The organism is Roseovarius sp. B-10 (assembly GCF_056859295.1).
In genome coordinates, this window is sequence record NZ_JBSXOE010000044.1 from 1 (window position 1) to 55,354 (window position 55,354).

Below are 55,354 nucleotides of genomic sequence, written 5' to 3' on the forward strand. Positions count from 1 at the left end.
CACGGAAATGGTGATGCCCGGTGACAACCTGAAATTCGCTGTCGAGCTGATCGCCCCCATCGCCATGGAAGACGGCCTGCGCTTCGCCATCCGCGAAGGCGGCCGCACCGTCGGCGCCGGCGTCGTCAGCAAGATCATCGAGTAATTCGCCAAGCCTGGCGAAAGGATTGAAAAGGGCGCCCCCGGGGCGCCCTTTTTGCGTGGCTGGGGCAACATGCCGCGCCCGCTGGCACGCGGGCATGCGCGGGACGCCCGCCGCTATTGGGGCTGCTCTGGCCCGCGTCGGGCCGGGATTGGCCAATGATTTCAACGCCTGTGTGGGCTTTCTGCGCGTGCGAAGCCGCTGTTGCATACAGCGGTATCCAGTTAACTACTTGAAATATTGACTTTTTTCCGGGATCGGGCAGGCTTTGCCCCCGGGAGGATCGTCACAGATGAGCGCAGGTGAACATGCCGTCTTTCAAGGGCGCACCGAGAAGAAGTCGGGCAGCATCACGCCGGTGCAGGCCGCGCAGTTGCACGCGACGCTGGGTGATGCCGACCGCCCCGCGCCGGGGCCGGGAGAGGACATGCCGCCGCTGTGGCACTGGTGCGCGTTCAACCCCACCACGCCGCTGGCCGGTCTCGCGCGCGATGGCCACCCGGTGCCCGGCGGGTTCCTGCCGCCGGTGCGGCTGGCGCGACGGATGTGGGCGAGTGGCTCTCTGAGGTTCCTCGCCCCGCTCAGGGTGGGCGAGGCGCTGCGGCAGCAGTCGCGGCTCGCGCGGGTCGAGGAGAAGGAGGGCCGCACCGGCCCGATGGTGCTGATCACGGTGGAGCACGAGGTGTCGGGTGCGCGGGGGGTGGCGATCAAGGAGGTGCAGAACATCGTCTATCTCGACATCCCCGAGAGCTTTGCGCCGCCACCCAAGAAGCCGATGCCCGGCAGCCCGTCGCTGAGCGAGACGCGCATGTTGAGCGAGGCGCTGCTGTTTCGCTACTCGGCGCTCACGTTCAATGCACATCGCATCCATTACGACCTGCCCTATGCAAGGGAGGTGGAGCATTATCCCGGCCTCGTCGTGCACGGGCCGTTGCAGGCCACATGGCTGATGGAAATGGCCTGCCGGGCGCGGGGGCGGTGCCCGTCGGCGTTCGAGTTCCGGGCGGTGCATCCGATGCTGCTCGCCGGTGGGCGAGCGGCGCAGGTCATGGCCGAGGAGGCGGAGGCCGGTGCGCTGCGGCTGATCACGGGGCAGGACAATCATCAATGCACGCAGGCCACGGCGCGCTGGGAGGAGACGGCATGAGCGGGGTACTGAACGGTATGCGCGTGGTCGAGGGATCGGCCTTTGTCGCGGTGCCGCTGGCGGGCATGACGCTGGCGCAGATGGGGGCCGAGGTGATCCGCTTCGACCGGATCGGCGGCGGTCTCGATGCCGGGCGGTGGCCGCTGGCGCCAAGCGGGCAGAGCCTGTTCTGGGCCGGGCTCAACAAGGGCAAGAAGTCCATCGCCGTGGACATGCAGCGGCCCGAGGGGCGCGAGCTTGTGACAAGGATCATCACGGCGCCGGGCGGGGATGCGGGGATGTTCCTGACCAACCTGCGGGTGCGCGGATGGATGGATTACGAGACGCTGTCGCAGTACCGTGCCGACCTGGTCATGGTGACGCTGATGGGCGACCGGCGCGGGCGGCCGCAGGTGGATTACACGGTCAATCCGTCGCTCGGCGTGCCGGACATGACCGGCCCGGTCGGCTGGACCGACCCGGTGGCCCACGCGATGCCCGCCTGGGATGTGGCGGCGGGGCATCTGGTGGTGTCGTCGCTTCTGGCGGCAGAGCGTGAGCGGCTGCGGCGCGGGCGCGGGCAAGAGGTGGAACTGTCGCTCAAGGACGTGGCGGCGGCCACCATCGGGCATCTCGGGCTGATCGGCGACGCGGCGGTGAACGGGTGTGACCGACCCAAGGCGGGTAACGCGCTCTACGGGGCCTACGGGCAGGATTTTGTCTGCGGCTGCGGGCGGCGGGTGATGGTGATCGGGCTGACGTCGCGGCAGTGGCGCGGGCTGGTCAAGGCCACCGGCAGCGAGGCCGCGATGGCGGCACTGGCCGAGCGGACGGGGCGCGACCTGTCTGACGAGGGCGCACGGTGGCAATTGCGCGCCGAGATCACTGCGATCCTTCGCCCGTGGTTCGCCGCGCGAAGGGTGAGCGATTTTGCCGCCGATTTCGATGCGGCGGGGCTGACATGGTCGGTGTTTCGCACGGTGCGCGAGGCGCTCGACGAGGATGCGGACCTCGGGCCGGAGAACCCGATGTTCTCGGTGCTCGATCAGCCGGGTTTGGGGCGGTTCCCGGTGCCGGGGCACCCGGCGGCGTTTTCCGCGCACGCGCGCGCCGCGCCCGCCCCTGCGCCCGCGCTCGGGGCCGATACCGAGGCGGTGCTGGGCGACGTGGTGGGGATGTGCGAGACCGAGATCGCGCAACTCTTCGACAATGGCGTGGTGCAGAGCCCGCGTTACTCGGCGGCGGCGGCGGGGTGAGGGCAGGGGTTGGCCTGGAACTGCCATACGCATCGTGCACCCGCGCGGGACAAGGCGCGTTTACGCGCCGCCGCGCAGCGCCCGACCGCCCCGTCGCACCGGAGGTGCGCCGATATCGGCGGCACGCCTCTGGCGTGACGGGCGGGCGCTTCTGCAACGATACAAATAGCGGTGATTTCTGAAGTATCTTGCACCATAAATCGCACAGCACGAGCCAAACTGCGCCCACCCGGCGGTCGGGCGCAGCGCAGCTCATCGTGAAATGCCCAACGACGGTTCCAGGCTATTCTCGCCCGTCGCCCGTGCACCCCCCGTCACACCGCGCGGGCGCGCATGCCGTCATCGGCGGCGCTGGTGGGGACAAGCGCGCGCACGAGGTCCTGCATGTCGAGGACGCCGACCTGCCGACCCTCGCGCATGACCCGGTAGCTGAGCGCGGTATCCCCGCCCGAGACCGCGATCACCGATTCCAGGGTGTCGTCGGGGTCCACCTCTCCGGCGAACGGCCCCTCGTCCGTCGCGTCCTTGGTCATGACCGAGCGCACGCGCAGCACGCGCGCGCGGTTGATGTCGCTGATGAAGTCGACGATGTAGGGGTCGTTGGGGTGTAGCAGTATCTCCTGCGGTTCGCCCTGCTGGACCACGCGGCCATCCTTGAGGATGACGAGGTGATCGGCGAGTTTCAGCGCCTCGTCGAGATCGTGGCTGATGAATACCACGGTTTTGTGCAACTCTGCCTGCAACTCGAGCAGGAGATCCTGCATGTCGGTGCGGATGAGCGGGTCGAGCGCCGAGAACGCCTCGTCCATCAGCATGATGGGCGAGTCGGAGGCCAGCGCACGGGCGATACCCACGCGCTGTTGCATCCCCCCCGAAAGCTGGTGCGGATACTGCCCGCCCTGGCCGCCAAGGCCCACGCGATCGAGCCACTTGAGCGCGTCGTCCTGGTAGTCGGCCCGGCTCTCGCCGCGCACGGCGCGGGCCATGCCGGTATTTTCCAGCACGGTGCGGTGCGGCAGGAGTGCGAAATGCTGGAACACCATCGACATCTGCTGACGCCGCAGCCGCCGCATGTTGCGCTCGTCATAGGCGAGCACGTCCTCGCCATCCAGGAGAATCTGGCCCGCGGTCGGCTCGATCAGCCTGTTGAGGTGGCGGATGAGCGTCGATTTTCCCGAGCCCGACAGCCCCATGATGACGGTGATCTCGCCGTCCTGCATGTCGACATTGATGTCCTGAAGGCCCAGAACGTGGCCGTGCTTTTCCCATAGCTCCGGCTTGCCCACGCCCGCGTGGACATGCTCGAGCGCGCGCGCCGGATCGGGGCCGAAGATCTTGTAGAGATTGCGGATCGAGAGCTTGACGTGTTTTTCCATCGGTGCGGCCCCGTTCATGAGTTTCTCTGCACGGCACTTGCGGCATTGACGCGGGCCAGCGCCGCCTTGGTCACCCGGTCGAGGATCACTGCCAGAAGCACGATGCCCAGACCGGCAATCAGGCCCACCCCCAGCTCAAGGTTGCGGATGCCGCGCAGGACCAGCACGCCGAGCCCCGGGGCCGAGACCAGAGAGGCGATGACCACCATGGCAAGGCTCATCATGATGGTCTGGTTTACCCCCGCCATGATGTTGGGCAGCGCGAGCGGGATCTGCACCCCGTAAAGCTTTTGCCGCTTGGTCATGCCAAAGGCGTCGGCGGCCTCGATCACCTCCTTGTCCACAAGCCGGATGCCGAGATCGGTCAGGCGGATGACCGGCACGATGGCGTAGAGGATGATCGCGATGCCGTAGAGCTTGGGTTCGGTCACCGAGAAGAGGAAGATCAGGGGAATGAGATAGACGAAGGGCGGCAGCGTCTGGAGCATGTCCAGAACCGGGATCGTCAGGCGCTGCATCGTGTCGCTGCGCGACATGGCGATGCCTATGGGCACGCCGAATAGCACGCAAAGGAAGGCGCAGACGAAGATGATCGCCAGCGTCTGCATGGCGAAATTGTAGTGGTCGATGAACGCGAGGAAGAGGATCGAGAAGGCCACGAAACCGACGAGTTTCAGCGATTTCGAGGCGAAATAGACGACCGCGAGCAAGAGCGGGATCATGATGAACCACGGCGTGTTCTGGAACGTGTAGAGTGCGCCCTCCAGGAACCAGCTCAGCGGTTGGGTGATCGGGTCGAGCACGACCTTGAGCGAATCCTTGATGTCGAGAAAGCCGGTCTCGACGCCCTTGGTCACGTCGCGGGTGCGGGCGATGGCCGGGCAGGCCTTGTTGAGCGCGTCGAGGGAGGGGAAGGGTAGTTTCCAGATGGAGGTACCCGCGCCCCCGCCCCCCTGCGCCAGCAGTTCGGCCATGCTCATCGGGGCGTCGGAGGCGTCCTTGTCGCACCATTCCCGCAGGCCAAGCCCGTCGAAGATGAAATCATATGTCGCCATTGTCCGGCTCTCCCTGCGCAGGCCCTTGGCGGGCCTTGTCCTGTTTGTTGGGCGGGCGGGGCCGCGCGCGTGGCACGGCCCCGCCCGAGGGTATCGATCACTTGATGATGCCGCTCAGCTTCTCGCCGGCCTCGTCGTTCACCCAGCCCATCCAGGTGTCCTTGTTCTGGGTCAGGTAGTAGACGGCGGCCTCTTCGGCGGAGGCGCTGTTATCCGCCTGCCATGCCAGCAGGTTGCTCAGCTCCTGGGTGCCGAAGGAGATGTTGCTGACCAGGTCGAAAATCTCGGGGTTGCGCTCGGCGAAATCCGAGGTGACGACGGTCAGAACCGGTGCCGCCGGGTAGGCCGACTTGCCCGGATTGTCGCAATCCTGCGTCTGGTTGCAGGCGTGCACCTCGGGGATATGCGGCCCCATGTCCACGGCCACCATGTTGTAGCGGCCCAGCACGGCGGTCGGCCCCCAGTAATAGCCGAACCACGGTTCCTTGTTCTCGTAGGCCGAGGCCATCGCGGCGGGCAGCGTGTCGCCAGAGCCGTGGTTGAACACCTCGATGCCGTGGCCCTCGAAGTCGAACGCCTTGACGAGGTTGTCATTGGCGATCCGGCAGCCCCAGCCGTCGGGGCAGTTGTGGAAACGCCCGCCGACCAGTTCGGGGTTGGCCAGAATGCCTTCGATGGTGGCGAGTTCCGGGTGCTCCTCCACGAGGTAGTCGGGCACCCACCAGTTCTCGCTGCCGCCTTCGGAGAAGACATCGGCGGCCTTGAGTACCTTGCCTTCTTCGTTGAGCTTGAAGTAGGCAGGGGCCGAGTTGACCCACAGTTCGGGCACCACGTCGGGCTCGTTGTTCTCGGCCAGCGAGGTGATGGCGGTGGTGGTAGCCGAGGGCACGAGCGTCACGTCGCAGCCATAGCCCTGGACCATCAGGAACTCGGTGATCTTGGTGATGATCGAGCCGGAGGCCCAGTTCATTTCCGCCACGGAGACCTCGCCGCATTCGGCATGGGCCGCGACCGGCGCGGTCAGCGCGCCAAAGGCCAGTGCAAGTGTCAGTTTTCTCATGGTCTTACTCCCTGTTGAGTGGGTTGGTTGATGGTCGATCGTCGGAATGCGGGTCAATCATTGTCGTCTCCCGCGGCACCGGCCCCTGCACGCGATTGCGGCGAGGGCGGAACGGTGATGCGCAGCGCCAGGGCGTCGAGCGCCTGCCAGTCCCCGAGGGCGACGGCCGTGACGGTCGCGGCCTCGTGGCGCGTGGCGCCCGGCGGGGCCGGATCATGTTTGGGCGCGATGGTGATGACTGTCGCCTCGCGATGGTCTCGCTCGGGCATGGCGAAAGCCGACATGCGGCCCGCTGCGTCGAACAGCACCTCGAAATCAGCCCAACCGATCGAGAGCCCGAGGTCAAGCCGCCCGGTCGCCCGCGCCACGAAGGGCAGGGTGACGAGCGGGTGCGCCACACGCTCCACGATCAGGGCCCCGTCCCCCGGTCCCTCGGGCAACCCGGCGAAATCGGCGAGGGCTGCGCCGGTGCGCAGGGGGCAGTGGGCGTGCGCCCGCGCCGCCCAGCGACCGGGGGACGGGGCCGGGCGGGCCAGCGTGGCCGCGTCTGCGAGCCATTCAAGGATGATCTTCGGCCCGGAAAGCCCTGCGCGCGACAGCCACGCGGCGGCCCATCCGGCCTCCTCTGCCTCGCCCCAGCCGAGCCCCGCGCCGCGTGCCGCCTTGAAGCACAGCGCGTTGATTTCCGACAGCGACAGGCGCACCGTCGCGGCCTGATGCCCGTCCGGGGCGGAGGCGCTGCGCGTGGGATCGTTGGGCGGCAGCATCACGGTGCGTCCTCCCGGTGCAGATCGTCGGGGTAGGGCGCGTCCTGGAACAGGCTGATGCGCACCCAGCGGTCCGAGCGCGGATCGAACCGCGTCGCGCCGAAGAACGCCAGCTTGCAGCGCAGAAGGTCGATGGGCAGCATGTCCGCGGCGATCAGGTTGTCGCGGATCTCGGCGAAGGGGTGGCGCGCGGTGATTTGCGCGCGGCGCGTCATCAGGCGGTGTTCGGGGTGGGCGAGAAGGAACCGCGCCAGCGGGGCGTCAGCGGTCTCATCTTGCAATGCCTGCCAGAGTGCTGCGGCCTGCCGCCCGGTATCGAGCGGCAACTCGCGGTCTGCGCCATCCTCGTTGCGCCGTTCGCCAAGGCGCGGCTCCAGCTTTTCCTCGGAGATGTACCAGAAGCGGGCGCAGTGCGCGGGATCGCTGTAATCGGTGTGGATGGCCCAGTCGTAATGCTCTTGCAGGATGGCGCGCAGATCGGAGACGGGCATGGTGCCGTCGATGCCGAAATGCGCCTCCTCATCGGCCTGCATACACGCGCCCAGCCCGTCGATCAGGTTGCCATGCGGCTCCAGCATCGCCGCGAGCAGGGCCTCCTGTGCCTCCATCGGCAGGTGCGCTTGCGCCCAGCGCCAGAGCGTGTCCCAGGGGTGGGCGGCGGCAGTGTCCCATTCGGTTGCGACGAATTTCTCCAGCCGCGCCAAGCCGCCCTGCAGATCGCCGAGCTTGGTTTGCTGAACGGGGTGCGCGCTTTGCCAGTCGGTGGCGTTTTGCACCGCCGCCGCGAGCGCCGTGTGAAAGCCGGCAAGTGTCGCCGCGTCCGCAGTCTCTTGCGCGCGCACGCGGGCCAGCGCCTCCTCGCGGGCCATCATCCAGTTGTTGAGCAGCACCGGGTGCCGCACGAGGAAGGGGGCCATGCCGAGGCCGGTGGAATTGCCCACCCCCAGCCTCCGGCGCAGGTCGGGGCGCAGGCGCACCGCGCGGTCGCCGCCGCGGGCGCGGGCCAGGTGCTCGACCAGGTCGGTGGTAAAGGCGCGGGTCAGCCAGACGGACAGCATCTCGGCCTGGAACGGGGCCGAGAGCGCGGGGCGCCCGGCGATCATCGCGCGGTCAGCAGCGCCGAACTTGCCCGAGCCGTAGACGGCGGTGGTGCGCATGAGATAGCCGGTCTCGCGCAGCATCGTCTCGTCCGGCTGCCGCCCCGTCGCCAGCCGCTCGACCACATGGTTGAAGAGCCGAACCGACCGGTTCGCGCGGCTGAGCGACAGCTCTCGGGGCGTGACGCGCCCGGCCTCCTGCAGCGGCACGTTGGCCGCGAGCCGGTCGAGATCATCGGCGTCCGGTGTGCCGTCGAACAGCGCGAAGGTCGCGTCCCAAGCGGTGGCGATCACACGGTCGGAGCGTTGGTCGGCGGGCAGGTCGTGGCCAAAGGCCACGAGGCTGAGATCGCCGCCCGGAGTGCGCATCAGGTAGACGGCGCGACCCACGCCGCGCGCGTCCATGTCCCATACGGGGCGGTCGAACGCCCAGCCCTCGGCCTCGACCCGGCGCAGCAATTGGCGCAGGAACGAAAGCCGCGTCGGGTGGCTGCATCCCATCCGGTCGAGGCGCATGACCTGCGCGGGGGAGCGCCGGAACGCCGCCGCCTGCGGCATGGGGTTGCGGCGCTCGCAACTCACTGCGCGGCCTCCCTGTGGCGGGGGGCAAGGCTGCCGAAGCTCTCGGCGAAGAAGCGTGCCCAGTTGCCGCCCATGATGCCCGTCACCTCCGTCTCGCTCATGCCGGTGGCGCGCAGCCCTTGGGCGATTTGCCCGAAATCGCGATTGTCGCGGAACCAGTCGGGCATGGGCGGAAAGCCGGGATTGTCGGCGCTGCCCTCGCCGAAGTCGCGGCGTTTCGTCCAGCGGCCCGCGCGCATCCAGTCCACCACGCTGTCGGGTTGATCCTGGCACAGGTCCGACCCGATGCCGACGCGGTCGGTGCCCATCCGCTCGGCGGTGCGTGCGACCATCTCGCAAAACTCCGTGAGCGTGCAATCGCCGCCGCCCTTGAGGTGATGGGGGTAGAGCGAAAAGCCTAGCATCCCGCCGCTTTGCGCCAGCGCGTCGAGCACGCGGTCGGACTTGTTGCGCAGGGCGGGATGCCAGCTTGCGGGGTTGGCGTGGGTGATGGCGATGGGGCGGGTGGAGTGCTCGATGGCCTCAATCGTGGAGCGCTCGCCGGAATGGCTCATGTCCACGACAAGCCCGACGCGGTTCATCTCTGTCACCACCTCGCGGCCCATGCGGGTGAGGCCGGTATCCTCGGCCTCGTAGCATCCCGTCGCCAGAAGCGACTGGTTGTTATAGGTCAGTTGCATGAAGCGCAGGCCCAGCCGGTGCAGCACCTCGACAAGGCCGATATCGTCCTCCATGCAGGAGGGATTCTGCGAGCCGAAGAAAATCGCGGTGCGATTGGTCGCTTGGGCCAGCGCGATGTCATCGGCGGTGAAGCCCTGGAAGATCAGGTCGGGGTAGCGCTCGAACCAGCGGTTCCACGCCTCGATGTTGAGCACCGTTTCGCGGAAATTCTCGTGGTACGTGATGGTGACATGCACCGCATCGACATTGCCCGCGCGCATCTGGCGAAAGATTGTCTCTGACCAGTTGGCATATTGCAGGGCGTCGATGCGGGGCGGTGTCATGCGGGCACCCCCGAATGGATGTAGGACGTCTTGACCGTGGTGTAGAATTCCTGCGCCAAGCGGCCCTGTTCGCGGGGGCCATAGCTCGACGCGCCACGCCCGCCGAAGGGGACGTGGTAATCGGTGCCGGCGGTCGGCAGGTTGACCATCACGCAGCCCGCGCGCGCGTTGCGGCGGAAATGCGTGGCGCGGGCGAGCGAGCGGGTCATGATCCCCGCGGTCAGGCCGAATTCGGTGTCGTTGGCCATGTGCAACGCCTCGTCATAGCTGCCCGCCTTGAGGATGCAGGTGACGGGCGCGAACATTTCCTCGCGGTTGATGCGCATGGCGTTGTCGGTGCCCGCGAACACGGCGGGGGCCATGTAATAGCCGTCGGTCGGGCGCTCCAGCCGCGTGCCGCCGCAGAGAAGCTCTGCGTCCTCGGACTGGCCCAGCCTGATGTAATCGAGATTGCCGCTGAGTTGCCCCTCGCTGACGACCGGGCCGATCTGCGTGCCCTCCTCGAGCGCGTGACCGACCTTGAGCGCCTGCGTGGCGGCCACCAGCTTCTCGACGAAGGCGTCGTGGATGCCGTCCTGCACGATCAGCCGCGAGGCGGCGGTGCATTTCTGCCCGGTGCCGCCAAAGGCCGCGTTCGCGGCATGGGCCACCGCCAGATCGAGATCGCAATCGTCGCAGATCACCATCGGGTTCTTGGAGCCCATTTCCATCTGGATTTTCGTCATGTTGACCATCGCCGCCGCGGCGATGCCCCGGCCCACGGGGACCGAGCCGGTAAAGCTGATGGCGTCCACGCCTCGGCTCTCGACGAGGCGTTGCCCCATCTCGCGGCCCGGTCCCATGACGAGGTTGAAGAGGCCCTCGGGCAGGTCCTGCCGCGCGATGATCTCTGTCAGTGCCACGGCGCTGGCGGGTGTCTGGTTGGCTGGTTTCCAGATCACGGCGTTGCCGAAGGCCAGCGCGGGCGCGATTTTCCATGCGGGGGTGGCGATGGGGAAATTCCACGGGCTGATGATCGCCACCACGCCCACCGGTTCGCGGCGCACGTCGATCTCGATGTCGGGGCGCACGCTGTCGGCGGTCTCGCCCAGTTGGCGGAGCGCCTCGGCGGCGAAATAGGTGAAGAACTGCCCGGCGCGATAGGTCTCGCCCTTGCCCTCGGCCAGCGGTTTGCCCTCTTCGCGGCCGATCATGGCCCCGATTTCCCCGGCGCGGGCCATCAGCTCGGTGCCGATGGCCATCAGCACGTCGTGGCGTTTCTGCGGGCCGGTGGCGCCCCATTGGGCCTGCGCCTTGCGGGCCGCAGAGAGGGCGGCGTCGAGCTGCGCCGCGTCGGCCTGCGCGTAGTGGCCGATCATATCCGAAAGGTCGGACGGGTTGCGATTCTCGACGGTGCCTGCGCCGTCCTGCCAGTCGCCTGCGATGAAATTGCGGGTCTCGTTGGTCATGCTCGTCCTTTTGGTTGTCGCGGGGCCTCAGGCCGCCGCGATCCGGTCCAGTAGCTCTTGTGGTACGGCGACGCCCTCGGTCTCGATGCGGGCGCGGTTGGCGGCGCGGCGGGCGCCGGGTAGTCGGGCGCCATCCTGTTCGGCGATGCTTTGGGCCAGCCGGGTCATGGCGGGTCCGAAGGCGTCGCCGGAGAAGGGCGCCGGGTCCACCGCGATGAAAAATTGCCCGGTGCCGGGCGGCCCGCCCTTGGGGCCGGAGAAGGGGCTGGCGTCGAGGCCGAGATTGCCCCCGGAGAGGGCGGCGGCGAATATCTCGACCATCAGCCCCGCGCCGAAGCCTTTTTGCCCGCCCGCGGGGCGCATCGAGCCCGCGAGCGCGGCCTCGGCGTCCTCGGTCGGGTTGCCGCTCGAGTCGAGCGCCCAGCCTGGCTCGATCTTCTCGCCCCGGCGCGCGCGCAGCACGATCTCGGATTTCGCGATGGCGCTGGCGGATTGGTCGATGACCAGGCGTGCGCCGCCCGCATCGTCGGGCACGGCGAGGGCGAAGGGGTTGGTGCCTATCACCGGGCGGTGGCCGCCGGTGGGGGCCATCGAGGCGGGGGCGTTGGTGAAACAGAGGCCCACCAGCCCGTCCCCGGCCAGCCGCTCGGCATGGTGGCCCAGCACGCCGCAATTGTAGGAGCGGTGCACGGACATCGCCGCGATGCCCTGATCGCGGGCGGCAGCGGTGAAGGCGGGCCAGCCCGCGTCGATGGCGGCATGGGCAAAGCCGTGCGCGGCATCGACCCGCACCGCGCCGGGGCGGGGCTGTGTGAGCTGTGGCTCGGCGTCGCCCAGAACCTTGCCGCAGCGCAGATGCTCGGCATAGACCGGCACGTACATGAGACCGTGACTGCGGATGCCGTCGCGTTCGGCGAGCCGGGTGGAGCGCGCGACCGGGGCCGCCTGCGCGGGTGAGGCGCCCGCGCGCAGGAGTGCGTCGCGCGCCAGGGTTTCGATGGTGTCGAGATCCAGATGCTGTGCCGTCACGCGGGCCCCCCTTTGCAACGACCCGAGAGTGTGGAGGGGGAGAGATAAGGTCAATCGAATTTAACTTGAATGAAGTTCAGTTAATCTGAAATATGGGTGCATGATCGGCATCACCTCCCTGCGCGTTTTCGTGCATGTCGCGGATTGCGGCAATATCCGCGACGCGGCGGCGCGGCTCTATCGCACGCCCTCGGCGGTCTCGATGACGCTCAAGAGCCTTGAGCAGGACCTGGGCGCGCCGCTGTTCGAGAGCGACCGCAAGAATCGGCTGACCGCGCTGGGCGCGGAGGTGCGGGGGATCGCGGCGGAGATGCTGCGCGAGCACGACCGCGCGCTGGAGCGGGTCGAGGCGGTGGCAACGGGACGGCAGGGGCGGCTGCAACTGGCGTCGGTGCCCTCGGTTGCCGCCGAACTGCTGCCGGGGCTCCTGGCGGAGTTTCTCGATGCGCGGCCCGGGGTGACGATCGAACTGGTCGATACCGACAGCCGCAGCGTGCACGCGATGGTCGCGGATGGCACGGTCGAGCTGGGCATCGCGGGTGTGGCGGCCCCCGCTGCGGGGCTGAGCTTTGCGCCGCTGTTTCGCGATCCGTTCCGGCTGGTTTGCCGACGGGGTCACAAGCTGGCGGCGCGGGCGCACCCGTTGGGCTGGACCGATCTCGCGGGGGAGCGGATCATCGGCAACAACGCCGCGGCGGCGATCATGGCGGACGAGTACCGGGCGCTGGTTGCCGCCTCGACGCTGCGGGCGCGCAACGTCATTTCGCTCCTGGCGCTGGTGCGGGCGGGGGCGGGGGTGACGCTCTTGCCGCAGCTGGCCACGGTGTCGCTGACGCCGGACCTGGTGGCGCTGCCGCTGGCGGATCCGGCGGCCGAGCGCGAGGTGGGCGTGGTGCTGCGAGATGGGCGCAGCCCGAGCCCGGTCTGCCGCGCGTTTCTCGGCGGTCTGACCGAGGCCTGCCGCGCCCCGATTTCCGCCGCGCGCCCGCTTGACGGAGCGAACGAAAGACAATAACACCGCCGCCACGATAGGGGTATAGCTCAGCTGGTAGAGCGACGGTCTCCAAAACCGTAGGTCGCGGGTTCGAACCCTGCTGCCCCTGCCATTTCCTCCCGCTCTCGCATTTCGCCGCGCTACGGCTGCGCTGGCTTGTGCGCGTGGGGCCGATTGGCTAAACGGCCCGTATTCTCATCCCGGGGCCGCCCATGAAACAACTGTTGAAGCGCGCCATTCCCCATTCTTTGCGGCGGCGTGTCCACGAGGGCAAGCGCACCCACATGCGCGCGGCGATGAAGCGGATCGCGGGGCGCGGCGGGCTCGACATCGGGACGGTGATCGACGTGGGGGCCTCGGACGGGCGCTGGTCGGCGCAGGCGATGGAGTATCTGCCCCCCTGCGATTACGTGCTGGTCGAGGCCAATCCGCACCATCGCCCGGCGCTGGAGGCGTTCTGCGCCACCCATCCGCGCACCCGTTTTGTTATGGCGGCGGCAAGCGACCGGGCGGGCATGGTGCGCTTCAACGCCGACGACCCGTTCGGCGGCAAGGCCGAACCCGGCGAGGGGCAGGCGGCGCTCGAGGTCGAGGCGGTGCGGCTTGACGACGTGGTGAGCGCGGGTGACGGGCCGTTCGCGATCAAGCTCGACACGCATGGCTACGAGGTGCCGATCCTCGAGGGGGCCGAGCGGTGCCTGAAAGAGGCCGCGCTGGTTATCATCGAGACCTACGGCTTTCGCATCGCGCCAGAGGCGCTGCTGTTTCACGAGATGGTCGCGCTGATGCGCGAGCGCGGCTTCGGCGTGGCCGACATGTCCGATCCGCTGTGGCGGCCCGGCGACCGGATGTTCTGGCAGGTGGACCTGTATTTCCAACCGCTGACGCGCCCGGAATTCGCGCGCGCGACCTATGCCTGAGACCGCCGTGGACCGGCCCACGATCGTGGAGAATACGTCTAAACTGTGGTGAAGATGCGAATCTCCACAGTTTTGACCCATGTTTGCCACGTTTGCGCCACATTTGCGCCCCATCCACGCCACCAATCGGCATGGGCCTTGCGCTATATGCTGATCCGCGTGGGGGCGTGGAACGGGATGAAGAGTGCTGCCGTCATGACATATCGCATGGAATCGGGGACCGCCCCTGCCGACCATTTCGCTGCCGGTCTCGAGGAATACGAGGGCCGGACGCCCGAGGACGCGGCGACCACGGAGATCGCCGTGCGCAACGCCATGCACACCATCGAAAAGCTGATGCGCGAGGACCGCAAGCGCCGCGTGCGTGCGGGGCTGCCCGAACTCGTGCTGCCCGACGAGATCGCGGCGGAGCAGCAGGCGCACGCGCGGCGCAGGTCGGGAATTCGAAAGACGGCGCGCGTAAGCGACACGCTGGCGCGGCTGCGGGCATGGCGGCCCGGGCCCGTGCACGCGGCATGGGCCGCGGCCTTCCTGGCGGTGCTCGTGTGGCCGCAGGGGGTGCTTGTCGCGCTGTTCGCGGCGTTCGTGATCTGCCTGGCCTGCGTGGCGCTGTTCGGCCCCGAGATCCTCGAACGGTCGCGTGAACGCGCGGCGCGGCTGTTTGCGCGGCGCGACGATGTACGTGGCGCGCGCGGGGGCACCGGTGATGAAGAGATGCCCGAGGCGCGCCCCGATCCGTTCGACCGGCTGCACGACCTGCGCGGCTGAGGCGGTGCTCTGCCCTTGAACTCGGCGCGTGGTCCGCGTATGTCGCGCCATGACGATTTCAGGAAAGACCGTGCAGATGGCTCAAACCAACCCGCTCCAGTTCATTCAGCAGGTCCGCTCGGAAGTGGCCAAGGTGGTCTGGCCCACCCGGCGCGAGGTGCTTCTGACCACTGTGATGGTGTTCATCGTGGCGACGCTGACGGCGATTTTCTTCGCGCTGGTCGATCTGGCAATCCGCGGCGGGTTGCAGGGCATTCTGGGGATATTCGGGTGAGCGATCGTCGCGAGGGGCGTGTCGGCGGCGAGAAAGGCCTTGAAATCAGCACGAAACGGGGATAGTTCGCCCCACACTCCGGATGTTGGCGCGCGGCGATTCGTGTTGCGCGCCGCTTTTCATTGTGGGGATGGCGGCTGCAGCCGCTTGAAAGTTCAAGGAAACACGGCGCGAAGCCGGTGAATACAAGGGCATGGATCGGCGATGGCAAAGCGGTGGTACTCGGTGAGCGTTCTCTCGAATTTCGAGAAGAAGATCGCCGAGCAGATCAGGCAATCGGTCGCCGATACCGGTCTCGAGGACGAGATCGACGAGGTTCTGGTACCCACAGAGGAAGTGATCGAGATCCGCCGCGGCAAGAAGGTCACCGCCGAGCGGCGATTCATGCCCGGCTACGTGCTGGTGCACATGGAGATGTCGGACCGGGGCTATCACCTGATCAACTCGATCAACCGGGTTACGGGCTTTCTGGGACCGCAGGGCCGCCCGATGCCGATGCGCGATGCCGAGGTGAACGCGATCCTCAACCGCGTTCAGGAAGGCGAGGAGAGCCCGCGCACGCTGATCCATTTCGAGATCGGCGAGAGGGTCAAGGTCAACGACGGCCCGTTCGAGGATTTCGACGGGATGGTCGAGGCAGTGGACGACGACAACCAGCGTCTGAAGGTGTCGGTGTCTATCTTTGGCCGGGAGACGCCGGTCGAACTGGAATTCACGCAGGTCACCAAGCAGACCTGACGATGTGAGCCGTGGGAGGCGAGGCGGCCGCGGCCGCCGGACCGGACCACACAACGCAAGAGCCGGAGGGGCGCGCCCCGACGGTGTTGGAAGCGAAGGAGAGGCCATATGGCCAAGAAACTGATCGGGAAGCTCAAGCTGCAGGTGAAAGCCGGGCAAGCCAATCCCAGCCCACCCGTCGGCCCGGCACTGGGCCAGCGCGGCATCAATATCATGGAATTCTGCAAGGCGTTCAACGCGCGTACCGCGGACATGGAGCCCGGTGCGCCGTGCCCGACCGTGATTTCCTATTACCAGGACAAGTCGTTCGACATGGAGATCAAGACGCCGCCGGCGTCGCATTATCTCAAGCAGGCGGCGAAGCTGAAATCCGGCGGCAAGACCCCGGGCCGTGCCACCGCGGGCACCGTGAGCACCAAGCAGGTGCGCGAGATCGCCGAGGCCAAGATGCAGGATCTCAACGCAAATTCTGTCGAGGCGGCCATGCAGATCATTCTGGGCAGCGCGCGCTCCATGGGCATCGAGGTGAAGTGATGGCAAAGCTTGGAAAACGTACTCGCGCGCTGCGCGAAGCTGCCGCTGGCAAGGACAATCTCAGCGTCGAGGACGCGGTCGCGCTCATCAAGGGCAACGCCACCGCGAAATTCGACGAAACGGTTGAAATCTCGCTGAACCTGGGCGTCGACCCGCGCCACGCGGACCAGATGGTGCGCGGCGTCGTAGGCCTGCCCAACGGCACCGGCAAGACGGTGCGCGTGGCGGTCTTTGCCCGTGGGGCCAAGGCCGAGGAAGCACAGGCCGCGGGCGCCGACATCGTGGGTGCCGAGGACCTGATGGAAACCATCCAGGGCGGCACGATCGAGTTTGACCGCTGCATCGCCACGCCCGACATGATGCCCGTCGTGGGCCGTCTGGGCAAGGTGCTGGGCCCGCGCAACCTGATGCCGAACCCCAAGGTCGGCACGGTGACGATGGACGTGGCGCAGGCCGTCAAGGACGCCAAGGGCGGACAGGTGCAGTTCAAGGCCGAGAAGGCCGGTGTGGTGCACGCGGGCGTCGGCAAGGCGTCGTTCGACGCCGAGAAGCTGGCCGAGAACGTGCGCGCCTTTGTCTCTGCCGTGCAGAAGGCCAAGCCGGCGGGGGCCAAGGGCACCTACGTGAAGAAGATCTCGCTGTCGTCCACGATGGGCGCGGGCGTGTCGATCGACATCAACAGCGCCGCTGTTGAGTAAGAATTCGCGCCCGGATCGGTGATCCGGGCCGAATGGCGGGGCCGTATCCCGGCCCTGTCCTGTCCGAGACGGAGGGTTCATCGCAGCCGCGGTGAATAAATCCTTCCCGAGATGGGGAACGAGATGAGATTTCCGGCGGCGGCATTCGCTCTCGGGTGATCTTGGCCTCGGGACCCTGACATTGGACCCGAACGCCGCCCCGTGGAGGGTGGCACAACTGAGCCGGGGGGAAACCCCCAGATTTGGAGTGAAACTGTGGATAGAGCCCAGAAAGAGAAAGTGGTCGATGAACTCGGCCAGATCTTCGAAAGCTCTGGCGTCGTGGTGGTTGCCCACTACACGGGTCTGACAGTTGCCGAGATGCAGGATCTTCGTGCCCGTGCCCGTGCGGCCGAGGCATCGGTCCGCGTCGCCAAGAACAGGCTCGCCAAGATCGCCCTTGAGGGCAAGCCGTGCGCAAGCATTGCTGACTACCTCTCGGGCATGACCGTGCTGACCTTTTCCGAGGACCCCGTGGCAGCAGCCAAGGTGGCCGAGGATTTCGCCAAGGATAACAAGAAATTCGAGATCCTTGGCGGGGCAATGGGCAGCACGGCTCTGGACCGTGCCGGTGTCGAGGCCACGTCGAAACTGCCGTCGCGCGATGAGCTCATCGCGACGATTGCAGGCATGATCGGCGCACCTGCCTCGAACATCGCGGGGGCCATTGGCGCACCTGCCTCGAACATCGCGAGCATCCTCTCGACGATCGAGGAACGGGCCGAAGCGGCCTGAGGCAAACTGTCAAACGCGTGTGGGGCGGTGCCCCGACGTTGGAACACATCTAGATACGGAAAGAGCTGAACAATGGCTGATCTGAAAAAACTCGCGGAAGAGATCGTCGGTCTGACGCTTCTCGAAGCACAAGAACTGAAAACCATCCTCAAGGACGAGTACGGCATCGAGCCCGCCGCCGGCGGCGCGGTCATGATGGCCGGCCCCGCAGGCGACGCCGGTGGCGAAGCCGCCGAGGAGCAGACCGAATTCGACGTGATCCTGAAATCGGCCGGTGCGTCGAAGATCAACGTCATCAAGGAGGTCCGCGCGATCACGGGCCTTGGTCTCAAGGAAGCCAAGGACCTCGTCGAGGCCGGTGGCAAGGCCGTCAAGGAGCAGGTCTCCAAGGACGAAGCCGAAGAGATCAAGGGCAAGCTGGAAGCAGCCGGCGCCGAGGTCGAACTCAAGTGATCGCCGCACAACGTGTGGCATGACCATAGGCTGGGCCCGGAAAATCCGGGCCCGGCCGAACCTGTCTCAGAGAGGCCCTGGCCGTGCCGGGGGTTCTTTCAGGCGAGGTTCGTGCGATCGGGAGGCCTCTGGTGGGACAGAGGCCGGGAATGGATCGCCCCGCCCTCTCGGAAGACCGCGGCGCTGTAGCCCGACAGCGTAGGCGGCCGGTGAGAAACGAAAGGTGAGATCAATCATGGCTCAGACCTACCTCGGCCAGAAGCGTTTGCGCAGGTATTACGGCAAGATTCGTGAAGTTCTGGAGATGCCGAACCTCATCGAGGTTCAGAAATCCTCGTATGACCTGTTCCTTAATTCCGGCGACCAGCCGGAGCCGCAGGACGGCGAGGGGATCAAGGGCGTCTTTCAATCGGCCTTTCCGATCAAGGATTTCAACGAGACCAGCGTGCTCGAGTTCGTCAGCTACGAGCTGGAGAAGCCGAAATACGACGTCGAGGAGTGCATGCAGCGCGACATGACCTATGCCGCGCCGCTCAAGGTCAAGCTGCGGCTCATCGTGTTCGATGTGGACGAGGATACCGGCGCGAAATCCGTCAAGGATATCAAGGAGCAGGACGTGTTCATGGGCGACATGCCGCTCATGACGCATAACGGCACCTTTATCGTCAACGGCACCGAGCGCGTGGTCGTCAGCCAGATGCACCGTAGCCCTGGCGTGTTCTTCGACCATGACAAGGGCAAGACGCACAGCTCGGGCAAGCTGTTGTTCACCTGCCGCATCATCCCCTATCGCGGCTCGTGGCTCGATTTCGAGTTCGACGCCAAGGACATCGTGTATGCCCGCATCGACCGGCGCCGCAAGCTGCCGGTGACGACGCTGCTCTATGCGCTCGGTCTCGATCAGGAAGGCATCATGAATGCCTATTACGACACCGTCGACTACAAGCTGAAGAAGAAGAAGGGCTGGGTCACCAAGTTCTTCCCCGAGCGGGTACGCGGCACGCGCCCGACCTATGACCTGGTGGACGCCAAGACCGGCGAGGTCATCTGCGAAGCGGGCAAGAAGGTCACGCCGCGCGCCGTCAAGCAGCTCATCGACGAGGGCAAGGTTGCCAACCTGCTGGTGCCCTTCGACCAGATCGTGGGCAAGTTCGTTGCGCGCGACATCATCGACGAGGAAACCGGCGCGATCCATGTCGAGGCGGGCGATGAGCTGACGCTGGAGTACGACAAGGACGGCACCGTGACCGGCGGCACGCTTCAGGCGCTGCTCGACGCCGGGATCACCGATATCCCGGTGCTCGACATCGACGGGATCAACGTGGGCCCCTACATCCGCAACACGATGGCGGTGGACAAGAACATGAGCCGCGAGAGCGCGCTGATGGACATCTATCGCGTGATGCGCCCCGGCGAGCCGCCCACCGAGGAGGCCTCGACGGCACTCTTTGACACGCTGTTCGCGGATTCCGACCGCTACGATCTTTCGGCGGTGGGCCGCGTCAAGATGAATATGCGCCTCAACCTCGACAAGCCCGACACGCAGCGCACGCTGGACCGCGACGATATCGTGGCCTGTGTCAAGGCGCTGGTGGAGCTGCGCGACGGCAAGGGTGACGTCGATGATATCGACCACCTCGGCAACCGCCGGGTGCGTTCGGTGGGCGAGTTGATGGAGAACCAGTATCGCGTGGGTCTTCTGCGGATGGAGCGCGCGATCAAGGAGCGGATGAGCTCGGTCGAGATCGACACCGTGATGCCGCAGGATCTCATCAACGCCAAGCCCGCGGCGGCGGCTGTGCGTGAATTTTTCGGCTCTTCGCAGCTGTCGCAGTTCATGGACCAGACCAACCCGCTGTCGGAGGTCACCCACAAGCGGCGCCTCTCGGCGCTTGGGCCGGGGGGTCTGACGCGCGAGCGGGCGGGGTTCGAGGTACGCGACGTGCACCCGACCCATTACGGCCGCATGTGCCCCATCGAGACGCCGGAAGGGCCGAATATCGGTCTCATCAACAGCCTCGCCACATTCGCGCGGGTCAACAAGTACGGCTTTATCGAGACCCCGTATCGCCGCGTCGAGAACGGGCAGGTCACCGACGAGGTGGTCTACATGTCCGCCACCGAGGAGATGCGCCACACCGTGGCGCAGGCCAACGCGACGCTCGATGAGGATGGCAGGTTCGTCAACGAGATGGTCAACACGCGGCGGTCGGGCGAATACATGCTCGCCCCCGTGGAGCACGTGGACCTGATCGACGTGAGCCCCAAGCAGCTCGTCTCCGTGGCTGCCTCGCTGATCCCGTTCCTGGAAAACGACGACGCCAACCGCGCGCTCATGGGCTCGAACATGCAGCGGCAATCGGTGCCGACCCTGCGCTCGGAGGCGCCGCTCGTGGGGACCGGCATCGAGGGCAAGGTGGCCGAGGATTCCGGCGCTGCCATCATGGCGCGGCGCGCGGGCGTGATCGACCAGGTGGATGCGCAGCGCATCGTGGTGCGCGCCACCGAGGATCTCGAGATCGGCGATCCCGGTGTCGATATCTACCGGCTGCGCAAGTTCCAGCGTTCGAACCAGAACAGCTGCATCAACCAGCGTCCGCTGGTCAAGGTGGGTGACACGGTCGAAAAGAACGAGGTCATCGCCGACGGCCCCTGCACCGACATGGGTGAGCTGGCGCTGGGCAAGAACGTGATCGTCGCGTTCATGCCGTGGAACGGCTACAACTACGAAGACTCGATCCTGATCTCGGAACGGATCGTGCGCGACGACGTGTTCACCTCTGTCCATATCGAGGAATTCGAGGTTGCCGCCCGCGACACCAAGCTGGGACCGGAAGAGATCACCCGCGACATTCCCAACGTGGGCGAGGAGGCGCTGCGCAACCTCGACGAGGCGGGGATCGTCTATATCGGGGCCGACGTGCAGCCCGGCGACATCCTGGTGGGCAAGATCACCCCCAAGGGCGAAAGCCCGATGACGCCCGAGGAAAAACTGCTGCGCGCGATCTTTGGCGAGAAGGCGAGCGACGTGCGCGACACCTCGCTGCGCGTCAAGCCGGGCGATTTCGGCACCGTGGTCGAGGTGCGCGTGTTCAACCGCCACGGCGTGGAAAAGGACGAGCGCGCGTTGCAGATCGAGCGCGAGGAGGTCGAGCGTCTGGCGCGTGACCGCGATGACGAGATGGCGATCCTCGAGCGCAACATCTACGCGCGTCTTCAGCAGCTTATCCTCGGCAAGGTGGCGGTCAAGGGGCCCAAGGGCGTCAAGGCCAATTCCGAGATCACCGAGGAATTGCTCAGCACGCTGACCCGCGGCCAGTGGTGGCAGCTCGCGCTCAAGGACGAGGCGGATGCGCAGGTGGTCGAGGCGCTGCACGAGCAGTTCGAGGTGCAGAAGCGCACGCTCGAGGCCCGCTTCGAAGACAAGGTCGAGAAGGTGCGCCGCGGCGATGACCTGCCACCGGGCGTGATGAAGATGGTCAAGGTCTTCATCGCCATCAAGCGCAAGCTGCAACCCGGCGACAAGATGGCCGGGCGCCACGGCAACAAGGGCGTGATCTCCAAGGTGATCCCGATGGAGGACATGCCGTTCCTCGCCGATGGTACGCCGGTCGATGTCTGCCTCAACCCGCTGGGCGTGCCCAGCCGGATGAACGTGGGCCAGATCCTCGAGACGCATATGGGCTGGGCCGCGCGCGGCCTCGGGCTGCAGATCGACGAGGCGCTCAAGGACTATCGCCGCAGCGGCGATCTGACCCCGGTGCGCGAGGCGATGCGTATCGCCTATGGCGACGAGGTCTACGAGGAGGGCATCGCCGGCATGGACGAGGGTGCTCTTGTCGAGGCGGCGAGCAACGTGACTGGCGGTGTGCCGATCGCGACGCCGGTCTTTGACGGCGCCAAGGAGCCCGATGTCAACGACGCGCTCAAGCGTGCGGGCTTTGACGAGAGCGGCCAGTCGCAGCTCTTCGATGGGCGCACGGGCGAGCAGTTCTCGCGACCGGTGACCGTGGGCGTCAAGTACCTGCTCAAGCTGCACCACCTGGTGGACGACAAGATCCACGCGCGCTCGACCGGGCCGTACAGCCTGGTGACCCAGCAACCGCTGGGCGGCAAGGCGCAGTTCGGCGGCCAGCGCTTCGGCGAGATGGAGGTCTGGGCGCTGGAAGCCTACGGCGCCGCCTACACGCTGCAGGAGATGCTCACCGTCAAGTCCGACGACGTGGCGGGCCGCACCAAGGTCTACGAGAGCATCGTGAAAGGCGAGGACAATTTCGAGGCCGGCGTGCCGGAATCGTTCAACGTGCTCGTGAAAGAGGTGCGGGGTCTCGGCCTCAACATGGAACTCCTGGATGCGGAGGAGGATGAGTAAGCGCCGCGCGCCGGACCCTTTGAAAGGGTCCGGCCCGTTTTCTTTGCAAGAAGACGGCGCTGTTCCTCTCTCTACCGCCAGCCTCTAAGGATTTTAAAATGAACCAGGAACTCACGAATAACCCGTTCAACCCCGCGGCCCCGGCCAAGGTGTTCGACGAAATCAAGGTCAGCCTTGCCAGCCCCGAGCGTATCCTCAGCTGGTCCTATGGCGAGATCAAGAAGCCCGAGACCATCAACTACCGGACGTTCAAGCCCGAGCGTGACGGCCTGTTCTGTGCGCGCATCTTTGGCCCGATCAAGGATTACGAATGCCTGTGCGGCAAGTACAAGCGCATGAAGTACCGCGGCGTCGTGTGCGAGAAATGCGGTGTCGAGGTGACGCTGCAAAAGGTCCGGCGCGAGCGCATGGGCCATATCGAACTGGCCGCGCCCTGCGCGCATATCTGGTTCCTGAAATCGCTGCCGTCGCGCATCGGCCTGATGCTCGACATGACGCTGCGCGATCTGGAACGGGTGCTGTATTTCGAGAACTACGTGGTGATCGAGCCCGGCCTGACCGATCTGACCTATGGCCAGATGCTGTCGGAAGAAGAATTCATGGACGCGCAGGACGCCTATGGCATGGACGCCTTCACCGCCAATATCGGCGCCGAGGCGATCCGCGAGATGCTGGCCAATATCGACCTCGAGAACGAGGCCGAGACGCTGCGCGCCGATCTCAAGGAAGCGACCGGCGAGCTCAAGCCCAAGAAGATCATCAAGCGGCTCAAGGTGGTGGAATCTTTCCTCGAATCCGGCAACCGCCCGGAATGGATGATCATGACGGTGCTGCCGGTCATCCCGCCGGAACTGCGCCCGCTTGTGCCGCTCGACGGTGGCCGGTTCGCCACTTCGGACCTCAACGATCTCTATCGCCGGGTCATCAACCGCAACAACCGCCTCAAGCGGCTGATCGAGCTGCGCGCGCCCGACATCATCGTGCGCAACGAAAAGCGGATGCTGCAGGAGGCGGTGGACGCGCTGTTTGACAACGGTCGCCGCGGTCGGGTCATCACCGGCGCCAACAAGCGCCCGCTCAAGTCGCTGTCGGACATGCTCAAGGGCAAGCAGGGCCGTTTCCGCCAGAACCTGCTGGGCAAGCGGGTCGATTTCTCGGGTCGCTCGGTGATCGTGACCGGCCCGGAGCTCAAGCTGCATCAATGCGGCCTGCCCAAGAAGATGGCGCTGGAGCTGTTCAAGCCGTTCATCTACTCGCGGCTCGAGGCAAAGGGCCTCAGCAGCACGGTGAAGCAGGCCAAGAAACTCGTGGAAAAAGAGCGCCCCGAGGTCTGGGATATCCTCGACGAGGTGATCCGCGAACACCCGGTGATGCTCAACCGCGCACCGACGTTGCACCGGCTGGGCATCCAGGCGTTCGAGCCGATGCTCATCGAGGGCAAGGCGATCCAGCTTCACCCGCTGGTCTGCGCCGCGTTCAACGCCGATTTCGACGGCGACCAGATGGCCGTGCACGTGCCGCTGAGCCTCGAGGCACAGCTCGAGGCGCGGGTGTTGATGATGTCCACCAACAACGTGCTCAGCCCCGCCAACGGCGCACCGATCATCGTGCCGTCGCAGGACATGATCCTCGGGCTTTACTACGTGACGCTGGAGCGCGAGGGGATGAAGGGCGAGGGCATGGTGTTCTCGTCGCTCGATGAGGTGCAGCATGCGCTCGACGCGGGCGAGGTCCACCTGCACGCGCGCGTGACCGTCCGTGCCCCGCAGATCGACGAGGAAGGCAACGAGACCTTTGCCCGCGTCGAGACCACCCCGGGGCGCGCCAAGCTCGGCGCACTGCTGCCGCCCAACGCCAAGGCGCCGTTCAGCCTGGTGAACCGGCTGTTGCGCAAGAAGGAGGTGCAGCAGATCATCGACACCGTCTACCGCTATTGCGGTCAGAAGGAATCGGTCATCTTCTGCGACCAGATCATGACCATGGGTTTCCGCGAGGCGTTCAAGGCCGGGATTTCCTTTGGCAAGGACGACATGGTGATCCCCGAGCAGAAATGGCCGATCGTCGAGGAGACCCGCACGCTCGTGAAGGGATTCGAGCAGCAGTACATGGACGGTCTCATCACGCAGGGCGAGAAGTACAACAAGGTCGTCGATGCCTGGTCGAAGTGCAACGACAAGGTGACCGAGGCGATGATGAACGCCATTTCCGCCGAGAAGCGCGACGAAGACGGCGGCGTGATGGAACCCAACAGCGTCTATATGATGGCCCACTCCGGTGCCCGTGGTTCGGTCACGCAGATGAAGCAGCTGGGGGGCATGCGCGGCCTGATGGCCAAGCCCTCGGGCGACATCATCGAGACGCCGATCATCTCGAACTTCAAGGAAGGCCTGACCGTTCTCGAATACTTCAACTCGACCCACGGCGCGCGTAAGGGCCTGTCCGATACCGCGCTCAAGACGGCGAACTCGGGCTACCTGACCCGTCGTCTGGTGGACGTGTCGCAGGACTGCATCGTGCGCCAGCACGATTGCGGAACCGAACGCGCGATCACCGTGGAGGCAGCGGTCAATGACGGCGAGGTAATCGCCTCGCTCGCCGAGCGCAGCCTCGGTCGTGTCGCCGCCGATGACATCGTCGATCCGGTGTCGGGACGCGTTCTGGTCTCTGCCGGTCAGCTCATCGACGAGCGCATGGCCGACATACTCGACGAAACGGCGGTGCAGACCGTGCGCCTGCGCTCGCCGCTGACCTGCGAGGTCGATGACGGTGTCTGCGCCATGTGCTACGGGCGCGATCTGGCACGCGGCACGCTGGTGAATATCGGCGAGGCCGTGGGCATCATCGCCGCGCAGTCGATCGGCGAGCCGGGCACGCAGCTTACCATGCGGACCTTCCACATCGGCGGTGTCGCGCAGGGCGGGCAGCAATCGTTCCAGGAATCGAGCCAGGAGGGCGTGATCGCGTTCGAGAACGCGCAAACGCTGGTCAATTCGCGTGGCGAGACACTGGTGATGGGCCGCAACATGAAGCTGCGCATCATGTCCGATGCCGGCGTGGAGCTTGCCGGGCACAAGCTGGGCTATGGCACCAAGCTGTTCGTCGAGGAAGGCGAACGCATCACCCGTGGCCAGAAGCTGTTTGAGTGGGACCCCTACACCCTGCCGATCCTCGCCGAGAAGCCCGGCAAGGCCAAGTTCGTCGATCTCGTCACCGGCGTCGCCGTGCGCGATGTCACCGACGAGGCCACCGGCATGACCCAGAAGATCGTGACCGACTGGCGTGCGGCACCGCGCGGCAACGAGCTCAAGCCCGAAATCTTCATCATCGGAGCGGATGGCGAGCCGGTGCGCAACGACGTGGGCAACCCGGTGATCTACCCGATGTCCGTCGATGCGATCCTGTCGGTCGAGGACGGCGAGACCGTCGAGGCGGGCGACGTGGTGGCGCGCATCCCGCGCGAGGGCGGCAAGACCAAGGACATCACCGGCGGTCTGCCGCGGGTGGCGGAACTGTTCGAGGCGCGCCGGCCCAAGGATCACGCCATCATCGCCGAGATCGACGGTTATGTGCGCTTTGGCAAGGACTACAAGAACAAGCGCCGCATCAGTATCCAGCCCTCCGACGACAGCCGCGAGCCGGTGGAATACATGGTGCCCAAGGGCAAGCACATCCCGGTGCAGGAGGGGGATTATGTCCAGAAGGGCGACTATATCATGGACGGCAACCCGGCGCCGCATGATATCCTGGCGATCCTGGGCGTCGAGGCGCTGGCCAACTACATGATCGACGAGGTGCAGGAGGTCTATCGTCTGCAGGGCGTCAAGATCAACGACAAGCACATCGAGGTCATCGTGCGCCAGATGCTCCAGAAATGGGAGATCGACGAGTCGGGCGACACGACGCTGCTCAAGGGCGAGCATCTCGACAAGGTCGAGTTCGAAGAGGCCAATGCCAAGGCCGAGGCCCGTGGCGGACGTCCTGCCACCGGCGCGCCGATCCTGTTGGGCATCACCAAGGCGTCGTTGCAGACGCGCTCGTTCATCTCGGCGGCGTCGTTCCAGGAGACGACGCGCGTGCTGACCGAGGCTTCGGTGCAGGGCAAGCGTGACCGGCTCGTGGGGCTCAAGGAGAACGTGATCGTCGGGCGCCTGATCCCGGCGGGCACGGGCCGGGCCACGGCAGAGGTGCGCCGCGTCGCCCAGAGCCGCGACAATGTCGTGATCGAGGCCCGCCGCGAGGAGGCCGAAGCCGCCGCCGCGCTGGCCGCGCCGGTCGTGGATGACGATGTGAGCGCGGACGACGTGTTCGACAACTTCGTGGAAACGCCGGAGGGCCGCGAGGACTGATCACCTCGGTCAGACGAGACAGGAAAGCCCGGCCGTTTGGCCGGGCTTTTCGCGTTTCGGGCCCTGCTCTCATTCAATGAAAGCGGATCGGGATCCCTTCAGGATTTCGCCCGCGCCGCGCCCTGCGCGTGCAGTTCGTCGAGCGGGATATGGCAATGGATGACGTGACCGTCTGCCGTCTGCCGCGCGGGCGGCGTGTCTGTCTCGCATATGGCGCCGCGTTTCACCGGGCAGCGCCGCTGGAACGGGCAGCCCCGCGCGGGCGGCGCAAGCTCGACTGCGTCCTCGGCCAAAAGCCGCGGTGCGTGGTCGGGATCGGGGGCGAGCACCGCGCCGAGCAGGACATCGGTATAGGGGTGATGGGGCGGGGCAAAGACTGCCTCGGTCGGCCCCGCCTCGCAGATGCGCCCCTGGTAGAGCACCGCGACCCGGTCCGATAGCGCGCGCACAACCGTCAGATCGTGGCTGACGAAGATGAAGCCGGTGCCGTGGCGCGCCTTGAGATCGCCCAGCAATTCGAGCACGGCGGCCTGCACCGAGACGTCGAGCGCCGAGGTGATCTCGTCGCACAGCACGGCCTCGGGCCCGGCGGCAAAGGCGCGCGCCACCGCCACGCGCTGTTTCTCGCCCCCCGAGAGCTGCCCCGGCAGGCGGTCGAGGTAATGCGCGCCGAGGCGCACGGTCTCGAGCAATTCGGCGGCGCGGTCGTGGCAGGGCTGTCCGCGCAACCCGAAATAGAGCCGCAGGGGCTGGGCGAGGATGTCGCCCACGGACTGCCGCGGGTTGAGGCTTTCGTCCGGGTTCTGGAATATCATCTGGATGCGGCGCAGGGTTTCGGGGCGGCGGCGTTCGGCCGAGGTGGTCAGATCGGTTCCGTCCTCCAGCGCGATCCGCCCGCTGGCGGGCGGCAATAGCCCGGCGATCGCGCGCAGGATGGTGGATTTTCCGCTACCCGATTCGCCCACGAGGCCGAGCGTCTCGCCGTGCCGGAGCGTGAGGTCTATGCCTTCGACAGTGGCCGGGGGGCGGGGGATACCACGGAGCCGCGCCAGAAGGCCGGGGCTGTCATAGCGCACCGAGAGCGCGCGTGTGGAGAGAAGCGGCGGGCCGTCGGTTGCCGCGCCGGGTGCGGTGCTCTCTGACGGGGCGGGGGACGCCACCTTTTCGGGATAGAGGCAGCGCGCGCGCTGGCCGTCGCGCGTTTCGGCCATCGGCGGGGGCGCGGCGCGGCAGTCATCGGTCGCGAGGGTGCAGCGCGGGGCAAAGGCACAGCCCGTTCGCGGTATGTCGGGCGTGGGCGGTCGCCCATCGAGTGCGCGAGGCAGGGTGCGCGCGCCGAGCCGGGGGATCGCCGCCAGCAGCGCCGCCGCGTAGGGATGCGAGGGTGCGGTCAGCACCGACCTCGCCGGGCCCGCGAGCACCGTCTCGCCCGCGTAGAGCACATGCACCCGGTCACAGACCTGCGCGATCACACCGAGATCGTGGCTGACATAGACCATCGCCATGTCGCGCTCGCGCGCCAGCCCGCGCAGCAGCGCGAGGATATGGGCCTGCGTGGTCACGTCGAGCCCGGTGGTGGGCTCGTCGAGCAGCAGGGCCTCGGGCTCGCCCGCCAGTGCCATCGCGATGGCCACGCGCTGTTGCTGCCCGCCCGAGAGCTCGTGCGGGTAGCGCCGCAGGATCGTGTCGGGATCGGGCAGGCGCACCTGCGCGAGCAGGTCGCGTGCGCGCGTGCGGTGGGTGGCCGGGTCGTGGTCGCAATGGAGGCGCAGCGCCTCGGCGATCTGCGTGCCGATGCGCTGCGTGGGTGTCAGCGCCTGCCCGGAGTTCTGCGGGATCAGGCCCAGCTTGCCGCCGCGGATGCGCGCGAGGGCAGGGGGCGCGAGGGCGAACATGTCCTGCCCGTCGAACCGCGCTGCGCCACCCAGCCGCGCCAGCCCGTGGCGCAGGTAGCCCATCGCCGCCAGTGCCAGCGTGCTCTTGCCCGAGCCGCTCTCGCCCACGATGCCCACGCTCTCGCCCCGGCAGACCGCCAGATCGACCTCGTGCAGCACCGGCAGCATTGCCCCTGACCGCCCACGAAAGCCCACGCTGAGCCCGGAAATGTCGATGAGGGGGGGCTGTGCGCTCATCTCAGATCACTGCCTTGCGGCTGCGGTCCAGCCCCAGCGTCTTGGCCAGCGCGTCGGCGGTGAGGTTGATGCCGATGATGAGGGTCGAAAGTGCGACCACCGGCGCGATCACGCCCAGCGGCGCCAGCGACATGTAGACCCGCGCATCCGACACCATCAGCCCCCAATCAGGGCGCGGCGGGGCCACGCCAAAGCCGAGGAACGACAGCGCCGAGAAGCCCAGGAGCATCCACGACCAGCGCATCGCGCCCTCCACCAGCAGCGTGTCGGTGACGTTGGGCAGGATCTCGCGGCGCACGATATCGAACGGGCGATGCCCGCGCGCCCGCGCCGCCGAGACAAAATCGCGCGCCACCACCTCGTGCGCGGCGGCGCGCGCCACCCGGATCACCGGGATGCCGAAGAAGAAGGCAAGCGTGGGCAGGAGCACCTCGCCGCCGGTGCCGAACACGGTGATGAGCACCAGCAGCGGCAGGATGCCGGGCAGGGCGAGGAATGCGTCCACCACCCGCATCGCCACCTCGTCCGGCCAGCCGCCGCGCAGCCCCAGCCACACGCCGGTGAGCCCGCCCCAGATCATCGCCACCGGCGTGGCGATGCCGGTGATGACCAGTGCCTCGCGCCCGCCCAGCATGACGCGGGTCAGCACGTCGCGCCCGAGGTGATCGGTGCCCAGCCAATGCGCGGCTGAGGGCCCTGTAAGAGTACCGGTGGCGTCCATCGACTTGTAATCGTAGGGCACGATCCACGGGCTCGTGAGCGCCAGCGCAAGGTGAAGTGTCACCAGCGTCAGCCCGATCGCCCCCGAGGGTCGCGCCATCATGTCGCGCAGCACGCCGCGCGCGCGCCCGGCGGTAGAGAGCGCCGCGCCGCTCATCGCTGCCTCGCGCGGTGGCTGCGCAGGCGCGGGTTGAGCGCCAGGCTGAGGATGTCGGCCACGAGGTTCACGCCGACATAGGTCGCCGCGACGATCATCGTGATCGCCTGCACGACCGGCAGGTCGCGGTCGGAAATGGCATCGACCAGCAGGCGACCGAGGCCGGGATAGTTGAACACCACCTCCACCACCACCACGCCACCCAGCAGCCACGCCACGGTGAGCGCGATCACGTTGATCGCGGGCAACAGCGCGTTGGGCAGCGCGTGTCGGAACACGATTCGCCAGTAGGGCACGCCCTTGAGCGTGGCCATCTGCACGTAGTCCGAGGCCATCGCCTCGATCACGGAGGCGCGGATCATCCGCATCACGTGGGCGATCATCAGCATGGTCAGCACCGTCGAGGCGAGGATGAACTCGGGAAAGAACTCCAGCGGCGGCGCGTCGGCGGGGGTGAGCACGATGGCGGGCACCCATCCCAGCCAGATGGCGAATACGAGGATCAGCACCGTCGCGGCGACGAATTCGGGGATCGTCATGGCGAGGATCACGCCGGTGGAAAACAAGAGATCCGGCCAGCGGTCGCGGGTGAGCCCCGCCACCACCCCCAGCGTGATCGCCAGCGGGATGCCGACGGCCAGCGCACCCGCCGCCAACAGCAGCGAGTTGCGCACCCGGTAGCCGACCATCTGGGCGATGCTTTCCTGTCCGCCCGCCGACATGCCGAAATCGCCCTGCACGACACCTGCCGCCCACTCGGCATAGCGGGCGAGGGCGGGGGTATCGAGCCCCATCGCCTTGCGGCAGGCAGCGAGCGCCTCGCCATGGGCGTCACGTTCGAGGATGGCGGTGCAGGCATCGCCTGGCAGCGCCTCGACCCCGAGAAAGATGATGACGGACACCAGCCACACGGTCACCAGACCGAGCGCGAAACGCCGTGCGATCAGCCCGTACATGCCGTCGTGTCTCCCCAAGCCGGCCTTTCAACGGGCCGTTTGCGTCTTAAGCCTAGACCAGCCCCGTGGTTCGCGTCGATAGGGGGACTGTGCTGCAACCATACTTTGCGATCAAACACGCGTGTGGCAACGGTAAATATTCTGTTGTTGTTGATAATGAGGTGCATTTGACTTGATGAGGGTGCAAATTTTGCGCGTATTCACTGCGTGGCACCCTTTCACGGGCAGTGGTTCACGTTCCCGACCCGCCAGCCCTGCCCGTGCCACTGCAGGTCCGTCACCGACAGCGGGTCGATGCGGTGGCCGAACGCCTCGTAGGCCGTGATCCCGAGCGCCGCCTGCACCTGTGTCAGGATGGTGCCCATATGCGCCACGGCGACGATATCGCGCCCGGGATGCGCGGCACGCAGGCGCGCGACCGCACCCCCGACACGGGCGGATACCTCGTGCCAGCTTTCGCCGCCGGGTGGGCGCACATCGCCCGGCGCGTCCCAGAAGGCGCGCAGGCGGGGCTGGTCGGGGATGGTGTCGAAGGGCTGCAATTCCCAGTCGCCGAAGTGGATCTCGCGCAGGTCCGGGTCGTCCGCAAGGCGCGGGCGCGGACCCGCGATGGCGTCGGCGGTGGCCCGCGCGCGGGCGAGATCGGAGGAGATCACCAGCGCGTCCCCCGGCAGGTGTGCCGAGAGCCGTGCGAGCCGGGTGGTATCGCCCAGATCGGCGGGCAGGTCGGACCAGCCGACCATGTCGGTCGCATGGGTGGGCCCATGCCGGACCCAGAAGACGCGGCTCATGGCAGGTGTCCCTTGAGAACCTGCGGCAGGCCAGCGATGACGTTGACCACCAGCCCCGCGCGCGCTGCGAGCTGCTGGTTGAGTGCGCCCTGAGCGTTCTGAAACCGCCGCGCCAGCGCGTTTTCGGGCACCACCGACAGGCCGACCTCGTTGGAGACCACCACCACCGGCGCCGCGCAGGCGTCGAGTGCGTCGAACAGCGCGGCCTCGGCCTCGACCATATCGCTGTCGGCCAGCAGGTGATTGGACAGCCACATGGTCGCGCAGTCGAGCAGCACCACCTCGTCCACCCGCGCCGCGCCGAGCGCCGGGGCGAGATCGCGAGGCGCCTCGAGCGTGCGCCACGCGGGGCCGCGCCGGGCGCGGTGGCGGTCGAGCTTGGCGCGCATCTCGGCGTCATGCGCCTCGGCCGTGGCGAGATAGAGCCTCGCACCGCCCACTGCGGCGACAAGCCCCTCTGCGAAAACGGATTTTCCAGAGGCCGCGCCGCCGAGAACGAGGCTGAGCCGTGATAACATGAGTCACAAACTCTCCATATTGTGATCCGATCACCTCTTGTCTGCGTAGCACTGAGTGAATTGCTCGGAAAGAGCGCATCCGCACCAGACGCATGACAGGGGGATCACATGCCGCTCGATGCACCGCAGACAAGTTCCATGTCCCGCACCGCGATGAAGGCGGAGATGCTGGACGCAGAAACCGAACTCGCGCTTGCCCATGCGTGGCGCGACCATCGCGACGAGCAGGCGCTGCATCGGCTCATCAACGCCTATATGCGGCTGGCGATCTCGATGGCATCCAAGTTCCGCCGCTACGGGGCGCCGATGAACGACCTAATCCAGGAGGCGGGGCTGGGCCTGATGAAGGCTGCCGACAAGTTCGACCCCGATCGCGGCGTGCGGTTCTCGACCTATGCCGTGTGGTGGATCAAGGCCAGCATCCAGGATTACGTGATGCGCAACTGGTCGATGGTGCGCACCGGCTCGACCTCCAGCCAGAAATCGCTGTTCTTCAACATGCGCCGCGTGCAGGCGCGGCTGGAGCGCGAGGCGATGGCCAATGGCGAGGAGCTTGACGGCTACCAGCTGCGCGAGATGATCGCGCACGAGGTGGGCGTGCCGCTTCGGGACGTGGAGATGATGGAAGGGCGGTTGTCGGGCTCCGACTTCTCGCTCAACGCCACGCAATCCACCGAGGAGGACGGGCGCGAGTGGATCGACACGATCGAGGACGAGGGCGCGCGCGGCGATGTGGGTGTCGAGCACGATCTCGACATGGGCGCGCTGCGTGGCTGGCTCGCCGAGGCGATGACCCACCTGAGTGAGCGCGAAAGTTTCATCGTGCGCGAGCGCAAACTGCGCGAGGCGCCCCGCACGCTCGAAAGCCTGGGCGAGGAGCTCAACCTCAGCAAGGAGCGGGTGCGACAGATCGAGGCGGCGGCGTTCCAGAAAATGCGCCGCTATCTTGAAAGACACGCCGGCGAGGTGCAGAACCTGCTCGCATGAGCCTGCGCCTTGCCCTCGCGTTTGTCCTGAGCCTGGTTGCCCTACCGGTGGCGGCGCAGGACGTTGTGGTCCTCGGCGAGGTGCATGACAACCCCGCCCACCACGCCGAACAGGCGCGTCGCGTGGCCGCGCTCGCGCCCCGCGCGCTCGTCTTCGAGATGCTGACGCCCGAGCAGGCGGCGCGCGTGACGCCCGCGTTGATCGCCGACGCGGATGCGATGGAAGAGGCGCTTGACTGGGCCGAGAGCGGGTGGCCGGATTTCTCGATGTATCACCCGATCTTTGCCGCCGCCCCCGAGGCCACCGTTTACGGCGCGCAGGTGCCGCGCGAAGCGGCGCGGGGCGTGTTCGAGGTCGGCGCAGCAGAGGCGTTTGGGCCAGGGGCCGCGGCCTATGGTCTGACCGAGCCGCTGTCTGATGCGGAGCAGGCGGGGCGCGAGGCGATGCAGAAGGAAGCCCATTGCAACGCCCTGCCCGAGGAGGCGCTGCCCGGCATGGTGGCGGTGCAGCGGCTGCGCGACGCGGTGCTGGCGCGCGCCGTGGTCCGGGCGATGGAAGAGACCGGCGGACCGGTGGCGGTCATCACCGGCAACGGCCATGCGCGGCGCGACCACGGCATGCCCGCCTATCTTGCCCGCGTCGCTCCCGATCTGACGGTATACGTGCTGGGCCAGACCGAGGACGGCGCGCCGCTTGCGAGCGGATTTGACGAGGTGATCTCGGCCCCGGCGGCGGAGCGCCCCGATCCCTGCGCCGCCTTGCGTTGAGCCGCGCGACCTTGCACCGCCCTGCGCCGCGCCATACTGTCGGCTCCGAATTGGCGGGAGACACGGCCATGCTGGCCTCACGGCGCATTCTTCTGATCGTCGGCGGCGGGATCGCCGCCTACAAGGCGCTCGACCTCATCCGGCGGCTGCGCGAGCGCGGGGCGGAGGTGGTGCCGGTCCTGACGCGGGGCGGGGCGGAATTCGTCACGCCGCTGTCGGTTTCGGCGCTGGCGGGGCGCAAGGTGTTCACGGATCTGTTCGACCTGACCGACGAGGCCGAGATGGGGCATATCGAGCTCAGCCGGTCCGCCGACCTGATCGTGGTGGCCCCCGCCACGGCCGACCTGATGGCGAAGATGGCGCATGGCCATGCCGATGACCTGGCCTCGACGCTGCTGCTGGCCACCGACACGCCCGTGCTGCTGGCGCCCGCGATGAACGTGCGCATGTGGCAGCATCCCGCGACGCAGCGCAATATCGCGACGCTCAAGGCCGACGGGATCGGGTTTGTCGGCCCGGACGTGGGCGACATGGCGTGTGGAGAGCACGGGCCGGGCCGCATGGCCGAGGTGCCGCAGATCGTGGACGCGATCGGGGCGGCGCTGGCCGATGGGCCGCTCGCGGGCCGCCGCGTGCTGGTGACCTCGGGGCCGACGCACGAGCCCATCGACCCGGTGCGCTATATCGCCAACCGATCCTCCGGCGCGCAAGGTGCTGCGATTGCGCGGGAATTGGCCGCGCTCGGGGCCGAGGTGGTGTTTGTCACTGGCCCTGCCACCGTGCCGCCGCCCGGTGGGGTGGACGTGATTCGGGTGGAGACCGCACAGGAGATGCTAGCGGCGGTGGAGGGCGCGCTGCCCGCCGATGCCGCGATCTTTGCCGCCGCGGTGGCCGACTGGCGCGTGGTGGGGGCAAGCACCCGCAAGATCAAGAAGGGGGCAGGGGGTACCCCGGCGCTGGAGTTTGCCGAGAATCCCGACATCCTCGCGACGGTGAGCGCGATGGAGGCGGGGCGCCCGCGTCTCGTCGTGGGCTTTGCCGCCGAGACCTGCGACGTGATCGGCCACGCCACCGCCAAGCGTGCGCGCAAGGGCTGTGACTGGATCGTTGCCAACGATGTGAGCCACGCTACCGGGATCATGGGCGGAACCGAGAATGCCGTTACGCTCATCACCGGGGACGGTGAGGAAGAGTGGCCGCGCATGGGCAAGCGCGAGGTGGCACGCAAGCTGGCCGAGCGGGTCGCGCGGGCGCTGGCCTGAGGAACCTGGATATTTCTGGCAAGATGAAGAGGGACGCATGCTGATCGTCGCGTTTCAATGGGAGGAGGGGGCGGACCGCGCGCTGGGCTTGCCCGCCTATGAGACGGCGGGGGCGGCGGGGGCCGATCTGCGCGCGAATTTCCCCGACCGCGGTGCGGTGACACTGGCACCGGGCGCGCGGGCGCTGGTGCCCACGGGGCTGCGGCTGGCGGTGCCCGCGGGATACGAGGTGCAGTTGCGGCCGCGCTCGGGGCTCGCGCTGAAACACGGGATCACCCTGCCCAACAGCCCCGGCACGATCGACAGCGATTATCGCGGGCCGCTGGGGGTGATCGTGATGAATGCCGGGACCGAGCCGTTCGAGATCACCCACGGTGCGCGGATCGCGCAGATGGTGGTGGCCCCGGTGGCGCGCGCGCGGTTCGAGATGGTGGAGCGCCTTGACGACACCGCGCGTGGCGCGGGCGGCTTTGGCTCGACGGGCGTGGGCTGATGCTTCTGGTTTTGGTCATGGCCGCCGCCCTGTGGGGGATCGGCGCGGCGATGGGCACACCCCGGCGGCTACGCTGGGGGATGATCGCGGGGTTGTGGGCTGCCGTCACACTGGCGCATCTGGTCTTGCCTTTGGGTCATCCCATTCGGGCCGCGACCGGCGAGAGCGCGGCGCTGTGGCTGATGCTGGGCGGCGCGGCGGCGCTGGTGCTGATCTACCGCGCGGGGCTTGGGCGATTGCGCGCACGGGCCGGGGCGCGCGCGGCCAAGGCGGCGGAGACGGGCCCCGCGCCGCTCTTCTCCGAGGCCGAACTCGACCGCTATGCCCGCCACATCGTGCTGCGCGAACTGGGTGGGCCGGGGCAGAAGGCGCTCAAGCAGGCGCGCGTTCTGGTGATCGGCGCGGGGGGGCTTGGATCGCCCGCGCTCTTGTACCTGGCCGCCGCCGGGGTTGGCACGATCGGCGTGATCGACGATGACGAAGTGGACAATTCCAATCTGCAACGACAGGTTATCCACCGGGATGCCGATATCGGTTTACCAAAAGTGCAATCGGCCATGCGGGCGATGCAGGAGCAGAACCCCAATGTCGTGGTGCGCCCCTACCAGCGGCGGCTGAGCCCCGAGATCGCTGCCGATCTCTTTGCCGATTACGATCTGATCCTCGACGGCACCGACAATTTCGACACCCGCTACCTCGCAAATGCCACTGCAACTTCGCATGGGAAGCCGTTGATTTCCGGGGCCCTGTCCCAATGGGAGGGGCAATTGAGCGTGTTTGATCCCGCCCATGGTACGCCCTGCTACGAGTGCATCTTTCCCGAGGCGCCGGCGCCGGGGCTTGCGCCCTCGTGCGCCGAGGCGGGCGTGCTCGGGCCGCTGCCCGGTGTGGTGGGGGCAATGATGGCCGTCGAGGCGGTGAAGATCATCACCGGCGCGGGCGCGCCGCTCAGGGGCGAGATGCTGATCTACGACGCGCTCTATGGCGAAAGCCGCAAGATCGCGCTCAATCGCCGCGCCGATTGCCCGGTCTGTGGCAACCAAGGAGACGAAGATGACCAACCCGCTGCTGGCTGAGTGGGCCACGCCCTTTGCTCTCGCGCCGTTCGACGAGATCGCGGACGCGGATTTTGCGCCTGCCTTCGAGGCTGCGCTGACCGAGGCGCGGGCCGAGGTCGCGGCGATCGCCGGCAATCCAGAGCCACCCAGTTTTGCCAACACGATTCAAGCGCTGGAATTTTCCGGCCGTACGCTTGACCGGGTGCTGTCGGTATTTTTTACGGTGGCCGGAGCCGACAGCAATCCGGCGCGGCAGGACCTTCAGCGGAAGTTCGCGCCGAGGCTGGCGGCGTGGTCGTCTGAGCTTTACGGTAACAAGGCGCTTTTCGCCCGGATCGAGGCGCTGTGGCAGGCGCGCGACACGCTCGGGCTCGCCCAAGAGGAGGCGCGGCTGTTGCTGCTGACGCGCCGGGCCTTCGTGCGGGCCGGGGCGGCGCTCACCGGCGAGGCGGAGGCGCGGATGCGCGCGATCATGGCGCGGCTCGCCGAATTGGGCACGGCGTTCACGCAGAACCTGCTCGCCGACGAGGCGAGCTGGCGAATGGAGCTGGGCGAGGGCGACCTTGACGGGCTACCGGATTTCGTCGTGGCGAATGCGCGGGCGGCGGGGCGTGAGGCGGGGCTCTCGGGACCGGTGATTACCCTGTCACGCTCGCTCATCGTGCCGTTCCTGCAATTCTCGAACCGCCGTGACCTGCGCCGCCGGGCGTTTGAGGCCTGGGCCGCGCGTGGGGCCGGGGGCGGCGACACCGACAACCGCGCGATCGCCGCCGAAATCCTCGCCCTGCGCCGCGAACGCGCGGCGCTCTTGGGCTACGACAGCTTCGCTTCCTACAAGCTCGAGACGCAGATGGCCGGGACACCGGAGGCCGTTCGCGACCTGCTGATGGCAGTCTGGGAGCCCGCGCGCGCGCAGGCCGACCGCGATGCCGATGTACTCACCGCGATGATGCGCGAAGACGGGGTCAACGGTGATCTGGAACCGTGGGACTGGCGCCACTACGCCGAGAAGCGGCGGCAGGCGGAGCACGATCTGGACGAGGCGGCGGTCAAGCCGTACCTGTCCCTCGACGCGATGATTGCGGCGGCGTTCGACTGCGCGCACCGGCTTTTCGGTCTCGAATTCCGCCCGCTCGACGTGGCGCTCTATCACCCGGATTGCCGGGCGTGGGAGGTGACGCGGCAAGGCCGCCACGTCGCCGTCTTTATCAGCGATTATTTCGCCCGCGCGTCCAAGCGGTCGGGGGCGTGGTGTTCGGCCATGCGCGGGCAGGCGAAACGGCCGCAAGTGCAAGGGCCGGTGGTCATCAACGTGTGTAATTTCGCCAAGGGCGATCCGGCGCTTCTGTCCTACGATGACGCGCGGACGCTGTTTCACGAGTTCGGCCACGCGCTGCACCAGATGCTGTCGGATGTCACCTACGAGAGCCTGTCGGGCACCAACGTGGCGCGCGATTTCGTGGAACTGCCCAGCCAGCTTTTCGAGCATTGGCTGGAGGTGCCCGAGGTGCTCGACACCCACGCCCGCCACGTCGAGACCGGCGCGCCGATGCCGCGCGAGTTGCGCGACAAGGTGTTGGCGGCGGCCAATTTCGACATGGGGTTCCAGACCGTGGAATACGTGGCCTCGGCGCTGGTGGACCTCGCCTTTCACGAGGGCGCGCCGCCCGAGGACGCGATGGCGCGGCAGGCGGAGGTGCTGGCCGGGATCGGCATGCCGCGCGCCATTGCCATGCGCCACGCGACCCCGCATTTCGCGCATGTGTTCAGCGGTGACGGCTATTCCAGCGGCTATTACAGCTATATGTGGTCCGAGGTGATGGATGCCGACGCCTTTGCCGCGTTCGAGGAAGCGGGTGGCGCGTTCGATGCCGGGCAGGCGCAGGCGCTGGAACGTCATATCCTGTCGCGGGGCGGCTCGGAGGAGGCGGGCGCGCTCTACGAGGCGTTTCGCGGGCGGATGCCCGGGGTGGCGGCGCTTCTGCGGGGGCGGGGCCTCGCGGCGTGAAAAATCCGGCGAGGCGAATCACTCTCTGTTGACTGATTCCCGGGATTTGCCCTATATCTGGGGGCGAGAGGTCGCGATGCGATCCACCGGTTAATGGCGGCAGGTATGGACGAGGGGCCGATTCAACGGCCCCCGTTCATTTTGGACAGGTGTCTCACGCGCGACCGTCCTTGGGCGAGCCCATCACGACATAGGATGTGATCGCGTTGACCTGCGGCAGTGTGCCGAGCACCTCGGTGTGAAAGCTCTTGTAGGCGGGCAGGTCAGCCACCTCGACGCGCAACAGGTATTCCACCGCGCCGGTGATATTGTGGCATTCCACCACCTCCGGCGCGCGGTCCATCGCCCGCTCGAATGCCTCCTGGCTGGCCTTGGTGTGGCTGCTCAGCCCCACGGTGACATAGGCGCTGAACCCCACCCCGAGCGCCGCGCGATCAAGCACCGCGCGATAGCCCGCGATCACGCCGCGCCGCTCGAGTTCCTGCACCCGGCGCAGGCAGGCCGAGGGAGAGAGACCTACCCGGTCGGCCAGTTCGAGGTTGCTGACCCGCCCGTCTCGTGACAATTCACGCAATATACGTTCGTTTATGTCGTCCATGAAAAGAATTGATTGCATAGATCATTTGAAAACACAATAAAACGCAATTCCAATGCGCCAATGATCGCATAAGGTTGCTTGCATGACACTGGATCTTCTTGCCGCGCTCGCCACCTTTGCCCTCGTCACGGTCATCACGCCGGGGCCCAACAACCTGATGCTCATGGCGTCGGGGACGAATTTCGGCTTCGTGCGGACCATTCCGCACATGCTGGGGATTGGTCTGGGTTTTCCGCTCATGGTGGCCTGCGTGGGGCTGGGGGTGATGCAGGTCTTCGACCTCTGGCCGCTCAGCTACACCCTGCTCAAGTCCGTGTCGGTGGCCTATCTGCTGTATCTCGCGTGGAGGATCGCCAACGCGGCACCACCCGCATCGGCGGACGGGCCGGCGGAGGGCAGGCCGCTCACCTTTCTGCAATCGGCGGCGTTCCAATGGGTCAACCCAAAGGCGTGGAGCATGGCGCTCTCGGCGATCACGCTCTACGCCACGGGCCGCGACCTGATGGCGGTGCTGTGGGTGGCGGGGGTCTACGTGGCCGTGTCGGCGATCAGCACGACAAGCTGGACGGTTCTGGGTCAGCAAGTGCGCCGGTTGCTGAAGAACCCGGCACGACTCAGGGTTTTCAACTGGGTGATGGCGGTGCTCTTGGTGGCGACCCTTGTGCCGGTGCTGTGGCCGGTGGGCTGAGAGGGGAGGCCCTTGGCCTTTTGCCGCCGTTAGGGAGGGCCGCGCATTGGGACCAAGCTGTAAGGGTCCGCTTCACGCCAGGAGCCGCCGATACTGCCCGCGCGGGCCCGCTATGAGCCGTCGCCCGCGCGGTTGCGATTGCAAATCCCGGCCAAGCCCGCCATATACCCGGGCGGCAGACCGGAGGGCTTGAGCGCGATGACCCATTACCTCGACTTCGAAAAACCCCTCGCCGAGATCGAGGGCAAGGCCGAAGAACTGCGCGCGCTCGCGCGCTCCAACGAGGAGATGGATGTCGAGGAAGAGGCCGGCGCGCTCGACCGCAAGGCGGCGGACATGCTGCGCGACCTCTACAAGTCGCTGACGCCGTGGCGCAAATGCCAGGTGGCGCGCCACCCCGAACGCCCGCATTGCCGCGACTATATTGCCGCGCTCTTTTCCGAGTTCACGCCGCTGGCCGGGGACCGCGCCTTTGGCGAGGATGCCGCCGTCATGGGCGGGCTGGCGCGGCTGGGGGATCGCCCGGTCATGGTGATCGGCCACGAGAAGGGACACGACACCCAGAGCCGCCTTGCCCGCAATTTCGGCATGGCCCGCCCCGAGGGCTATCGCAAGGCTGTGCGCCTGATGGAGATGGCCGACCGATTTGGCCTGCCGGTGGTCACGCTGGTGGACACGCCCGGCGCCTATCCCGGCAAGGGCGCCGAGGAGCGCGGGCAGTCCGAAGCCATCGCCCGCGCCACCGAGACCTGTCTGCAGATCGGTGTTCCGCTCGTCTCGGTCATCATTGGCGAGGGCGGATCGGGCGGCGCGGTGGCCTTTGCCAGCGCCAACCGCGTGGCGATGCTGGAACATTCGGTTTATTCGGTCATCAGCCCCGAGGGTTGTGCCTCGATCCTGTGGAAGGATGCCGAGAAGATGCGCGAGGCCGCAGAGGCGCTGCGCCTCACGGCGCAGAACCTCGCCAAGCTGGGCGTCGTGGATCGCATCATCCCCGAGCCGCTCGGCGGCGCGCATCGCGACCGAGAGGCCGCCATCGCGGCGGTCGGCACAGCGATCTCTGCAATGATCGACGGGTTGGCGGCCAAGGATCGCGCCGCGCTCATCCGCGACCGGCGCGAGAAGTTTCTCAAGCTGGGGTCCAAGGGGCTCGCGGCCTGAGCGGGATCAGCCGTCGCCTGTGCCCACCCGCCGCGCGGCGAGCAGCGTCGCCAGCGGGCCGATCACCTCGAAGATCACGGTGGTCGCCACGGTCAACCCGAGGATCAGATCGGCGTGGTCGGGAAATTCCCGCGCGGCGATGAGCGCCATACCTACGGCCACGCCCGCCTGCGGCAGCAGCGCCACGCCATACCACGGGCGATGTGCTGCCGGTGTTCCCGCCAGCGTTCCGCCGATCCATCCGCCCGCCAGCCGCCCGCCGATGCGCAGCACGACATAGGCCGCCCCGATCAGCCCGAACGTGGCGATGCGCGCCGGATCGAGCGAGGCCCCCGCCAGCACGAAGAACAGGATCATGAACGGCCACTGCACATGTTCGATCTCGTGAAAGGCGCGCTCGTGATGATGCGCGCGGTTGGCGATCACGGCCCCCGCCGCCATCCCAGCCAGCAGGAACGACACGTCTGCCACCAGCGCCAGTCCGGCGGTCAGAAACACCACCCCCAGCGCCTCGGTGAGTTGTGGCTCGCCCGGGGCGAGGCGCCCGGTGAGATGCGCCGCGGGCAACCCGACCAGCAGCCCGAGTCCCAGCGCGCCGCCGATCTCCCACAGCGCGCGCCCAAGATGGGCAATATCCGCGCCGCCCGCGATGCCGCCGGCCACCACCACGGCGAGCGCAAAGGCCAGCACCCCCCAGGCGTCGTCGACGGCGACGATCCCGCGCAGGAGGTTGGGAAACGCGCCGTGCGCGCCCGATTGACGCAGCGCGTCCTGCGTCGCCGCCGGATCGGTCGCCGTCGCGATCGCCCCGAGCAAGATCGCCACCGGCGCGGGCACGCCCATGAGCCACAGACCCGTGGCCACCAGTGCCACCGTGGCCAGCACCACCATGATCGAGATCGACAGGATCGCGCGCCCGTGCCGACGCAGTGTTTCGCCGGTTAGCGCGTTGCCCAGCAGGAAGGCCACCATCGTTAGCGCTGTCACCGACAGGATGTCATAGAACGCGCTCAAATCCGCCGGGATGACATCTAGCCCCGCCCCACCCGCCGCGATTCCGCATATCAGCAGCAGCGTCACCCGCGGCAGCCGCGTGCGCTCTCCGATTGCGTCTGCGGCGAGACCAACGAGAAACAGCACACCGAGCGCAATGAGGACGGGGCCGAACTCCATGCCTCAGCCCACCAGCATCCGCAGCCCCTGCGTCACGTCCGAGCGCACGGCGAGGCGCAGCCCCGGCTCGTCGCCCGCCTTTAGCGCGGCGATGATGAGGCGGTGGAAATGCGGCGGCTCCTTTTGCCGCAGCCGGCCATAGAGCGCGCGCATCGTGGGGCCGAGTTGCAGCCACACCGTTTCGGCCATCGCCAGCATCGCGGGTGCCTGCGCGCGCAGGTAGAGGGTGCGGTGAAATTCGAGGTTTCGCCGGATATACCCGACCGCGTCGCGCCGGGCGATATCCTCGGTGATGCGCGCATTGATCGTCTGAAGCCGGTCGATGAGCGCGATATGCGCGCGCGGCAGGGCGCGGCTCGCCAGCTCGACCTCCAGCAGCGAGCGCAGCGCCGCCAGCTCCTCGATCCGATCGTTGCCCAACTCGGGCGTCGAGACGCGGCCCGAGCTCGACAGCGTGAGCGCGCCCTCGGCGGCGAGCCGCCGCAGCGCCTCGCGCGCGGGGGTCATCGACACGCCGAACTCGGCGGCGATGCCGCGCAGGGTGAGCGCCTGCCCGGGGGCGATCTCGCCATGCATGATGCGCGTGCGCAGCCCGCGATAGATACGGTCATGGGCCGCCGGGGCCGGATCTGGGCGGGGCGAGATCAACATGGCCTTATGTGATCACAAATCACGCGACGGTCAATCGAAACGATATCGGTGCAGCCCTGCCCCCTCGCGCCGCAACCACGCGCGCGGGGTCTCGTACTCGGGCCGCAGCCGCGCCACCACCGCCCAGAAGGCGGGCGAGTGGTTCATCTCGGCCAGATGCGCCACCTCGTGCGCGGCCACGTAGTCGAGCACATCGGACGGCGCGAGAATCAACCGCCAGGAATAGCTGAGCCCACCCCGCGCCGAGCACGACCCCCAGCGCGAGCGCGTGTCCCGCAGCGTCAGCCGACTGTAGCCCAGCCCCAGCCGCGCCGCGTAAATGTCCGATGCCGCCGCCAGCCGATCGCGCGCCCGCGCCTTGAGCCACGCGCGCAGGCGGGCGGGCATCGTCTCTTCGGGGCCGGGGACATGCACGACCTCGTCCCCGTCGAGCCGCACCTGCCGTCCGGGGCCCGGTACGATCCGCCGCATCGTGCCCTCGATGGGCAATGTCACGCCGGGCGCGACGGCCACGCGACCGGGATGCGCGGCCAGCGCCCGGCGCAGCCAATCCTCGCGACTCCGTGCAAAGCCAAGCGCCTCGGTCTCGCTCACCCCGCGCGGCACCGTCAGCGTCACTTCGCCGTCGAGCCCCGAGACCCTGAGCGACAACCGCCGCGCCCGCGCACTGCGTCGCAGGGTGACCGCAACAGGGGGGTTGCCGGGGATGAGATGCTGGCCCATATAGCCTCCGATGAGCGCGTCGCCGCACCCGCTTCAAAGCCTTTGACAGTTGCCGAAGGTTATGGCAGGTGCGCCGGATCGCGTGCAAGATCGACAGTTGAAAGAGGATCACCCATGCCCAAGGAAGAATGGGGCGTCAAGCGTGTCTGCCCGACCACCGGCAAGCGTTTCTACGACCTGAACAAGGATCCGATCGTCAGCCCCTATACGGGCGAGGTGGTCGAGATCGTTTCGGGCAAGTCGCGCGCCATGACGCCCGATGCCGAGGACGCGGCTACCAAGAAGCTGAAGACGAAGGCCAAGGATGACGAGAGCGGTGACGTGATCGAGGACGACGCGGTGGATGTCGAGCTTGACGACGACCTGCTCGAGGATGACGACGAGGACACGGTATCGCTCGACGATATCGCGGACGTGGAATCCGACGAAGATATGTAATGCCGCGAGGGCGGGATTTTCTTCTTGATCCCGCTCGCCGCTTTGTCTAACAGCGGCGCACGGTCTGGAAGGGCCGGAAAATCGGGGCCTTAGCTCAGCTGGGAGAGCGCTTGCATGGCATGCAAGAGGTCAGGGGTTCGATCCCCCTAGGCTCCACCAATCACCACCAAAACCTTTTGATGTCAGTAAGTTGGTGATTTTCCGTGGTAAATTTCGGGAACCGTTTCGCTGAGGCGTTACAGTGAAGCCCCTCGAAAACATTCCCGGACATACCCGTCTGTATCGCCGTGGCGCTGTCTATTACCACCGCGCCGCGATGGCCGACAACCTGCCTGACACAAACGCCATAACCGTATCGAGATCATGTTTGGTCGGCCGAACGATGGGTGGCGTGTCGCGACCCGGTATGATCGTTTCCCAAAGGCCTTCCTCTCGGCAATAGCCCTCGCCGCAATCGTCATCTATTGACTACGGGTCCTGACCCTGGCTCATGTCGGTATAGTGCGTTTCGAAGACGGCGCGATTTGGGAAGCCGACAGCAATTCCGATGCCAAACAGCTTGAAGATTTTGAGTTCGAACTCGAGTTGACGGCGACGGAATAAGGTAAGAACCCGCAGGGTGGGTTGCCCTCACCCGAACGCCTTCATCGCCGCCACGGTTGCCGGGACCCGCATACCCTGCCTCGCCCCCTACACACCCGTGCCCCTATCTCTCCGTCATGGCGCGCACTCTCATCCTTGCGGGCATCGTGCTCATCGTTATCGGCCTTCTCTGGGGGCCGCTGTCGCGGCTGGGGCTGGGGCGGCTGCCGGGTGACATCGTGGTCGAGCGCGAGAATTTCACCCTCTACATCCCCGTCACCAGCGCGATCCTCGTCTCGGTCGTGCTGTCGGTGGTGGTGGCGCTCATCCGCAGCTTCCTGGGGCGCTGAGGGCGCCCTTGACGCCCCCCTTTGAAAACCGCACTGTCCGCGCGATTTCCCGCAAGGAGCCGACATGGCCGCGACGCCCCCCCCTTTCGCTGCTTTCGAATGGCTGATCGCGTGGCGCTACCTGCGCGCGCGCCGGGCAGAGGGCGGGGTCAGCGTGATGACCTGGATCAGCCTCCTGGGCATCACGCTGGCGGTGTTTGCGCTCATCGCCACGCTGTCGGTGCGCTCGGGCTTTCGCGCCGAGTTCGTCGACACCATCCTCGGGGCCAACGCCCATGCCACGGTCTATGTGGCGGGCGAGGCGGACGCGGTCACGGGCCGGGTCGACCGGACCATCGCCGATTACGAGGCGATGGCCGAGCGCCTGCGCGCGGTGCCCGGCGTCACCCGCGCGGCCCCGCTCGTCAAGGGACAGGTGATGGCCACGGCAGAGGGGCGCAACGCGGGTGTCGAGGTGTTCGGCATCGCGCCAGAGCACCTCGCCACCATCCCGCGCGTGGCCGACCCCGATACCGCGCAGGGCGACCTCTCGCGCTTCCCCGAGGGCATCGCCATCGGCTCTGGCGTGGCGCGCGAGTTGGGCCTGGGCGTTGGCGACCGCATCCGCATCATCTCGCCCGACGGGGTCAAGACGCCGCTGGGCACCTCGCCGCGGATCAACGCCTACGATGTGGTCTATATCTTTACCGCCGGGCGTTACGATATCGACCGGGTGCGCGTCTACCTGCCGTTCGCCGAGGCGCAGCGGTTCTTCAACCGTGACGGGCGGGCCGACGAGATCGAGGTTATGGTGTCCAACCCCGAGCGCATCGAGGCGATGACGCCCACACTGTTGCGCGCGGCGGGCGAGCGCGCGCTGGTCTGGACGTGGCGCGATTCCAGCGGTGCGTTCCTCAGGGCGCTGGAGGTAGAGGATAACGTGATGTTCGTCATCCTGTCGATCCTCGTGCTGATCGCGGCGCTCAACATTACCTCGGGCCTCGTCATGTTGGTCAAGAACAAGGGCCGCGATATCGGCATCCTGCGCACGATGGGGCTGAGCGAGGGCTCAGTCCTGAGAATATTCTTTATCTGCGGGGCGTTGACCGGCCTGCTGGGCACGGTTTTCGGGGTCATCCTCGGCTGTCTCTTTGCCATCTACATCGACCCGATCTTCAGTTTCGTGAACGTGATGATGGGCGGGCAGGTGTGGGACCCGTCGATCCGCGGCATCTATCACCTGCCCGCGCGGCTGGAGGCGGGGGACGTGCTGACGGCGGTGGCGCTGTCGCTCGGCCTGAGCTTTGTCGTCACGATCTTTCCGGCGCGGCGGGCGGCGCGGATGAACCCGGTGGAGGCGCTGCGCTATGAGTGAGCCGATGCTGCGTCTCGAAGGGGTGGAGAAGGGATACAACCGTGGCCGCGTGGGCGAGATCCTCGTGCTTCAGGGCGTGAACCTACAGGTTCGGCGCGGCGAGATGGTGGCGTTGGTGGCCCCCTCGGGGGCGGGCAAATCGACGCTTCTGCACATCGCCGGGCTGCTCGACACCGCCGACGGCGGCGTGGTCGAAATCGGCGGACAGACGGCCACCGGACTGGGCGACCGGCGGCGCACGGCGCTGCGGCGGCGCGGGATTGGGTTCGTCTACCAGTTCCACCACCTGCTGCCGGAGTTCTCGGCGCTGGAGAACGTGGTGCTGCCGCAGCTCGCCAATGGCGTGCGGCGCGGCGAGGCCGAGGCGCGGGCGCGGGAATTGCTCGACGAAGTAGGCATCGCCGACCGCGCGGATCACCGCCCCGCGGCCATGTCGGGGGGCGAGCAGCAGCGGGTGGCGTTCTGCCGGGCGCTGGCGAACCGGCCCGGCCTGCTGCTGGCCGATGAGCCCACGGGCAACCTCGATCCCGGCACCGCCGACCAGGTCTTTGCCGCGCTGGAGCGGCTGGTGCGCGACGCGGGGCTGGCGGCGCTCATTGCCACGCACAACCTCGATCTCGCGGCACGGATGGACCGTGTCGTACGGCTCGACAAGGGCAGGGTGGTGACGGAATGAAGTGGCTGGTTGCAACAATGGCAGTCGTGGCTGCGGGCGCATCCGCCGCGCAGGACGTGCGCATCGGCGAGCAACTCTACGCCCGCTATTGCAGCGCCTGCCACGGCGAAACGGGCAAGGGCGACGGCCCGATGAAGCGGGTGCTGACGCCGCACCCGCCAGACCTCACGCGGCTGGCCGCGAAAAATGGCGGGACGTTCCCGCGCCGCAGGGTGATCTGGCGGATCGACGGGCGCGACCCGATCCTCGCGCATGGCAACGAGATGCCCGTCTACGGCGACCTGCTGGCGGGCGACACGCTCGATATCCGCGACGAGACCGGCGAGACGCTGCATAGCACGCAGCCGATGGCCGACCTTCTGGCCTATCTCGAAAGCTTGCAGGGCGGGTAGATCGCACTATCTCCGCCCCAAACAGCGGAGGAGAAACCATGCGTACTGTCATCTTGTCCATCTTGTTGACGATCTTGGCCGCCATGCCGCTCAGGGCCGACGAGAAGGCCGCCCGCGATGTCATCTCGGGGCAGATTTCGGCCTTCGGGACCGAAGAGATTGGCCGCGCCTTCGGGTTCGCAAGCCCCTTCATTCAAGAGAAATTCCAGACGCCAGAGACATTCGGCCGGATGGTGCGCGAGGGCTATCCGATGGTGTGGCGGCCCTCGGAGGTGACGTTCCTCGAGGCACGCGAGATCGGCGGAAAGCTGTGGCAGGAGGTATTCCTGCGCGATGCCGCGGGGCGCGGCTGGATCGCCGAATACGAGCTGGTCGAGGTCGACGGCGAGCTACGCATCAATGGCGTGCGCATCCGCGAGGCCCCAGAACAGAGTGTGTGAACGCCGCGCGGGGCACCGTCACGGTGGCCTGAGACCCGGTTAACCGGGCGTTGATAGCTCCTTTTCCGGTCACGCGGCCCGCAAGCGGCAGATGGAAAGGGACCCCCATGAACAAGGCAATCACCCAAGGCATCGTCTTCATGCCCCAGCCCTTTGGGGCGGGGCTCGATCAATGGTCGAGCGGCGATGGCCGACCCGGATCCGACACTTACGAGAACGCGCCCAACGCGGCCTTTGTGCCCGCCGATCAGGATTTCGGCGGCGCGCTGGAATTGCAGAAGGTCGAAAGCGTTCAGCGCCTGCGCTACATGGGCGAGACGCCGATCCTGCCGGGCTGTTACCTGCGCGTCCGCGCGCGTGTGAAGGCGGTCGCGGGCAACCTCCCGGATGTGCGCATCGCCGCCTTCGCCGGGGATGCGGGCGGCGGGGCGCTGCCCGGCGTGGTGGTGACCGGGCCGCAGGTGACGCTGACCACGTATGGCGAGGTGGTCGAGATCACGGCCATCGTCGGCACCGGGCAGCGCGCTGGCGTGGACATGGTCTGGGGCCCACAGGCCATTTTCGGCCATTTCGGGATCGACCTCACCGGCCCCTCGGGCGGGGTCGTGCGGATCGACGATATCGAGATCGAGGACGTGAGCCGCTTCTTCCTGCGTGACGTGATCGCCACCGTGGACGTGCGCGACTTTGGTGCCATCGGCGACGGGGTAACGGACGATCACGCCGCGTTCGAGGCCGCCGATACGGTGGCGGGCGGCCGAGAGATCATCGTGCCCGCGGGCACCTATTTCCTGGGCCAGAGCACCACGATCCAGAGCCGCATCCGCTTCGAGGGAACGCTGGTCATGCCAGACGAGGCGATCCTCGCGCTGACCAAGAATTACGACCTGCCCGCCTATATCGACGCCTTCGGCGACAGCGAACTGGCCTTCAAGAAGGCGTATCAGGCGCTCCTGAACAACGCGGGCCATGTGACGCTCGATCTTGCCGGGCGCAAGATCGCGCTGCGCGAACCGGTGGACATGGCCGCCGCCGTCGGCAACCGCACCACCTACAACCAGCGCCACGTGATCCAGAACGGGCAATTCTCGGTCTTTCCCACGCCCGCCTTCGATACCGAGGTTGTCACCTCGCAGGCGACCTACAATCCCGAAACCGCCGTCAAGGAGCTGACCGACGTGGTCGACGTGGCCAACGTGCCGGTGGGCGCGCTGGTGGAGGGCAACGGCGTGGGCCGCGAGGTCTATGTCACCGCGCGCAACGTGGCGGCGGGGCGGATCACGCTGAGCCAGCCGCTGTTTGACGCGGCGGGCACGCAGGTCTTCACCTTCCGGCGGTTCAAGTACATGCTGGATTTCAGCGGCTTTCAAGACGTGTCGCGGATGGTCTTCTCGGAGGTGGATTTCCAATGCGCGGGCGATTGCAGCGGCGTGCTGTTACCGCCACAGGGCTCGGCCAACCATTTCCGCGACTGTTTCGTCACGCGACCCAAGGACCGCGGCATCACCAGCCACGGCGAGGGCGACCAGGGCATGATGATCGACCGCTGCCAGTTCATTTCGGACGAGGCCCCGCTGCTGGTGAGCGAGCGGCGCACCATCGGTTTCAACGCCAATGCCAATGACATCAAGGTGCGCGACAACCGCGCAACCTTCTTCCGGCATTTCGCGGTTCTCGCCGGATCAAGCTCGCTCATCAGCGGCAATCATGTTTTCCAGGGCGATTCCGCCTCGGGTGGGGTGCGCAGCGCGGGCTATGTGCTGACCCGCACCAACAATCGCGGCACGATCACCGGCAACTATATCGACAACTGTTTCATCGAATGGGGCAACGAGCACGATTTCGCCCCCGATTTCGCCAGCGAATTCTCGTTCAGCGCACTGAGCATCACCGGCAACGTGTTTCTCGCCAGCGACATGGCGCCGTGGTTTACCTACATCACGGTCAAGCCGCACGGGCCGGGGCATTTCCTCGACGGTATGACGGTGACCGGCAACACGTTCCGCGCCATTGGCTCGATCAACCGGGTGGAAGCCGTGGATACGAGCTTTGCCGATCTCGATTACGACCGCGTGCGCAACATCACCTTTGCCGAGAACAGCTTTCACAACGTGGAGGTTCACGCGCAGAGCCCGCTGGTGATGGAGCATGTCGAGGCCAGCGCCGCGGCCACGTGGGTGGTGACACCGGCGCCGCGGCTGCCGTTCGGGGCGTGGGCGCAGGTAGTAGAATCGGTGTTGCCCGAGGGCGCGCTGCGCAACGGTATCGGCGATGCGGTGCATGCCAGCCCCTGGTTCGAGGGGCGGCAGGGGCCGGAAAACGACCGGATCAACCTGCACTGGCCTCAGGCTGTATCGGGCAAGGTGATCCTGAAGGTGCGCATCGACGACGCGCTCTGAGCCGTCAGAAGGTGCGCCACAGGCCAAGCTTGAACCCACGCTCGCCGCCGCCCGTTAGCGGCTCGGTCAGCCCGAGTTCGATCTGCGTGCCAGGTCGCGCCTCGTAGACGACGGAGGGAGCAAGGCGCAGATAGTCGCGCCCCTGTGCCGGCGTCCCCGCCTGAAGCTGCACCAGCGCCTTGACGCGGTCACCGAGAGACAACCCGGCGGTAACATCGGTCTCGTAGGCCGTCGTGCCACCCTCGAAAAGGATCGCCCGGGTGTCGGCATTGAGCCAGCCGTGGCGCTCACCGATGGAAATGCCACGCCCGACCGAGAAGGCGGGGCGCAAGGCGGCTTCCTGATCCACCTGGCCCGCGCCGACCTCCAACGCCACCCGGAGTTGGCGCTCGGAGCGACCAAACGGCCAGCGCAAGAAGGCGATGGCCTTGGACATGCGCCCCGCGTCGCCGCCGAGATCGACCCCCAAAGTAAGCCGCTCGGTGGCCCCGTATTCGGCAAAGACGCTGAAGCTCTGACTGTAGAGGCCGAATTCATCTGGCCCCTCAACCGTCCCGGATGCCGCGAGGAACCCCTCGCCCTCGGCGCGCGGCCATGCCCCGCCAAGGACCGCCGTGGCAAGCCACGGCAGCAGCGCGAGAATGGCAAGCAAGCGTCCGGGCATGGCAACCTCCACCTTGACCGTCGTCAAAAAGGGTAAACCGAAGGTTAAGACCGGCGCGGAATTTACCGGCACGCCGGGGCGTGCTACCCAGTCAACAGGAGGACAGCGCCATGCTCACCATCAGTTCCGACAACACCCACCAGACCGTGCTCACCACGTTCGAGGTCACCCCCGGCACCTGCCAGGACCTGCTCGACCTGCTCACCGATGCCTACCGCGAGGTGATCTCGAAACAGCCCGGCTTCATCGCCGCGGCGCTGCACGTGAACGACGCGCAGACCCGCATCGCCAATTATTCCCAATGGCGCGCGCGCGCGGATTTTCAGGCGATGCTGCGCGGCGAGGAGATGCGCAGGCGCAACCGCCACATCAACGAACTGTGCAAGGGATTCGAACCGGTCATGTATGACGTGGCGGCCGTTTTTTGATGAGCGGACAGCCGCCGGAAAACGACGATCTCACAAGCGAGATTCGCGCCCTGCGCACCGAACTGGCACGCCTCAACACCCACCGCTTCGTGCGCATCCACAACAACCTGCCGCGCCTGCTCGCATTCAATTTCGCGCGCGGGCTGGCGGTGGGGCTAGGCACTGTTCTGGGCGCGACGGTGCTCTTGTCGGTGGTGGTCTGGTCGCTCAGCCAGATCGAGTTCCTGCCGATCATCGGCGAATGGGCGGCGCAGATCGCCGAACAGATGCGCGCCGCGCAGGAGTGAGCGCGCGAGCCGTGATCTGGATCAAGGCGACAAGGCCCCATTCGCGCAAGACTGCGGCAAATCAACGCGAAAGGACCACCCCATGTATTCCCACGTTCTGGTGCCCGTTTCCTTCGATACCGAGCGCGACAGCGCAGCTGCCCTTGCCGTCGCGCGCCTTCTGGCGGACGAAAATGGCCATATCAGCCTGCTGCACGTGATCGAGCAGGTGCCCGCCTACGCCGCCTCCTACCTGCCCGCCGGCTACCAGAGCGAGACGCGCAAAACCATTCAAACGCGCCTCGCGGAACTGGCCGACGGCCTGCCGGACGCGAGCACCCACGTGATCGAAGGACATTCGGGGCGCACCATTCTGGACTGGGCCGAGAGCCACACCCCCGATTGCATCGTGATTGCGAGCCACCGCCCCGGCATGCAGGATCTGCTCTTGGGCTCTACCGCGGCCAAGGTGGTTCGTCACGCCGCCTGCGCGGTGCATGTGATACGCTGACCGGTGGGCTTGCCAAACAGCCGCCCGGACACCACCTGACGTGTTGACCAACACGGACAGGAGGATACTGATGCAATGCCCGATTGACGGAACCGAACTGGTTCTCGCCGAGCGCGCCGGGGTCGAAATCGACTATTGCCCGAAGTGCCGCGGCGTCTGGCTCGACCGGGGCGAGCTTGACAAGATCATCGACCGTTCGGCCGTGGCGGACGCGCCACCGCCACGCGACCACCGCGGCGGCGATTATCGGGACGATCACGGCGGCAAACCGCGCAAAAAACGTGGCGGCTTCCTCGAAGACCTGTTCGACTTCTAAAGCCCCGCTTGCCCCGCACGCCGGGGACGACTAGCAAGGCGGTCATGGCCTACGCCCTGACCGTCCTTATCGTTTTCGTCATCGCACTGCTGACCCTCATCCCGCAGGCCTCGGGGCCGGTGGGCATACCCGGAGTCGACAAGCTGGCGCATCTCGTGGCCTTTGCCGTGGTGAGCGCGCCGCTCGCATGGCGTTTCCCGCACCTCTGGCGGGGCGTGGCACTCGCCGCGCTCGCCTATGGCGGGATCATCGAGATCGTGCAGCCGTTCATGGGCCGCGCGGCGTCATGGGGCGATCTGCTGGCCGACGGGGCAGGCGCGTTTGTCGGAGCCTTCATCGCGTCACGGATCGGGAAACGGCGGCGCGCGAGGGCGGGTTTCGCGAAACCGAACAACAGGTGATCCTGTGAACGGACCCGGTCCCTGAGTAACAACACCTGAACGAGAAATGGTGGGGCCTCGGTGTTTGATCCCACGGTTTGATGGTGCGATCCTGTCTCAGGAATGGGAGGAAGCATCATGGGACAAGTTCGCCCCCGTGCGCCCACCACCGACGCGATACCGACGGAATACCGACGCGCCACAGCCGGCGGTTTTCACCCGTCCCCCGCCGTCCCCGCGCCCGGCACCGGCAGCGCGCTCTCGCTCTCGGGGGCCAGCTCCTCGAAGTCGAAATTATCGAGCCGCCGCGCCCGCCGCCCGGCCTTGTCGGCGGAAATCTTGATCTCCGAGACATCCTTGGCCGCCTGGTGGAAATGCCGGTCGAGGTTCTCCACCCGCGTGCCCAGCCGGTCCACATCCGCGAACAAGAGCCCCAGCTCGCGCCGGATTGCCCCCGCCTGCTCGCGCATCCGCGCGTCCTTGAGGATGGCGCGCATGGTGTGCAGCGTGGCCATGCATGTGGTCGGCGACACGATCCACACCCGCGCCGCGAACCCCTCGCGCACCACCTCCGGGAAATTGGCGTGCAACTCGGCATAGACCGCCTCGGAGGGCAGGAACATCAGCGCGCCATCGGCGGTCTCGCCCTCGATGATATAGCGCTCCGCGATATCCTTTATATGCTTTTTCAAAGAGTTGCGCAGGAACCGCCCGGCCTCTGTCACCTCCGCATCGGTGGCGGCCCGGCGCAGCGCCTCGTAGGCCTCCAGCGGGAACTTGCTGTCGATGCAGATGGGCCCGGGCGGGTTCGGCAGGTGGATCAGGCAATCGGCGCGCTTGCCATTGGATAGCGTCGCCTGCAGCGCATAGCTGTCCGACGGCAGCGCCTTGGTCACGATATCGGTGAGCTGGATTTCACCAAATGCCCCGCGCGTCTGCTTGTTGCTGAGGATGTCCTGCAACGACAGCACGTCGCCCGACAGCTTGGTGATGTTGTCCTGCGCCTTGTCGATCGCCTGCAATCGCTGCTGCAATTCGCCCAGGGATTGCGCCGTGCGCCGGGCAGAGCCCTGCAGGTTCTCGCTCATGTTTTCGGTCACCTGCGCCAGCCGCTTTTCCATCAGTTGCAGCATGTGCGCCTGCGCCGACGCCTGCGCCTCAGAGACGTGGTTAAGCCCCCCGGCCAACTGGTGCTGCCCGTCCGACAGCCCCTGCACCCGCTCTCCCAGATGCGTCATCTGCCAGGCCAGCGGCTCGGTCATCCGCGCCGTGCGCGCGGCGGCGCGCAGCGCGAGGAGGAGCAGCAGAAGGATCAGCAACAACGCCCCGCCGCCGATCAGCGCGGCAAGGGTGAGCGGCTCGGCGGGGTCGAGCGAATAGGGACCGATCTGGATCACCGCCGTGTCCGGAAATTTCGAAATGCGGGAAGGGGAGGATCAGAATGCACAGGCTGCCCTCCAGGAACTCTAGGATGCTCGAAGTCATCAACTCTAGCAGCGATTGCCTGCCCTTGCTGTTCGCCGTAGCCTGCCAAGCGGATTGTAAGTCCGATTGCGCCTCTATTGCCAACAGCTTGTTGAGCAATCGTTCGGGCAAAGGCTATCGGTAGTTCGACCAAAACTCTGCCCTGACCGTTGTAGTCATGAAGTTCAACTTCAGCACCCAGCACATCTGGATTGGGGGGCCTTCTTCTGATGTCTCTATACAATTCAACTCCTCCCGAAAAGCCGTTCGATGTCAGTTAGTTGCAACTCCACATAGGTGGGCCGCCCGTGGTTGCACTGGCCCGAGAGCGGCGTGCGCTCCATCTCGCGCAGGAGTGCGTTCATCTCGTCGCCGCTCATCCGGCGGCCCGAGCGCACCGACCCGTGGCAGGCCATGCGCGACAGCACCGCGTCGATCCGCGCGCCGAGCAGACCGCTTGCGCCTCCATCGTGCAACTCGTCGATTATGTCGCGCAATAGCGCCTCGGCGTTCACCTCGCCGAGGATCGCGGGTGTCTCGCGCACAACGATGGCCCCGGGGCCGAAGGGCTCGATCCCGAGGCCGAGCGTGGCGAGATCGCCGGCATGCTCGCCAAGCAGGGCGCAGTCGGCTTCCGACAATTCCACCACCTCGGGAATGAGCAGCGCCTGCGCGGCGATGCCCCTCTCCGCAGCCTGAGCCTTCAGCCGCTCGTAGACCAGCCGTTCGTGGGCGGCGTGCTGATCGACGATGACCATGCCGGTGTCGGTCTGGGCGATGATATAGTTCTCGTGCACCTGCGCGCGCGCGGCCCCCAGCGGGAGGGCGGTGGCGGGTGTGATATCCGTCGCCGGGGCCGTGTCCTCGACCCGTGCACTCCAGTCCCCGGCCATCTCGGCGAATCCCGGCGCCTGCGCCTGGTAGGCGGCCCCACGCGCCTGCGGCGAGGGGCGATCCATCTGGTAGACGCGCGCGCCCGCCGGTTCGGGCCGCATCGCGCCCAGCGTCGCCCCCGCCACGGTCGAGGACGCCCGATGC

General features: G+C 66.9%; 54 protein-coding genes, 2 tRNA genes and 1 pseudogene (1 of these 57 cut by a window edge). 37 read left to right on the forward strand and 20 right to left on the reverse strand.

The genetic code is table 11. The features are described from left to right. From AC13D8_RS19175 to AC13D8_RS19185, 3 genes are all read left to right on the forward strand, one after another. Positions 1-145 (forward strand): EF-Tu C-terminal domain-related protein (locus AC13D8_RS19175; protein ID WP_482967379.1); only part of this gene is annotated, 145 nt, incomplete at its 5' end. A gap of 289 nt (positions 146-434) precedes the next feature. After that, positions 435-1,289 carry an HTD2 family dehydratase gene (locus AC13D8_RS19180; protein ID WP_482970167.1) on the forward strand — a complete coding sequence of 285 codons (855 nt, stop codon included), beginning with the start codon at positions 435-437 and terminating at the stop codon, positions 1,287-1,289. Beyond that, positions 1,286-2,524 carry a CoA transferase gene (locus AC13D8_RS19185; RefSeq protein WP_482970168.1) on the forward strand — a complete coding sequence of 413 codons (1,239 nt, stop codon included), beginning with the start codon at positions 1,286-1,288 and terminating at the stop codon, positions 2,522-2,524. Before AC13D8_RS19180 ends, AC13D8_RS19185 begins: the two co-directional genes overlap by 4 nt. Positions 2,525-2,838: 314 nt before the next feature. On the opposite strand, the gene AC13D8_RS19190 is transcribed toward AC13D8_RS19185, so the two are convergent. From AC13D8_RS19190 to AC13D8_RS19225, 8 genes are all read right to left on the reverse strand, one after another. Continuing rightward, complete coding sequence (locus tag AC13D8_RS19190) at positions 2,839-3,900, reverse strand: quaternary amine ABC transporter ATP-binding protein (RefSeq protein ID WP_482970351.1); 1,062 nt, start codon at positions 3,898-3,900, stop codon at positions 2,839-2,841. A gap of 14 nt (positions 3,901-3,914) precedes the next feature. Next, positions 3,915-4,955 carry an ABC transporter permease gene (locus tag AC13D8_RS19195; RefSeq protein ID WP_129431628.1) on the reverse strand — a complete coding sequence of 347 codons (1,041 nt, stop codon included), beginning with the start codon at positions 4,953-4,955 and terminating at the stop codon, positions 3,915-3,917. A gap of 97 nt (positions 4,956-5,052) precedes the next feature. Then, a complete protein-coding gene (locus AC13D8_RS19200; protein ID WP_129431627.1) occupies positions 5,053-6,015 on the reverse strand; it encodes an ABC transporter substrate-binding protein in 963 nt (320 codons plus the stop codon). A 53-nt stretch (positions 6,016-6,068) separates the two neighbouring features. Next, positions 6,069-6,782, reverse strand: coding sequence for a DUF3726 domain-containing protein (locus tag AC13D8_RS19205; protein ID WP_482970169.1), 714 nt, complete (start codon positions 6,780-6,782; stop codon positions 6,069-6,071). Beyond that, a complete protein-coding gene (locus AC13D8_RS19210) occupies positions 6,782-8,437 on the reverse strand; it encodes a hypothetical protein (protein WP_482970352.1) in 1,656 nt (551 codons plus the stop codon). Before AC13D8_RS19210 ends, AC13D8_RS19205 begins: the two co-directional genes overlap by 1 nt. A gap of 20 nt (positions 8,438-8,457) precedes the next feature. Beyond that, a complete protein-coding gene (locus AC13D8_RS19215; protein ID WP_482970170.1) occupies positions 8,458-9,465 on the reverse strand; it encodes a membrane dipeptidase in 1,008 nt (335 codons plus the stop codon). Beyond that, complete coding sequence (locus AC13D8_RS19220; RefSeq protein WP_482970171.1) at positions 9,462-10,913, reverse strand: aldehyde dehydrogenase family protein; 1,452 nt, start codon at positions 10,911-10,913, stop codon at positions 9,462-9,464. The genes AC13D8_RS19215 and AC13D8_RS19220 overlap by 4 nt, the downstream gene beginning before the upstream one ends. Positions 10,914-10,940: 27 nt before the next feature. Next, positions 10,941-11,942, reverse strand: coding sequence for an Ldh family oxidoreductase (locus AC13D8_RS19225; RefSeq protein ID WP_482970172.1), 1,002 nt, complete (start codon positions 11,940-11,942; stop codon positions 10,941-10,943). Between the two features lie 100 nt (positions 11,943-12,042). Between AC13D8_RS19225 and AC13D8_RS19230 the strand changes: the two genes are divergently transcribed. From AC13D8_RS19230 to rpoC, 12 genes are all read left to right on the forward strand, one after another. Continuing rightward, positions 12,043-12,957, forward strand: a complete 915-nt coding sequence (locus AC13D8_RS19230; protein ID WP_482970173.1) for a LysR family transcriptional regulator — start codon at positions 12,043-12,045, stop codon at positions 12,955-12,957. A 15-nt stretch (positions 12,958-12,972) separates the two neighbouring features. Then, positions 12,973-13,048, forward strand: a tRNA-Trp gene (locus AC13D8_RS19235). A 100-nt stretch (positions 13,049-13,148) separates the two neighbouring features. Then, the gene (locus tag AC13D8_RS19240; RefSeq protein ID WP_104017435.1) at positions 13,149-13,856 is read left to right on the forward strand and encodes an FkbM family methyltransferase; all 708 of its coding nucleotides are present in this window, start codon (positions 13,149-13,151) and stop codon (positions 13,854-13,856) included. Positions 13,857-13,994: 138 nt separating this feature from the next. Continuing rightward, positions 13,995-14,624 carry a hypothetical protein gene (locus tag AC13D8_RS19245; protein WP_482970174.1) on the forward strand — a complete coding sequence of 210 codons (630 nt, stop codon included), beginning with the start codon at positions 13,995-13,997 and terminating at the stop codon, positions 14,622-14,624. Between the two features lie 76 nt (positions 14,625-14,700). Then, positions 14,701-14,898: a preprotein translocase subunit SecE gene (gene secE / locus AC13D8_RS19250; protein ID WP_482970353.1), complete on the forward strand. Its 198-nt coding sequence runs from the start codon at positions 14,701-14,703 to the stop codon at positions 14,896-14,898. 204 nt (positions 14,899-15,102) lie between these two features. Next, a complete protein-coding gene (gene nusG / locus AC13D8_RS19255; RefSeq protein WP_104017438.1) occupies positions 15,103-15,636 on the forward strand; it encodes a transcription termination/antitermination protein NusG in 534 nt (177 codons plus the stop codon). Positions 15,637-15,744: 108 nt separating this feature from the next. Beyond that, on the forward strand, positions 15,745-16,170 hold the full coding sequence (rplK, locus tag AC13D8_RS19260; protein ID WP_104017439.1) for a 50S ribosomal protein L11: 426 nt from the start codon (positions 15,745-15,747) through the stop codon (positions 16,168-16,170). Then, positions 16,170-16,868 (forward strand): 50S ribosomal protein L1, encoded by a 699-nt coding sequence (gene rplA, locus AC13D8_RS19265; RefSeq protein ID WP_129431618.1) that lies wholly within the window; start codon positions 16,170-16,172, stop codon positions 16,866-16,868. The genes rplK and rplA overlap by 1 nt, the downstream gene beginning before the upstream one ends. A 255-nt stretch (positions 16,869-17,123) precedes the next feature. Further along, positions 17,124-17,642 (forward strand): 50S ribosomal protein L10, encoded by a 519-nt coding sequence (gene rplJ / locus AC13D8_RS19270; RefSeq protein ID WP_129431617.1) that lies wholly within the window; start codon positions 17,124-17,126, stop codon positions 17,640-17,642. A 72-nt stretch (positions 17,643-17,714) separates the two neighbouring features. Continuing rightward, the gene (gene rplL, locus AC13D8_RS19275; protein ID WP_104017442.1) at positions 17,715-18,095 is read left to right on the forward strand and encodes a 50S ribosomal protein L7/L12; all 381 of its coding nucleotides are present in this window, start codon (positions 17,715-17,717) and stop codon (positions 18,093-18,095) included. Between the two features lie 235 nt (positions 18,096-18,330). After that, positions 18,331-22,467, forward strand: coding sequence for a DNA-directed RNA polymerase subunit beta (rpoB, locus tag AC13D8_RS19280; RefSeq protein WP_129431616.1), 4,137 nt, complete (start codon positions 18,331-18,333; stop codon positions 22,465-22,467). 98 nt (positions 22,468-22,565) lie between these two features. After that, positions 22,566-26,813, forward strand: coding sequence for a DNA-directed RNA polymerase subunit beta' (gene rpoC, locus AC13D8_RS19285; RefSeq protein WP_482970175.1), 4,248 nt, complete (start codon positions 22,566-22,568; stop codon positions 26,811-26,813). A 98-nt stretch (positions 26,814-26,911) separates the two neighbouring features. Here the strand turns inward: rpoC and AC13D8_RS19290 are convergent, their stop codons facing one another. From AC13D8_RS19290 to cobU, 5 genes are all read right to left on the reverse strand, one after another. After that, a complete protein-coding gene (locus AC13D8_RS19290; protein ID WP_482970176.1) occupies positions 26,912-28,945 on the reverse strand; it encodes a dipeptide ABC transporter ATP-binding protein in 2,034 nt (677 codons plus the stop codon). 1 nt (position 28,946) lies between these two features. Then, the gene (locus AC13D8_RS19295; RefSeq protein WP_482970177.1) at positions 28,947-29,822 is read right to left on the reverse strand and encodes an ABC transporter permease; all 876 of its coding nucleotides are present in this window, start codon (positions 29,820-29,822) and stop codon (positions 28,947-28,949) included. Then, a complete protein-coding gene (locus AC13D8_RS19300; protein ID WP_104017447.1) occupies positions 29,819-30,778 on the reverse strand; it encodes an ABC transporter permease in 960 nt (319 codons plus the stop codon). The genes AC13D8_RS19295 and AC13D8_RS19300 overlap by 4 nt, the downstream gene beginning before the upstream one ends. 218 nt (positions 30,779-30,996) lie before the next feature. Next, positions 30,997-31,569: a histidine phosphatase family protein gene (locus AC13D8_RS19305; protein WP_482970178.1), complete on the reverse strand. Its 573-nt coding sequence runs from the start codon at positions 31,567-31,569 to the stop codon at positions 30,997-30,999. Further along, positions 31,566-32,087, reverse strand: a complete 522-nt coding sequence (cobU, locus tag AC13D8_RS19310; RefSeq protein ID WP_482970179.1) for a bifunctional adenosylcobinamide kinase/adenosylcobinamide-phosphate guanylyltransferase — start codon at positions 32,085-32,087, stop codon at positions 31,566-31,568. The genes AC13D8_RS19305 and cobU overlap by 4 nt, the downstream gene beginning before the upstream one ends. A gap of 108 nt (positions 32,088-32,195) precedes the next feature. Between cobU and AC13D8_RS19315 the strand changes: the two genes are divergently transcribed. The 6 genes from AC13D8_RS19315 (at position 32,196) to AC13D8_RS19340 (ending at position 38,662) form a co-directional block, all read left to right on the forward strand. Beyond that, positions 32,196-33,074: an RNA polymerase factor sigma-32 gene (locus AC13D8_RS19315; RefSeq protein ID WP_482970180.1), complete on the forward strand. Its 879-nt coding sequence runs from the start codon at positions 32,196-32,198 to the stop codon at positions 33,072-33,074. Then, on the forward strand, positions 33,071-33,841 hold the full coding sequence (locus AC13D8_RS19320) for a ChaN family lipoprotein (RefSeq protein ID WP_482970181.1): 771 nt from the start codon (positions 33,071-33,073) through the stop codon (positions 33,839-33,841). Before AC13D8_RS19315 ends, AC13D8_RS19320 begins: the two co-directional genes overlap by 4 nt. Positions 33,842-33,909: 68 nt before the next feature. Beyond that, positions 33,910-35,103, forward strand: coding sequence for a bifunctional phosphopantothenoylcysteine decarboxylase/phosphopantothenate--cysteine ligase CoaBC (gene coaBC, locus AC13D8_RS19325; protein WP_482970182.1), 1,194 nt, complete (start codon positions 33,910-33,912; stop codon positions 35,101-35,103). A 37-nt stretch (positions 35,104-35,140) separates the two neighbouring features. Beyond that, positions 35,141-35,596, forward strand: coding sequence for a dUTP diphosphatase (dut, locus tag AC13D8_RS19330; protein WP_104017453.1), 456 nt, complete (start codon positions 35,141-35,143; stop codon positions 35,594-35,596). Further along, the gene (locus AC13D8_RS19335) at positions 35,596-36,672 is read left to right on the forward strand and encodes a HesA/MoeB/ThiF family protein (RefSeq protein WP_482970183.1); all 1,077 of its coding nucleotides are present in this window, start codon (positions 35,596-35,598) and stop codon (positions 36,670-36,672) included. Before dut ends, AC13D8_RS19335 begins: the two co-directional genes overlap by 1 nt. Next, positions 36,650-38,662 carry a M3 family metallopeptidase gene (locus AC13D8_RS19340; RefSeq protein ID WP_482970184.1) on the forward strand — a complete coding sequence of 671 codons (2,013 nt, stop codon included), beginning with the start codon at positions 36,650-36,652 and terminating at the stop codon, positions 38,660-38,662. The genes AC13D8_RS19335 and AC13D8_RS19340 overlap by 23 nt, the downstream gene beginning before the upstream one ends. 154 nt (positions 38,663-38,816) lie before the next feature. Here AC13D8_RS19340 and AC13D8_RS19345 read toward each other — a convergent pair whose 3' ends face one another. Continuing rightward, positions 38,817-39,260, reverse strand: coding sequence for an Lrp/AsnC family transcriptional regulator (locus AC13D8_RS19345; RefSeq protein WP_104017456.1), 444 nt, complete (start codon positions 39,258-39,260; stop codon positions 38,817-38,819). A gap of 82 nt (positions 39,261-39,342) precedes the next feature. On the opposite strand from AC13D8_RS19345, the gene AC13D8_RS19350 reads away from it, so the two are divergent. Together AC13D8_RS19350 and AC13D8_RS19355 are read left to right on the forward strand one after the other, a co-directional pair. Next, the gene (locus AC13D8_RS19350; protein ID WP_482970185.1) at positions 39,343-39,948 is read left to right on the forward strand and encodes a LysE family translocator; all 606 of its coding nucleotides are present in this window, start codon (positions 39,343-39,345) and stop codon (positions 39,946-39,948) included. A 198-nt stretch (positions 39,949-40,146) separates the two neighbouring features. Beyond that, positions 40,147-41,109 (forward strand): acetyl-CoA carboxylase carboxyltransferase subunit alpha, encoded by a 963-nt coding sequence (locus AC13D8_RS19355; RefSeq protein WP_482970354.1) that lies wholly within the window; start codon positions 40,147-40,149, stop codon positions 41,107-41,109. Between the two features lie 6 nt (positions 41,110-41,115). Here the strand turns inward: AC13D8_RS19355 and AC13D8_RS19360 are convergent, their stop codons facing one another. From AC13D8_RS19360 to AC13D8_RS19370, 3 genes are read right to left on the reverse strand one after another with little or no spacing between them, the layout of a single operon-like run. Then, complete coding sequence (locus tag AC13D8_RS19360; RefSeq protein WP_482970186.1) at positions 41,116-42,282, reverse strand: cation:proton antiporter; 1,167 nt, start codon at positions 42,280-42,282, stop codon at positions 41,116-41,118. A gap of 3 nt (positions 42,283-42,285) precedes the next feature. Continuing rightward, entirely contained in the window at positions 42,286-42,933 is a 648-nt protein-coding gene (locus AC13D8_RS19365; RefSeq protein ID WP_104017460.1) for a GntR family transcriptional regulator, read from the reverse strand. Positions 42,934-42,963: 30 nt separating this feature from the next. Further along, complete coding sequence (locus tag AC13D8_RS19370; protein WP_482970187.1) at positions 42,964-43,656, reverse strand: M48 family metallopeptidase; 693 nt, start codon at positions 43,654-43,656, stop codon at positions 42,964-42,966. 114 nt (positions 43,657-43,770) lie between these two features. On the opposite strand from AC13D8_RS19370, the gene AC13D8_RS19375 reads away from it, so the two are divergent. The 9 genes and pseudogenes from AC13D8_RS19375 (at position 43,771) to AC13D8_RS19415 (ending at position 50,287) form a co-directional block, all read left to right on the forward strand. Next, entirely contained in the window at positions 43,771-44,094 is a 324-nt protein-coding gene (locus AC13D8_RS19375) for a TIGR02300 family protein (RefSeq protein WP_104017462.1), read from the forward strand. Between the two features lie 83 nt (positions 44,095-44,177). Further along, positions 44,178-44,253, forward strand: a tRNA-Ala gene (locus AC13D8_RS19380). Between the two features lie 177 nt (positions 44,254-44,430). After that, a pseudogene (locus AC13D8_RS19385) lies at positions 44,431-44,562 on the forward strand (IS5/IS1182 family transposase); the annotation flags it as partial. A gap of 251 nt (positions 44,563-44,813) precedes the next feature. Continuing rightward, positions 44,814-45,026, forward strand: coding sequence for a DUF2905 domain-containing protein (locus AC13D8_RS19390; protein WP_104017463.1), 213 nt, complete (start codon positions 44,814-44,816; stop codon positions 45,024-45,026). Between the two features lie 64 nt (positions 45,027-45,090). Next, the gene (locus tag AC13D8_RS19395; protein WP_482970188.1) at positions 45,091-46,380 is read left to right on the forward strand and encodes a lipoprotein-releasing ABC transporter permease subunit; all 1,290 of its coding nucleotides are present in this window, start codon (positions 45,091-45,093) and stop codon (positions 46,378-46,380) included. Then, positions 46,373-47,056, forward strand: a complete 684-nt coding sequence (locus AC13D8_RS19400; RefSeq protein WP_482970189.1) for an ABC transporter ATP-binding protein — start codon at positions 46,373-46,375, stop codon at positions 47,054-47,056. The genes AC13D8_RS19395 and AC13D8_RS19400 overlap by 8 nt, the downstream gene beginning before the upstream one ends. 17 nt (positions 47,057-47,073) lie before the next feature. Next, positions 47,074-47,448 carry a c-type cytochrome gene (locus AC13D8_RS19405; RefSeq protein WP_241691054.1) on the forward strand — a complete coding sequence of 125 codons (375 nt, stop codon included), beginning with the start codon at positions 47,074-47,076 and terminating at the stop codon, positions 47,446-47,448. A 38-nt stretch (positions 47,449-47,486) separates the two neighbouring features. Further along, a complete protein-coding gene (locus AC13D8_RS19410) occupies positions 47,487-47,888 on the forward strand; it encodes a DUF4864 domain-containing protein (RefSeq protein ID WP_482970190.1) in 402 nt (133 codons plus the stop codon). Positions 47,889-47,995: 107 nt separating this feature from the next. Continuing rightward, positions 47,996-50,287 carry a glycosyl hydrolase family 28-related protein gene (locus tag AC13D8_RS19415; protein WP_482970191.1) on the forward strand — a complete coding sequence of 764 codons (2,292 nt, stop codon included), beginning with the start codon at positions 47,996-47,998 and terminating at the stop codon, positions 50,285-50,287. A 4-nt stretch (positions 50,288-50,291) separates the two neighbouring features. Here AC13D8_RS19415 and AC13D8_RS19420 read toward each other — a convergent pair whose 3' ends face one another. Then, positions 50,292-50,951 carry a hypothetical protein gene (locus tag AC13D8_RS19420; RefSeq protein WP_482970192.1) on the reverse strand — a complete coding sequence of 220 codons (660 nt, stop codon included), beginning with the start codon at positions 50,949-50,951 and terminating at the stop codon, positions 50,292-50,294. Between the two features lie 110 nt (positions 50,952-51,061). Here AC13D8_RS19420 and AC13D8_RS19425 point away from each other — a divergent pair, with 110 nt between their 5' ends. The 5 genes from AC13D8_RS19425 to AC13D8_RS19445 all read left to right on the forward strand — a co-directional run bounded on the left by AC13D8_RS19425 (position 51,062) and on the right by AC13D8_RS19445 (position 52,873). Beyond that, the gene (locus AC13D8_RS19425) at positions 51,062-51,379 is read left to right on the forward strand and encodes an antibiotic biosynthesis monooxygenase family protein (RefSeq protein WP_129431594.1); all 318 of its coding nucleotides are present in this window, start codon (positions 51,062-51,064) and stop codon (positions 51,377-51,379) included. Further along, a complete protein-coding gene (locus AC13D8_RS19430; RefSeq protein WP_482970193.1) occupies positions 51,379-51,666 on the forward strand; it encodes a DUF5665 domain-containing protein in 288 nt (95 codons plus the stop codon). The genes AC13D8_RS19425 and AC13D8_RS19430 overlap by 1 nt, the downstream gene beginning before the upstream one ends. 82 nt (positions 51,667-51,748) lie before the next feature. Then, on the forward strand, positions 51,749-52,156 hold the full coding sequence (locus tag AC13D8_RS19435; protein ID WP_482970194.1) for a universal stress protein: 408 nt from the start codon (positions 51,749-51,751) through the stop codon (positions 52,154-52,156). A 70-nt stretch (positions 52,157-52,226) separates the two neighbouring features. Then, the gene (locus AC13D8_RS19440) at positions 52,227-52,472 is read left to right on the forward strand and encodes a TFIIB-type zinc ribbon-containing protein (RefSeq protein ID WP_482970195.1); all 246 of its coding nucleotides are present in this window, start codon (positions 52,227-52,229) and stop codon (positions 52,470-52,472) included. Positions 52,473-52,480: 8 nt separating this feature from the next. Continuing rightward, a complete protein-coding gene (locus tag AC13D8_RS19445; protein ID WP_482970196.1) occupies positions 52,481-52,873 on the forward strand; it encodes a VanZ family protein in 393 nt (130 codons plus the stop codon). Between the two features lie 194 nt (positions 52,874-53,067). Here AC13D8_RS19445 and AC13D8_RS19450 read toward each other — a convergent pair whose 3' ends face one another. Both AC13D8_RS19450 and mutL read right to left on the reverse strand, forming a co-directional pair. Then, entirely contained in the window at positions 53,068-54,249 is a 1,182-nt protein-coding gene (locus AC13D8_RS19450) for a DNA recombination protein RmuC (RefSeq protein WP_482970197.1), read from the reverse strand. A gap of 312 nt (positions 54,250-54,561) precedes the next feature. Then, on the reverse strand, positions 54,562-55,354 hold the 3' end of the coding sequence (gene mutL, locus AC13D8_RS19455; protein WP_482970198.1) for a DNA mismatch repair endonuclease MutL. The gene runs 1,046 nt beyond the window's last position; the window shows 793 of its 1,839 coding nt (coding positions 1,047-1,839); its start codon lies beyond the right edge, outside the window — the gene reads right to left on this strand; its stop codon occupies positions 54,562-54,564.

What these genes read in the sequence shown, in the direction of transcription:
- AC13D8_RS19180 (WP_482970167.1), top strand. Translation starts at nt 435, where the DNA reads ATGAGCGCAGGTGAACATGCCGTCTTTCAAGGGCGCACCGAGAAGAAG.
- AC13D8_RS19185 (WP_482970168.1), top strand. Translation starts at nt 1,286, where the DNA reads ATGAGCGGGGTACTGAACGGTATGCGCGTGGTCGAGGGATCGGCCTTT.
- AC13D8_RS19190 (WP_482970351.1), bottom strand. Translation starts at nt 3,900, where the DNA reads ATGGAAAAACACGTCAAGCTCTCGATCCGCAATCTCTACAAGATCTTC.
- AC13D8_RS19195 (WP_129431628.1), bottom strand. Translation starts at nt 4,955, where the DNA reads ATGGCGACATATGATTTCATCTTCGACGGGCTTGGCCTGCGGGAATGG.
- AC13D8_RS19200 (WP_129431627.1), bottom strand. Translation starts at nt 6,015, where the DNA reads ATGAGAAAACTGACACTTGCACTGGCCTTTGGCGCGCTGACCGCGCCG.
- AC13D8_RS19205 (WP_482970169.1), bottom strand. Translation starts at nt 6,782, where the DNA reads ATGCTGCCGCCCAACGATCCCACGCGCAGCGCCTCCGCCCCGGACGGG.
- AC13D8_RS19210 (WP_482970352.1), bottom strand. Translation starts at nt 8,437, where the DNA reads ATGCCGCAGGCGGCGGCGTTCCGGCGCTCCCCCGCGCAGGTCATGCGC.
- AC13D8_RS19215 (WP_482970170.1), bottom strand. Translation starts at nt 9,465, where the DNA reads ATGACACCGCCCCGCATCGACGCCCTGCAATATGCCAACTGGTCAGAG.
- AC13D8_RS19220 (WP_482970171.1), bottom strand. Translation starts at nt 10,913, where the DNA reads ATGACCAACGAGACCCGCAATTTCATCGCAGGCGACTGGCAGGACGGC.
- AC13D8_RS19230 (WP_482970173.1), top strand. Translation starts at nt 12,043, where the DNA reads ATGATCGGCATCACCTCCCTGCGCGTTTTCGTGCATGTCGCGGATTGC.
- AC13D8_RS19240 (WP_104017435.1), top strand. Translation starts at nt 13,149, where the DNA reads ATGAAACAACTGTTGAAGCGCGCCATTCCCCATTCTTTGCGGCGGCGT.
- secE (WP_482970353.1), top strand. Translation starts at nt 14,701, where the DNA reads ATGGCTCAAACCAACCCGCTCCAGTTCATTCAGCAGGTCCGCTCGGAA.
- nusG (WP_104017438.1), top strand. Translation starts at nt 15,103, where the DNA reads ATGGCAAAGCGGTGGTACTCGGTGAGCGTTCTCTCGAATTTCGAGAAG.
- rplK (WP_104017439.1), top strand. Translation starts at nt 15,745, where the DNA reads ATGGCCAAGAAACTGATCGGGAAGCTCAAGCTGCAGGTGAAAGCCGGG.
- rplA (WP_129431618.1), top strand. Translation starts at nt 16,170, where the DNA reads ATGGCAAAGCTTGGAAAACGTACTCGCGCGCTGCGCGAAGCTGCCGCT.
- rplL (WP_104017442.1), top strand. Translation starts at nt 17,715, where the DNA reads ATGGCTGATCTGAAAAAACTCGCGGAAGAGATCGTCGGTCTGACGCTT.
- rpoB (WP_129431616.1), top strand. Translation starts at nt 18,331, where the DNA reads ATGGCTCAGACCTACCTCGGCCAGAAGCGTTTGCGCAGGTATTACGGC.
- rpoC (WP_482970175.1), top strand. Translation starts at nt 22,566, where the DNA reads ATGAACCAGGAACTCACGAATAACCCGTTCAACCCCGCGGCCCCGGCC.
- AC13D8_RS19290 (WP_482970176.1), bottom strand. Translation starts at nt 28,945, where the DNA reads ATGAGCGCACAGCCCCCCCTCATCGACATTTCCGGGCTCAGCGTGGGC.
- AC13D8_RS19295 (WP_482970177.1), bottom strand. Translation starts at nt 29,822, where the DNA reads ATGAGCGGCGCGGCGCTCTCTACCGCCGGGCGCGCGCGCGGCGTGCTG.
- AC13D8_RS19300 (WP_104017447.1), bottom strand. Translation starts at nt 30,778, where the DNA reads ATGTACGGGCTGATCGCACGGCGTTTCGCGCTCGGTCTGGTGACCGTG.
- AC13D8_RS19305 (WP_482970178.1), bottom strand. Translation starts at nt 31,569, where the DNA reads ATGAGCCGCGTCTTCTGGGTCCGGCATGGGCCCACCCATGCGACCGAC.
- cobU (WP_482970179.1), bottom strand. Translation starts at nt 32,087, where the DNA reads ATGTTATCACGGCTCAGCCTCGTTCTCGGCGGCGCGGCCTCTGGAAAA.
- AC13D8_RS19315 (WP_482970180.1), top strand. Translation starts at nt 32,196, where the DNA reads ATGCCGCTCGATGCACCGCAGACAAGTTCCATGTCCCGCACCGCGATG.
- AC13D8_RS19320 (WP_482970181.1), top strand. Translation starts at nt 33,071, where the DNA reads ATGAGCCTGCGCCTTGCCCTCGCGTTTGTCCTGAGCCTGGTTGCCCTA.
- coaBC (WP_482970182.1), top strand. Translation starts at nt 33,910, where the DNA reads ATGCTGGCCTCACGGCGCATTCTTCTGATCGTCGGCGGCGGGATCGCC.
- dut (WP_104017453.1), top strand. Translation starts at nt 35,141, where the DNA reads ATGCTGATCGTCGCGTTTCAATGGGAGGAGGGGGCGGACCGCGCGCTG.
- AC13D8_RS19335 (WP_482970183.1), top strand. Translation starts at nt 35,596, where the DNA reads ATGCTTCTGGTTTTGGTCATGGCCGCCGCCCTGTGGGGGATCGGCGCG.
- AC13D8_RS19340 (WP_482970184.1), top strand. Translation starts at nt 36,650, where the DNA reads ATGACCAACCCGCTGCTGGCTGAGTGGGCCACGCCCTTTGCTCTCGCG.
- AC13D8_RS19345 (WP_104017456.1), bottom strand. Translation starts at nt 39,260, where the DNA reads ATGGACGACATAAACGAACGTATATTGCGTGAATTGTCACGAGACGGG.
- AC13D8_RS19350 (WP_482970185.1), top strand. Translation starts at nt 39,343, where the DNA reads ATGACACTGGATCTTCTTGCCGCGCTCGCCACCTTTGCCCTCGTCACG.
- AC13D8_RS19355 (WP_482970354.1), top strand. Translation starts at nt 40,147, where the DNA reads ATGACCCATTACCTCGACTTCGAAAAACCCCTCGCCGAGATCGAGGGC.
- AC13D8_RS19360 (WP_482970186.1), bottom strand. Translation starts at nt 42,282, where the DNA reads ATGGAGTTCGGCCCCGTCCTCATTGCGCTCGGTGTGCTGTTTCTCGTT.
- AC13D8_RS19365 (WP_104017460.1), bottom strand. Translation starts at nt 42,933, where the DNA reads ATGTTGATCTCGCCCCGCCCAGATCCGGCCCCGGCGGCCCATGACCGT.
- AC13D8_RS19370 (WP_482970187.1), bottom strand. Translation starts at nt 43,656, where the DNA reads ATGGGCCAGCATCTCATCCCCGGCAACCCCCCTGTTGCGGTCACCCTG.
- AC13D8_RS19375 (WP_104017462.1), top strand. Translation starts at nt 43,771, where the DNA reads ATGCCCAAGGAAGAATGGGGCGTCAAGCGTGTCTGCCCGACCACCGGC.
- AC13D8_RS19390 (WP_104017463.1), top strand. Translation starts at nt 44,814, where the DNA reads ATGGCGCGCACTCTCATCCTTGCGGGCATCGTGCTCATCGTTATCGGC.
- AC13D8_RS19395 (WP_482970188.1), top strand. Translation starts at nt 45,091, where the DNA reads ATGGCCGCGACGCCCCCCCCTTTCGCTGCTTTCGAATGGCTGATCGCG.
- AC13D8_RS19400 (WP_482970189.1), top strand. Translation starts at nt 46,373, where the DNA reads ATGAGTGAGCCGATGCTGCGTCTCGAAGGGGTGGAGAAGGGATACAAC.
- AC13D8_RS19405 (WP_241691054.1), top strand. Translation starts at nt 47,074, where the DNA reads ATGGCAGTCGTGGCTGCGGGCGCATCCGCCGCGCAGGACGTGCGCATC.
- AC13D8_RS19410 (WP_482970190.1), top strand. Translation starts at nt 47,487, where the DNA reads ATGCGTACTGTCATCTTGTCCATCTTGTTGACGATCTTGGCCGCCATG.
- AC13D8_RS19415 (WP_482970191.1), top strand. Translation starts at nt 47,996, where the DNA reads ATGAACAAGGCAATCACCCAAGGCATCGTCTTCATGCCCCAGCCCTTT.
- AC13D8_RS19420 (WP_482970192.1), bottom strand. Translation starts at nt 50,951, where the DNA reads ATGCCCGGACGCTTGCTTGCCATTCTCGCGCTGCTGCCGTGGCTTGCC.
- AC13D8_RS19425 (WP_129431594.1), top strand. Translation starts at nt 51,062, where the DNA reads ATGCTCACCATCAGTTCCGACAACACCCACCAGACCGTGCTCACCACG.
- AC13D8_RS19430 (WP_482970193.1), top strand. Translation starts at nt 51,379, where the DNA reads ATGAGCGGACAGCCGCCGGAAAACGACGATCTCACAAGCGAGATTCGC.
- AC13D8_RS19435 (WP_482970194.1), top strand. Translation starts at nt 51,749, where the DNA reads ATGTATTCCCACGTTCTGGTGCCCGTTTCCTTCGATACCGAGCGCGAC.
- AC13D8_RS19440 (WP_482970195.1), top strand. Translation starts at nt 52,227, where the DNA reads ATGCAATGCCCGATTGACGGAACCGAACTGGTTCTCGCCGAGCGCGCC.